Below are 56698 nucleotides of genomic sequence, written 5' to 3'. Positions count from 1 at the left end.
ATTTTTGCCGTTGCTTGGGATCTCTCAATTCTTGAACGGCGGTTTCCATCAGGTTGAAAGACTGCTCCAGCTTGGTTAGCAGCTGATTACCGGCCTCCGTCAGTTCCAGCTGGTGATGGCGGCGGATGAACAGCGGAACACCGAGGTAATCTTCAAGTTGTTTGATCTGTCTGCTTACCGCGCTCTGGGTGACGTGCAGTTGGGTTGCCGCCTGAGTGAAGCTCAGGCATTTTCCTGTGGTTTCGAAAACACGTAGCGAGGTCAGTGCCGGTAATGAGCGCATAAGGTTAACCTTAGGTAAAGCTGTCTTGAGAGAGGGAGTATACTTCAGCGTACTCGACTGGTCGTCTTGTCCAATCTTTCCTGTCGTATCGAGATCCGATCAAATTACTTCAGTTTCTTCAAAAATACACCCACTAGACTAACACTCGGTGCGCTATTTTATCTTTCTCGATATGGCTCCATGTCAACTTGATGTTGATGCATATCTGACGGCCTTGTTGAGCAAATCAAAGCCGAGACAGCCTGTCCATACGGGACTTTCCGCCCTTAACTAACCGCTTGACGAACAGACATACCAAGTCCTGTGACCGTGTTAATGACCTTAACTCCGGGCTGGATCTCACCGACTTGAGCGTTGTATGTATGCAAGTTCAACCTGGGGCTCTTCGCTGCGAGCGCTGATGGCAGCCAGGCGTGGTTTTCCCGTCGGACAGGTGATTTGATTTCGGCGCGGCAGCGGCCTAGTTCCTCGGATGCCCTTCGTCCCAATGACCAGCATTCTTGCGGGATGGGATGGTCATTTTACTTCCTTTCCTCCGCGTAGCAGGAGAGCTTTTTTCTCCTGTGACCTGATGGCCGGTGAAGCAGCTGGGCTGCCTCTGGTCTGGGGCATCAATATGGACCCGTTCATTAGCGGGACTGGTCTTAGCCAAATTGACTCAGAAGCTGCTGTATTTCGCCAAAGCGTTGCTGCTCCAGCTGACCGAAGCCGGGCCTTTTTCTGGCTTTCAGTCGGTTGAGCAAGGGAGTGCTAATGCCACACAAGAAACAGGACAAGGTGTGCTTGCTCAGAGGCTGCTGGCTGTCGCTCTGCAAGCCTTGGCACCAGTGCTGCAATTGCTCGGCGGCAGGGAGAGGGGGGCGTTTGGGAACGGGCAGTTGCGCCGGCTGACCGGTACAGACCGAGCAATGGCCACAGCGCTCTGGCGCCTGGTGATCGGCAAAGTAGCCGGCGAGTCGATGGCTCAGGCAGCGGTCGCTTTCAAAGAAACCGATCATGTCGCTCAGGCGGGTGATTTCACTCCGCTCCTTCTGTTGGAACAGCTCATGGAGCCGGCGGGTTTCGGCCTGCTGATCCATGTCTTTCTGAAGCACCCGATAAACCTCGACCATCTGCTTGCTTTCCAAGCTGATCAGACCCTGTTGGTGCAGGTAGTCGAGTGCGCTGATCACCCGTTTTCGTTCACCGCCATCTTGCTGCCAGATGGCATCGAAATTGACCTGGCACCAGCTTCTGGCCAGAGGGGAGCCGTTGAATACGGCGGTGAGAAACGTCTGACGTTCGGGATTGAACGCATTCAGTATCTCCTCGCGAGACTCGATAAACTTGAAGCGGTAATCGGCAAAGTAGCTGTATTGGGGCTCGATAATTCGATTCAGCTCCAGGTAGACCAACAGGGTCTTCAGCGGTAGCAGGCGGATGTTGGTACTGTTGGATAGCCGCAGCGGCATCAGCTCCCACTGGTCGCCGGCTTGCTGCAGTTCATGCAGTAAGGCCTTGATGGCATCCGGCTCCGGCGTATCACCGTAGACGAAATTTTCCAGTACATTGAGCCCGGCCTGGTTGCCGAGCAGGATACAATGTGATGGCTGGCCGTCACGGCCGGCCCGGCCTATTTCCTGACTGTAGTTTTCGATGGATTTGGGCAGATCGTAATGGATCACCCGGCGGATATCGGCCTTGTCGACGCCCATGCCAAAGGCGATGGTGGCGACGATACAGGGTACACTGCCAGCCATAAACGCCTGCTGCAGCTGTTTACGCCGTTCCTGATCCATGCCTGCATGGTACGCCTGGGCCTGAATGCCGGCTGCCGCCAGCCGTTCGGCGACACGCTCGGCGGTGTGCTGCAGGGTGACATAAACGATGGTGGGCAGGGCCGGATCCATGAGCAGCTGCTCGATCAGAGCCGGCATTTTCTCCGCTTCGGTAACCGGTATGACATCAAGGTGCAGGTTGGGCCGATAAAATCCGGTGATCACCACGTTTTCCCGAGACAAGCCGAATTTTTGCTGCATATCATCGATAACATTCGGGGTGGCGGTGGCGGTCAGCAGCAGCACCTGGGGGATGTTGAGGCTCCGGCAATAGTAGGGCAGCTTGAGATAGTCGGGGCGAAAGTTGTGACCCCATTCGGAAATACAGTGAGCTTCATCCACCACCAGCAGAGAAATTGGTATCTGTCCGATAAACTGGCGAAAGCGCTCGTTCTTCAGACGCTCTACCGAAATCATCAGTATCTTGATGCGGCCCTCGCGTACATCCTGCATGATCTGGCGGCTTTCTTCCCAGCTCTGGGTGGAGTCGATGCTGGCGGCGGGAATATTCATTCGCCGTAGAAAGGCCAGTTGATCCTGCATCAGTGCCAGCAGGGGAGAAATGACCAGGGTCAGTTGCGGCAACAGCAGCGCGGGTAGCTGGTAACAGAGTGACTTGCCCGAGCCGGTGGGGAAAATCGCCGCCGCCGAGTGTCCGGCCATCAGGGTATCGATCACCTGTTGCTGGCCGGGGCGCAGTGAAGAAAAGCCGAAGTGTTGTTGCAGAGTCTGGAGCAGAGTCATGGCGTTGATGTCTTGAAATAGCGATGTGCACAGCTTGGCGTGCGCTATCGGCTTTGGCAACTTAATCGTCGTGAAGCGGCGCAATCAACAGTCCTCAGGGGCTGTTGACTGTTTATCGCTGGCGGCCTGTCTTTTGGTCACAAATCAACTTGTGGAATAAAGAGGCAACAGGGTTGCCTCCTCCGGCCTGGTTCAAAGAATGCCACTCAGCTGTAAAGCCTGACCGAACATCCGGTGAATGTTCGCAGCAGCTAGTGGCAAGTCCCGAGGAGAGTCGGCGGAGCAGGCCCCTTGTCCGATGTGCAAACATTGAGCTAAAAAACAAGCCGTTCTTTTACTCTGGACTTGTGGCTAGGAGACTGCTTGCTGGCTTTCGGCTGTTATATGGTCATGAAATCCTGATGGAAGGATTTTTCACAGTAGTTGCAGCGAAAACGGACCTGGCCCGCCACCGCTCGTACCTTGAACTTGCTGGTCACCGGTTCGTTGTGGCTGATGCAGTTCGAATTGGGGCAGGAAAACACCCCTTCCACTCGCTCGGGCAGTTGCAGTTGCAACTTCTTCACTACTTCGAAGTCTTCGATCAGGTTAACGGTGGCATCCGGTGCAAACAGCGCCAGCTGGTTGGCCTGAGCGGGAGTCAGACGGGTGTTTTCCACCTTGATGATGTCCTTGGTTCCCAGCTCCTTCGAAGGCAGGTTCAGGCCTACAGTGATCTTCTCGTGAGTCTGCACCAGGCCGAACAGCTGCAGGATCTTGATGCCTTGGCCGGCGGGAATATGATCGATCACGGTACCGTTGTGAATGGCTTCGACTTGCAGTTGGCTCTTGTTCATCATGTCTCTCACAGGTTCTCGTTCAGCACCAGGGCAAGCAAGGCCTGGCGGGCATAAACGCCATTTTCTGCCTGCTCGAAGTAATAGGCATAAGGGGTGTCATCCACTTCGGCAGAGATTTCGTCGATACGGGGCAGGGGATGTAGCACCTTGAGGCTGTCTTTGGCGCCGTCCAGCACCTCGGGGGTGAGCACGTATTTCGAGGCTACATGTACATATTCGGTTTCGTCGAAGCGCTCTTTCTGCACCCGGGTCATGTACAGAATGTCCAGTTCGTCCATCACCTCTTCCATGTTGTCACGGAACTCGAAGTTGATGCCCTTTTCGGTCAGTTCGTCACACAGGTAATCGGGCATGGCCAGGGCTTGGGGGGCGATAAAGTAGAACTTGCAACCAAACAGGCTCAGCGCCTGCGTCAGAGAGTGTACGGTGCGGCCGTACTTGAGGTCACCGACAAAGGCGACCGTCAGCCCCTGCAGCGTGCCCTGGGTTTCGTAGATGGTAAACAGATCCAGTAGCGTCTGGGTAGGATGCTGGTTGGAGCCGTCACCGGCGTTGATCACCGGCACCGAAGAAAATTCGGCGGCGAGCCGGGCCGCACCTTCCTGTGGATGGCGCATCACAAAGGCGTCACTATAGGAGCTGATGATCTTCACCGAGTCGGCCAGGGTTTCCCCTTTCTTGGCTAGTGAGGTGCTGCCGCTGTCGGAAAAGCCGATTACGCCGCCACCCAGGCGATGGATGGCAGTTTCAAATGACAGTCGGGTTCGGGTGGAAGCTTCGAAAAAACAGCTGGCCACGACCTTATGCTTGAGCAAATCGGGACGGGGATGGGTCTTGATCATCACGGCGGTGTCGATGATTAACTCGAGCTCGGCGCGGGTGAAGTCGGATATGGAGATTACATGCTTTTGATATAGGGGGTTTGCCATCAGCAACGCTCTTTAAGGTGTAAAGTGAAGACCATAAAAAAGCCCCTGAAGGGGGCCATTAGAGCTAAATCATTGCAAGCACCACCGTTTTCACGGCGTACGGGCGTAAAACCAGCCTGATGTTCGGGTACAGACGTGAGCATTTATTCCATTCACTCCGGGCGCTTGCAAATCAGGCAGATTATAGAGAAATGTGTGCTCAAAGCAAAATCTGACGACAGAAGGAGTCAATGCGGCGAAAAGATAAGCGAACGAAGCGGCGTCTGCGAAAAAGCGCTTTACCTTTAAAGGGCTATCGTTATAATTCGCCTCGTATTGCAGGGGCGTAGTTCCAATTGGTAGAACAGCGGTCTCCAAAACCGACGGTTGGGGGTTCGAATCCCTCCGCCCCTGCCAACTTCTTCTCGAAAAGCCAGCCTAACAGCTGGCTTTTTGCGTTATGGAGTATCTATGACGCCGTTACAATCGCAACTATGGCAATTGTTGAAACTGCCTAGCTGGCGCTGTGCTCATCCCGAGCGACTTCCTCATGCGCCAGCTCCCCCTCTGGAGATGGCAGAAGTGCTGGTCATAACCGGTCAGGGTAAACTGCTGCCGCCTTTATTACGCACCGATCTGATGCAGGCGCTGTCGCTGGATGAAACACAGCTGCAGGTGATGGATGAAGGAACCTGGCTGGCCGCCGGCATGCCGGCGGCGAAGACGATGCTGGGATTGAATCTGACCGGTGATATTACCGCTTTCAGCTGGCATGATTGCCTGCCACTGACACCGGCCAAAAAACGAGAACTCTGGGGTCGGTTATGTCACCTCTGTTTCGCCCACTGAGTACCGCCGATCTGGACGCCATGCAGCTGGTGGAGCAGGCGGCTCATGCTCATCCCTGGAGCCGCAGTCTGCTGGCCGACAGCTTCGGCGAGCGCTACTTTACCGGCTCGCTCTGGCTTCAGGAGCAGGGGGGGCAGGAGCTGCTGCTGGGCTACTTTATTGCCGACCGCATCCTCGATGAAAGCACCCTGATGAACATCTGCGTGTCACCAGACCAACAGGGGCAGGGGCTGGGCCGTCAGCTGATGGAACATTATCTGTGCCTCTGTAAAGATCAGGGTCTTACGCAGCTCTGGCTGGAAGTGAGGGCGTCCAATACCTCGGCTCAGGCGCTGTATCTTTCCTGCGGCTATACGGAAAACGGTCGTCGTCGGCATTATTACCAGAACGCTTCCGGCCTGGAAGATGCGATATTAATGAAAAAATACTGATGAAGAAGTAAACAAACCCTTCCTATACTCATAGGCAAACACTCTTTCTACAAGGATGAAGAATGAGAGGCTTATGGATTTGCCTGTTGAGTACCTTGTTGCCGTGGTCACCGTTCTCTCACGCCAGCATCTACCGTTATCAGGACGCCAACGGTACCGTGCACTACACCGACAATAAACTGCGTGTCGTCAACCATTCTAATGTTCATCAGGATGCGGTCAACCGCGACGGCGTGCTGGTGCGTGTGGTCGAGAAAAAAGACGGCCACTATTTTTTCGCACTGAATCGGCTGCCCACCAAAGCCGAGCTGACTTTTCGCTTCACTCAGGAAAAAAACGTCAGTATTCCCGATCAGATGCAACAGGTGATCGGTCTGCCCCCACGGGAAGAAAAATTTATCGGAAAACTGGCAGCCAGAGAAGCCGGTGACTGGCGCTACGACTACGGCTTTGCCTACAGCAAGCATGAACTACGACCTGCCGTCAGTGCCCGCAAGGTGCAAAAAATCGCCGGCTCTGTCCTGATACCACCCAAGACCGTCTTTAACCGTTCATTACCGTCAGCTCTTTTGCCTGAAGCGATAGATCTTGTTTCGCCGGTAGCCGGCCGCTACCGGGTTACTCAGGGCTTTAACGGTGAGTTCAGTCATAACAAGCCGTCCAATCGCTACGCCCTGGATATTGCCCTGCCGATAGGCACCCCACTTTATGCCACCAGGGACGGCGTGGTGATGGCCGCGGTGGATCATCATATGGGAGGAGGTCTGAAGGCAAAATACCGGGGCAAGGCCAACCATTTACGGCTGCGACATGCGGACGGCACCATGACCCTCTATGCCCATCTGCAAACCGGCTCGTTGCAGGTGAAAGAAGGCGATAGGGTAAGAGCCGGGCAGCGGGTGGCGGCGTCCGGCCATACCGGTTACAGCTCTGGTCCTCATTTGCATCTGGCATTACAGATCGACAACAAGGGGCGCAGAGAGTCGATTCCCTTTACCCTGCAAGGCCGTTACCCTATTGCCGGTCGCTGGCTGCTGGCCGGTGAATGGGGCGATGAGTAGAGTAATATGCTGAAAATGTTATTTGGCGTTATATATGGTATTTTTATGACATTAAAACAACATGCAGGGATTGTGGTTTTGTTTTTGAAATTAAAAACTTAGTTTATGTTTTATTTTGGTTTTTAGTTTTATCGTGTGTGCCGGGTGATTCTATAAAGCAGTTGATTTATCCTTTTTGCTGTGGCCTTTTACTTTCTTTTTAGCTTTTAAATCAAAGTAAAAGGGTAGGAAAGCAGGATGGCAGAGTTAGTTGATGTGGCAAATGGCGCTCCTCGTAGCATAAGTCACTATATGAGAGTGCTGGGGCCGGGGATCCTGGGGGCTGCGGCTGCCATCGGTGGCTCTCACCTGGTGGCGTCCACCCAGGCCGGTGCCATTTACGGCTGGCAGCTGGTGGGCTTGATCCTGCTGGTCAACCTGCTCAAGTATCCTTTCTTTCAAATCGGTGCCCGCTACACCATGGCGGCAGACGAGACCCTGATCCAGGGCTATGATCGCATCGGCCGAGGCTATCTCTATTTGTTTACCGCACTCAATCTCTTCGCCTCCGTGGTCAGTACCGCCGGAGTGGCCATGTTGTGTGGCAGCATACTGGGGCTATTTATCGGTGACAGCCTCAACGTGACCCAACTCAGCATGATAGTGCTGGCGGGCTCGCTGGCGTTCCTGATCACCGGTCACTACAAGACGCTGGATCGGGTGACCAAGTGGATTATCGTGGGGTTGGCGGTCGCCACTATCACAGCGGTGTTTATCGCCTTGAATCAAGGTGGTGTGGCGCCGCCCGACTTTGTCTCTCCCAGCCCCTGGAACCTGGCTTCTGTGGGATTTCTGGTCGCGCTGATGGGCTGGATGCCGGCGCCTATAGAGCTGTCGTCCTGGAACAGCGTCTGGTTGCGCCAGAAGAAAAAAGCGCTGGGCGGCGCACTGGATTACAAGGATGCCCTGGTCGACTTTAACGTGGGCTATGTTACCTCTACCCTGCTGGCGCTCGCCTTTGTTGCGCTGGGTACCCTGGTGCTGCATGGCAGCGGTGAAAGCCTGGCGACCTCGGGCATTGCCTTCGCGCATCAGCTGGTGAACGTTTATGCCAGCGTGATGGGGGAGTGGAGCCGCTGGTTGATTGCGCTGATTGCCTTCCTGTGCATGTTTTCCACTACCGTGACGGTGCTTGACGGTTACAGCAGGGCGCTGAGCGAATGCTGTGTACAGCTTGGTCAGTCGCAAGGCAGTGGCCCCACCGGTAACGGCAGTCGCTATACCTATCCCTTGATGGTGGTGATGGGCATGGTTGGCGCCCTGATCATCATGTTCTTCAAGGGTGCCCTGTTGGCGATGCTGGAGTTCGCCATGATCTCCGCCTTTGTCAGTGCCCTGGTCTTTTCCTGGTTGAACTACCGCCTGATGACGTTGCCGCAGGTGCCGGAGCAGTACCGTCTGGGCCGTGGCATGAAGGTCCTGAGCTGGGTAGGCATTCTGTTCTTTGCCGGGTTCAACCTGCTGTTCGGTTACTGGTATCTGTTTGTGAAATAACATTCGAGCGGGGGTCTCTGGCCCCTGTTTGTTTTTCCGCTGTTATGCCAGTGATCCCCTCGATCAACCCCGCTATCTCGGCTATCAATCGATGATATGTCAGCGATTGAAAGCCATAGCCTATTAAGCCTCGAGGAAAGATCGATTAATCTTTTTATGAAAGAGGCAGTATAGTGCTTGTGGTGTTGTCTTCTTCTTGTGCTATCTCCTTATCTTGTCACGCTTTTTGGCAATAAATATCGAGATTTCGATGTTTTCAGCATTAAAAAATATCAATGCGTCGTTTTGGTATAGCCAGATAAGGCATCCCCAGGCTGGACTGCGTTATTCAGCCTGAAATAATCAATGGCAAGGCTGCCTGAAAGTTGAAGGAACAGCTTGTCCCAAACCGGATACGCCTCGGTTATCCGGTGCGATATCAACATTAATCAGGGATTTATTATGTTAATCGGGATTCCAAGGGAAACGCTTAGCGGCGAGACTCGGGTAGCAGCGACCCCCAAGTCGGTCGAACAGTTACGTAAACTGGGTTTTGAGGTCAGTATCGAACAGGGCGCGGGCAGCAAGGCCAGCTTTGACGATGCGGCCTATGAAGCGGCAGGGGCCACACTGGTCGCGGCCGAACAGGTCTGGCAAGCCGCCATTATCTACAAGGTGAATGCCCCTACCGCCGACGAAATAGAGCGGCTGCAGGCCGGCACCACCCTGGTCAGCTTCATCTGGCCGGCGCAAAACCCCGAGCTGGTAGAGCAGCTCAAGAACAAGGGTGTCACCGTGATGGCCATGGATATGGTGCCGCGTATTTCCCGTGCCCAGTCGCTGGATGCCCTGTCTTCCATGGCCAACATCGCCGGTTATCGTGCCGTGGTGGAAGCCGCCCACGAATTCGGTCGCTTCTTTACCGGCCAGATCACCGCCGCCGGCAAGGTTCCGCCAGCCAAGGTACTGGTCATTGGTGCCGGTGTGGCCGGTCTGGCCGCCATCGGTGCCGCCGGTTCGTTGGGTGCCATAGTGCGCGCCTTCGATACCCGCCCCGAGGTAAAGGAACAGATTAACTCCATGGGTGGCGAGTTCCTGGAGCTTGACTACGAAGAAGACGCAGACTCTTCCGACGGTTATGCCAAGGAAATGAGCCAGGCCTTCATCGATGCCGAAATGGCGCTGTTCATGGCCCAGGCCAAGGAAGTCGACATTATCATTACCACGGCACTTATCCCCGGCAAACCGGCGCCCAAGCTGATTACCGCCGAAATGGTGGCAAACATGCATCCGGGCTCGGTGATCGTGGATCTGGCGGCCCAGAACGGCGGCAACTGTGAGTTGACCAAGCCCGGCGAGCTGTTCGTGTCCGATAACGGCGTCAAGATCATCGGTTATACCGATCTCAACGGTCGTCTGCCGACCCAGTCTTCTACTCTGTATGCCACCAACCTGGTCAACCTGGCCAAGCTGCTGAGCAAGGAAAAAGACGGCAATATCAAGGTCGACTTCGACGACGTGGTACTGCGTAACATGACGGTGGTCAAAGACGGTGAAGTGACCTTCCCGCCGCCGGCCATCAGCGTGTCTGCCGCCCCCAAGGCGGCTGCTCAGACCCAGCCGAAAGCCGAACCTCACGCCAGGCAACCGAGCAACCTCAAGTACTACCTGGGTGGTGTGGGCGTCTTGCTGTTCGCCTGGCTGTCAGCGGTGGCACCGGCGGAGTTTCTGTCTCACTTCACCGTGTTCGTGCTGGCCTGTATCGTGGGTTATTACGTCGTGTGGAACGTCTCTCACTCGCTGCATACGCCGTTGATGTCGGTGACCAACGCCATCTCGGGAATTATCGTCGTGGGCGCCTTGTCTCAGGTAGGGGCCGGTGGCTTCGTCAGTTTTCTGGCCTTTGTGGCAATACTGATAGCGTCAATTAACGTGTTTGGCGGTTTTACCGTGACACACCGTATGCTGAAGATGTTTAGGAAGGGTTAATAGAAATGTCACAAGGACTTGTAACTGCGTCTTATATTGTTGCCGCCGTGCTCTTTATTTTGAGCCTGGCCGGCCTGTCCAAACAGGAGTCGGCCAAGGCCGGTAACTGGTACGGTGTTGCGGGCATGGCGATTGCCCTGCTGGCCACCGTCTTCAACCCCGAGGTCACCGGCCTGGGCTGGATCATCGTGGCCATGGGTATCGGTGCCGCCATCGGTATTCGTCTGGCGTTAAGGGTCGAAATGACCGAAATGCCGGAACTTATTGCCATCCTGCACAGTTTTGTCGGTCTGGCGGCGGTATTTGTGGGTATCAACACCTACATCAGCCACGGCGAAATGTCCGGTGCCATGCTCAACATTCACAACACCGAAGTCTTTCTCGGCGTTTTCATCGGTGCCGTCACCTTCACCGGCTCCATCGTCGCCTTCTGCAAGCTGCGTGGCCTGGTATCGTCCAAGCCGCTGATGCTGCCACACCGCCACAAGCTGAACCTGCTGGCGGTGGTGGTGTCTGCCCTGCTGCTGATCTGGTTTGTACAGGTGGAAGGCTCTACCTTCGCGCTACTGGTGATGACCCTGATTGCCCTGGCCTTTGGCTGGCATCTGGTGGCCAGCATCGGCGGTGCCGACATGCCGGTGGTGATCTCCATGCTGAACTCCTACTCGGGCTGGGCGGCGGCGGCGGCGGGCTTCATGCTCTCCAACGATCTGTTGATCGTTATCGGTGCCCTGGTGGGTTCCAGCGGTGCCATTCTGTCCTACATCATGTGCAAGGCGATGAACCGCTCCTTCGTATCCGTTATCGCCGGTGGCTTCGGCTCCGACGGCGCCGTGAGCAGCGGTGGTGAGGAAGAGGAAGGTGAGTACACCGAAATGAACGCCGAAGATGTGGCCGAGATGCTGAAGAATTCCAGCTCTGTCATCATCACCCCCGGCTACGGCATGGCGGTGGCTCAGGCCCAGTATCCGGTGGCGGAGCTGGTATCCAAGCTGCGCGCGGCCGGTGTGACGGTACGCTTTGGCATTCACCCGGTGGCGGGTCGTCTGCCCGGGCATATGAACGTGCTGTTGGCGGAAGCCAAGGTGCCTTACGACATAGTGCTGGAAATGGACGAGATCAACGACGATTTCAATGATACCGATACGGTATTGGTGATCGGCGCCAACGACACGGTCAACCCGTCTGCGGCAGAAGATCCGGCCAGCCCCATCGCCGGCATGCCGGTGCTGGAAGTGTGGAAAGCCCAGCAGGTGGTGGTGTTCAAGCGCTCCATGAACACCGGCTATGCCGGGGTGCAGAACCCGCTGTTCTTCCGCGAAAACAGCGTCATGCTGTTTGGTGACGCCAAAGACAGCGTGGACAATATCCTCAAGGCGCTGTAACTCTTGGCTGAGTAGCAATGATAAACAAAGGGAGCTTCGGCTCCCTTTTTGTTTTATGACACTCCCAGTACCAAAAGCCACTATCGATAGACTCGTGCTCTGCCTATTACATTAAACAATCGATCTTTTCGACTGTGATATCAATCCCGGACAAAGGGCCTGCTTCTCCGACTCACTCAAGCGCCTCCCTGTGGCGCTCATCAGATGACATTCGACCGCCATGGCGTGTCGAGGGGGGGGCGGCTGCGCTGCCTCTGGTCTGAGGCCTCAGTATGACCAAATCATTACCGGGGTGGGTATTATTAGGCCTTAGCGCCTTGCCACTCGCGGGCTAATCCCTTATTTTCTAATGTCTTATGGATGTGGGAGCTTAAGGTGATGACAAGCTGGCGCGGCATATTGCCGCTGACCCTGCCGGTGATGATGGGCTATTTGCCACTGGGCGCCGTGTTTGGCGTGCTGTGGATCGATGCGGGGCTCAGCTGGTATTGGGCGCCCCTGATGAGCATTATCGTCTATGCGGGCGCCCTGCAGTATCTGGCGGTGGGCATGCTGGCGGCGGGGATTGGCTGGATCGATCTGGCGGTGGCCTCGTTGCTGGTCAATTTTCGCCATCTGTTTTATGGCCTGTCGCTCTATCACCTGTTGCCAAAGGGTGTGCTTGGCCGCCCGTATTTCATCTTCGGTATTACCGATGAAACCTACTCCCTGCTCAGTGCACCCGGTCAGGTGAACGACAGTAAAACCGCACTGCTGGTGGTGCTGTTCAACCAGGGGTACTGGGTACTCGGAACCCTGGCCGGCATGGTGCTGGCGCGAGGACTGCCCCCGGGGCTGCAGGGACTGGACTTTGCCCTGACCGCACTTTTTACCGTGCTGGCGGTGGAGCAGATCCGCGTGCGTAGAGACTGGGGAGCGATGGCCCTGGGACTGGTGGCCGCGGCCGTTGCCGGTATCTGGATAAGTGAGTACTTCCTGCTGGCGGCATCCATGATGCTGGTACTGGTGTTGCTGGCCTGGCCGCCATCGCAACCGGAGCTGGCTCATGACTGAACTGGACTACCTGCTGGCGGTGCTGATCATGGCGGCAGTCACCTTCGGGTTGCGCGCCTTTCCCTTCGTGGCGCGGGGATTTCTTGCCCATCACCGCCGCATTCAGACTCTGGGGCGGCGCTTGCCGGTGGCCATGATGGTGTTGCTGACCCTCTATGCCATGGGCGTGCACCACTGGAGCACCCCGGCCGATGGCCAGGCCCAGATAGTGGCGGTGATGGTGGTGGCGGTGCTGCAACTGTGGCGGCGGCAGGCGTTGCTCAGCATTCTGGCGGGAACCCTGGTGTATATGAGTTTGATGAACGGCTGGCTCTGATCCGGGCCCGTCATCGGTTATAATGCGAGTCCCGTATTTTTGGATCCGTGAACCATGACTCTTTCTGTTGCTTTTCGTGCCCGGCTGCTTGGCCTGGCGACTCTGTGCCTGAGCGCCGTGATGCCGGCTCAGGCCGTGCCCTTCGTGTTTACCGCCATTCCCGATCAGGACGAGCGCCACCTGACCGAGCGCTTCGGCAAAATTGCCGATTACCTGACCGACAAGCTGGGCGTGGAAGTGCAGTACATACCGGTAAAAAGCTACCCGGCGGCGGTCAGCGCCTTTCGTAACGATCAGGTGCAGTTGGCCTGGTTTGGCGGCCTGACCGGCGTGCAGGCACGCGAGCTGGTACCCGGCAGCGAGGCCATCGCCCAGGGCAAGGAAGACACCACCTTCGTCAGCTACATCATCGCCCACAGCAGCACGGGTCTGATCGAGAGTGAGCATTTACCTGCCGCCCTGGCCGGCAAGCGCTTTACCTTCGGCGACAAGGGGTCGACCTCTGGCCGCCTGATGCCCGAGTTCTTTCTGCGTCAGCACTTCGGCCAGGCGCCGGAGCAGCTGTTTTCCCGGGTCGGTTTTTCCGGTGACCACAACCGCACCATCAGCCTGGTACAGTCCGGTGCCTTCGAAGTGGGCGCGGTGAACTACGCGGTGTGGGATGCGGAAAAAGCCAAGGGCAACATCGACGACAGCAAGGTCAGCGTGATCTGGTCCACGCCAAGCTACCCGGATTACCAGTGGAGTATTCGCGGCGATGTGAATGCTCGCTTCGGTGACGGCTTCAAAGAGAAAGTACAGCAGGCGCTGCTGGAGATGGCCGACCCTGCCCTGTTGGCGGCCTTTCCCCGTTCCGGCTTCGTAAAAGCCACCAACGACGATTACGCTCCCATTCGTGACACCGCCGTGGCCATCGGCATCATGGATCCCGCCCAGTAAATGAGCGCCGACAGTTGTCTGTTCCGGTTTCGGCAAGCGTCCCTCGGCTATGCGGGCAGTCCGGTGTTGCGCGAGCTGTCGTTCGAGTTGCGTCGGGGTGAAAAAGTGGCCCTGCTGGGGGAGTCCGGCACCGGCAAGAGCACCCTGCTGCGCCGGTTGCGCGAGCTGCGTCCGACCGAGGTGGCCTGGTGCCCGCAACAGCCCGGGCTGGTGCCCATGCTGTCGGCTTTTCACAACATCTACATGGGACAGCTGAATCGGCATCCGTTCTGGTACAACCTGGCCAATCTGGTGCGGCCACTGGCGGGGCCAAAGGCGAAAATTACCGAGCTGGCGGTAAAGCTGGGCTTGCAGCATCAGCTCTGGACTGCCGCCGAACGGCTGTCGGGCGGTCAGCAAAGCCGGGTCAGTCTGGGTCGGGCCCTGTATCAGCAAAAGCCCATCTTCATCGGGGACGAACCGGTGTCGGCGCTGGACGAACGCCAGGCCGACGAGTTGCTGCGGCTGATCTGCGGTCAACACGATACCGTGGTGCTGGCGCTGCATAACGTGGAGCAGGCACTTACTCACTGTACGCGTGTGGTGGGGCTGCGCGAGGGGAGGGTGGTGCTGGATGCAGACAGTCAGACACTGACGTCGGCGCAGCTGCACACCCTGTACCAGCGGCGTTGATGGCCAGGACATGCTGAAGGCTCAGCCTGAGCCGGCTCGCGCCATGGTGCACGGCAGTCTGCTGTTTGTGGTGCTGGCCTTGTTGTGTCTGCCCTGGGCCGATCTGTCCGTCACCGCCGTGGAGCCCTGGACCGAGCTCACACGGCTGGGGGGCGGCCTGCTCACACCGACACCGCCGGAGCTGACTACTCTGGTGTCGGCCGTGGCTAACACCCTGGCCTTTGCCTTGCAGGGAGTGGCGCTGGGTGCTGTGCTGGGACTCTTGCTGGCGGCCGGTTATCGCCGTGGCGGAATTCGCCGGCTGGCGGCGGGGATGCGTGCGGTGCATGAACTGTTTTGGGCGCTGTTGTTCATTCAGTTGCTGGGGCTGTCGGCCCTGGCCGGAGTGCTGGCCATAGCGCTGCCCTATGCGGGCACCTTCGCCAAGATTTTTGGTGAGCTGTTCGAAGAGGCAGATCCGGCCCCGGAGCAGGCGCTGCAGCCCGGATTGGGCTGGCTGTCCCGCCTCTGGTATCTGCAACTGCCGTTATGCTGGCGGCAGATGGCCACCTATACCGGTTATCGGCTGGAATGCGGCATTCGCAGCTCGGCGGTACTCGGCTTTATCGGCCTGCCGACCCTGGGTTATCACCTGGAGTCCTTGCTGCGTCAGGGCTACTACGATGAGGCGGCGAGCTTTTTCTATGCCCTGGTGCTGATTATCGCCACCCTCAAGTGGTGGCTCAGGGCCCGGCTGGTGCCGCTGTATCTGCTGGCGGCCCTGTGGTGGTTACCGCCTCTGGCCAGCCTGAACTGGGCATTGATGGGGCGCTTCTTCACCGAAGACATAGTCCCAGCACCCTTGCACAGCGGCAACTGGGCCGGTCTCTGGCCCTGGTTACAGGGACTCTGGGTACAGCAAATCGGCCCCGGTCTGTTCAATACCCTGGTGCTGGCCTTACTTGCGCTGGTGGTGACGGCGCTGCTGGCGCTGCTGTGGTTTCCATTGATTTCACGGCGTTTCGGCAATGGCCTGACCCGCACCGGCAGTCACGGTTGGCTGGTGCTGATGCGCTCCTTACCGGAATATCTGCTGGCCTTTATCGGCATGCTGCTGCTCGGACCCGGCATGCTGCCCGCCATTGCTGCTCTCAGCCTGCACAACGGCGCCATCATCGCGCACCTGCTCGGCCATCATCTCAATACCCTGAGCTTGCGTGAAGACGCGCCCAAGGGGCTGAACTTGTATTGCTTCGAGGTGTTGCCCCGACTGTACCGGGCTTTTATGGCTTACAGCCTGTATCGATTCGAAAATCTGATCCGGGAAACGGCGATTCTGGGCATGCTTGGTATTCCCACCCTCGGCTTTTTCATCGACTCGGCGTTCAGCGAGTTTCGCTTCGATCGGGCCATGCTGCTGCTGCTGGTGTGCGCCGGGCTTAATATGTTGGTGGACTCTCTGGCCCGACGCCTGCGTCGTCGCCTGCATCTGAGCAGCCGGGCCGAAATGCTGTGAAGGACATTGCCATTTTTCTGTGTTTTGAGTGTGCAGGCGATGCACAGAAGTGGTTGGACTATGAGAGCCAGACGGAAGGGCTTCGCTCAGAACATCAGTAACATACAGGTGGTAATGGATACAGAGCCTATTGAACCCGGGTGTGCTCGGCGTGATGGCGTTGCTGGCCAAGGATGATCGCCGGGTCGAAGAAGGTAAAAGTAACATCAAGGATGGGCAGTGCATGATCAAGAAAGGTCAGCGACTGATGGAGAAAAGCGAAGCTCAGGGGCGCGAGGGTTTTCCCGGCGAATCACTGTAAACAGATTAAACAGCGAGATGATATGTGCTCGTCTCGCTGTCCCCCAACGCGGCGGCCTCCGGTCGCTGGTTTTGTTTGTACATCAATCCCGGACAAAGGACCCGCTCCACCGACCCGCTCACACATACCCATGTGTCCGAGCTAACATGGATGTACTCGTAGCGTGTCGAGGGAGGTGCCTGTGTTGCCTCCGGAGCGGTGAGCAGAGCCTTACCGGGGCAAGAATTACAGCACCAGGCCGCCATCTATCTTCAGAACCTGGCCGGTAATATAGCGGGACCGGTCACTGGCCAGAAACAAGACTCCTTCGGCTATATCCTGCGGCTCGCCCAGCGCCGCCAGCGGAATGCGGGCACACATCTTGGACAGTACCTTCTCCGGCACCGCCTGGGTCATTTCGGTATTGATAAAGCCGGGAGCGATGCAGTTGGCACGGATCTGGGCGCCACCGTAGACGAATTCCTTTGCCCAGCCTTTGGTCATGCTGATGATGCCGCCCTTGCTCGCCGCGTAGTTGCTCTGGCCTATGTTGCCGTCGGTACCCACCACCGACGAGATGCTGACGATACTGCCTCTGTCCTGCAGCTTCATCAAGGGCAGCATGGCTCGGGTCATCATGAAGATTCCCTTGAGATTGACGTCCAGCACCCGATCCCAGTCGGATTCGGTCATTTTTTCGAGCAAGGCGTCGCGGGTAATGCCGGCGTTGTTCACCAGTACGTCGAGCCGGCCCTGCTCGGTCATGATGCGGCCACTCAGGGCGCTCAATGCATGGTGGTCGCAGACATCCAGGGGGATGGCGGTAATATTGCTGTAGTTACCGATCCAGTCTTCTGCGGGGGCCATGTTGATGTCGCAGGCATAAACCCGGGTGGCACCGGCCAGGGCCAGGGTTTCGCTGATGGCCCTGCCCAGGCCTCTGGCGGCACCGGTGACAACGCAGATTTTTTCATTCATATCATGGTTTGGCGTCTTCATGCTCGGGTATCCTTAAATGAGTGAGATGGTCCCGTTCAGCACTGTAGCGGACCACGACATCGATTCTAGCTCTTTTTTGTGCGGTGCATTGTTGTATTATTATTAAGTGATCTTAAGTTATTACTGAATATAAAGATTTTAATTCATCACGCGAGCTGTTTGTTTTGCTTTGCAATATTGGTTGGTGCCTGGTGGGAGCGTCAAAGCCGGGAGTGAGGATGAATGGCTGGCGGGGCCGGATTTCGGCGGAATGATCGAACAATCGCTACCGAAAGAAGTGGTCGACAGAGAAATACAGGAACCATAAAAAAGGCCCGCATGATGCGGGCCTTTTGACGTTAGCGGATGGCTACGTTGTTTTGTTTACTGACCGTTCCAGGCGGCGATCATGTCGCGCTCTTCGTCGGTCATCTGGGTCATGTTACCCAGCGGCATGTACTTGCTGGCAACCACTTGTTTAATGTGATCGGCTTGCAGCAATATTTCCTGTTGTGAATCCAGCACTATACCCAGCGGTGCAGCAGCAAACATTTCACTAGTCGGAGCTTGTGCATGACACTCTACGCAGCGGCTGTTCATGATGGTTTCTACTTGCGCCAGCGTCACTTCACCGGAAGCTGCTGGCTCAGCAGCTTCAACGGTACCTGCAGCTTCAACGGCGGTGCCGTCGGTGCTATCGGTCGCAACAGCACTGCTTTGAGTTTGAGCAGGTGCCTGTACCGCTTTCTTGGCAGAAGGAGCGCCAATCCAGACGGCAACCAGAATCAGTGCCACACCGGCAATCGGGTAGCCTGGGCGGATCTTGCCGCCGTGCATCAATACAAAGTACTGACGGATCAGAGCACCGGCAAAGATAAACAGCACCATGATCACCCAAGACAGCGAATGGGTAAAGGTGAAGGCGTAGTGGTTACTCAGCATCAACAATACTACTGGCAGGGTGAAGTAGGTGTTGTGTACCGAGCGTTGCTTACCACGCAAACCATCGATTGGATTTGGTTTTTCACCGGCTTTCATGGCATTAACCATGCGGCGCTGGCCTGGAATGATCCAGAAGAACACGTTGGCAGACATGGCGGTAGCCATCACGGCGCCGGTCAGCAAGAAGGCGGCACGGCCAGAGAAGATGTGCGTGCTTAAATAAGCAACCACGACCATCATCACGGCAACGGCAACACTCAGGATACCATCGCGGGTCATGTTGGGGCTGATGCGCTTACACAGCTCGTTATAGATAACCCAGCCCAGCAGCAGGAAGGCCAGGGCGGCAATGTTGGCCTGGGTGCCGGTCATGTTGGCGGCCCATTCCCACGGGCTGTTACGGTTGACCAGATAGAAGCTGGGTTTGGTCAGGTATAACAGGGTGAACAGACCAAAGCCGGACAACCAGGTGGTGTAGGCCTTCCAGAATGACCAATGCAGATCTTCTGGCAGGTCTTCCGGGCTGCTTGCGTATTTTTGGTTGTGGTAGAAACCACCACCGTGTACGGCCCACATCTCGCCAAATACACCTTTTTTCTTGCACCCTTCGCCCTTGGGTGGCTTGAGGCCGTTATCCAGCATAACGAAGTAAATCGACTCACCCAGCCATGCGATGGCAGCGATGACATGCAGCCATCTTATTAATAAGTTACCAAAATCCAGCAGATACGCTTCCATGGTCTTACCTTCTCTGTTTCATATTTTTTAGTTGGGACCCTAGCGCATCGAAACAGATGCCCAGCTTGCGTTGAGCCGGGTGCTGAGACCACATGCGCTGCCTTCTTGTGTTCAAATTGTATACGGTTTTAAAATTGATATGTTGACAATTTGTACGTAGATTTTTTTCAATTACGTGATGAATGTCAATGCTATTTAACAGTGAAATCATATTAATACTATTGCAAATCCTGATTTCTCGTTTTCATCAAATGTAAAAGCTATATATATCAAAGCCTTGGTGATTACCTTCGATGGAAGCATTCAGACATCGTTTTCAGGTCAAAAAATATCCACCTGAAGCCGAGCGGCATAATAATAGCGGATATTGTGATCAAATGAGCAGTTAAATTCTGAAAAAAATGTATTGGGGGTGATAGCTGGTTGCATCAAATTGTGTCGGCATTGCCGAGCAACACGGAGGTATCGTTGATACGTTAGCTATCGTCTTTTCGAGAGGCTCGATGTGCCTGGAACTGAGCGACCCTGACCTTGAGCAACCGATGCAGCGGCGCCGGTGCAAAACCGGGATCCAGGCGGTTCAGTACATGGGCCAGACTCTCCAGCGTCGACAGTGCCTGACCGCCGGGCCCTTTGCGGATGGAATAATCGCTGGCGGGCGCTCGGCTAAAGCTCAGCGTCGGTAGCTCTCGTAGCCAGGGGTTGAGGTGCAGTAACCGGCGGGTCTTGCGCCAGGTGCCGTCCAGTACCACCAGACCGCCGATGTCGGCCGTCGGCAGTGTAGTTTCCCCGACATCCACGTCCAGCGCCTGTGTGTCCGGATACAGCAGCCACCAGCGTCCCCTGGCCGGTTGGGGCAGGGGATCCAGGTGTTCGGTTATTTCCAGCCGAATGTCGGGTAGAGCCAGCCGAAGCAGCGGTACCGTACTCTTGGCATGCCTGGCCTCCAGTGGATGCTGCAGTATCAGCACCGGAAAGGGGCAGCACTGGGGAGCAACGTGCGCGCACAGGCAGGCACTTTGGGGAAGCTGGCAGGCGTGGCAGTAAGATCGAGACATGAGAGACGGGCTTCATGGATGAAAAAGCGCATGATAACGGCAAGCCGCCGCAGGATGAAGAGCGGTGGAAAAATCGTCTTTTCAGGGGGGAAGAGGGCAACTGTCGATTGAGGATCCGGCGCAGATCGGGGACAATGGCCGCCGTTTTATCTGTCGTTCCCCGAGTGAAGCGCCGACCCCTGCCCTTTGCTCCTTCATCAAAGTAGAAGAAAGCCGACCATGTCATCACCGCAATTCCAGCAGGAAGTCGCCAAGCGCCGCACTTTCGCCATTATCTCGCACCCGGATGCGGGTAAGACCACGATCACCGAAAAGGTACTGTTGCACGGACATGCGATTCAGACCGCGGGTACCGTCAAGGGCCGGGGTTCCAATCAGCATGCCAAGTCCGACTGGATGGAAATGGAAAAGGAGCGGGGCATCTCGGTCACCACTTCGGTGATGCAGTTTCCTTACAACGGTTGCCTGATCAACCTGCTCGATACTCCTGGGCACGAAGACTTCTCGGAAGATACCTACCGCACCCTGACGGCGGTGGATTCCTGTCTGATGGTGATCGACGGTGGTAAGGGCGTAGAAGACAGAACCCGCAAGCTGATGGAAGTAACCCGGCTGCGCGACACCCCCATCGTTACCTTCGTCAACAAGCTGGATCGGGACATTCGCGATCCCATGGAGTTGCTCGACGAAGTCGAAACCGAACTGAACATGATGTGCGCGCCCATCACCTGGCCCATTGGCAGCGGCAAGTGGTTCAAGGGGGTGTATCACCTGCATCGTGACGAAGTGATCCTCTACCAGCCGGGTCAGGGCCACACCATTCAGGATGTGAAGATCATCAAGGGGCTGGACAATCCGGCGCTGGATGAGGTGATGGATGCAAACGAGATCGCCGACTTGCGCGAAGAGCTGGAGCTGGTGCTGGGTGCCGCCACCGAATTCGACCAGGACCTGTTTCTCAGCGGTGAGCTGACGCCGGTATACTTTGGTACTGCCCTGGGCAACTTCGGGGTGGACCATGTGCTGGACGGCCTCAGTACCTGGGCGCCGGCGCCGATGCCGCGGCCCACTCAGGAGCGCGAAGTGGAAGCCAGTGAAGACAAGTTCACCGGCTTCGTGTTCAAAATCCAGGCCAACATGGATCCCCGCCATCGTGACCGAATTGCCTTCATGCGGATCGTGTCCGGCAAATACAACCAGGGCATGAAGATGAAGCACGTGCGTCTGGGCAAGACGGTCAATATTTCCGATGCGGTGACCTTCATGGCCGGCGATCGGGAGCGGGCAGAAGAAGCCTTCGCCGGCGATATCATCGGCCTGCACAATCACGGCACCATTCAGATTGGCGACACCTTTACCCAGGGGGAAGACATCAAGTTTTCCGGTATCCCCAACTTCGCCCCCGAGCTGTTCCGCCGCATCCGGCTGCGGGATCCGCTCAAACAGAAGCAGTTGCTCAAGGGGCTGGTTCAGCTGTCGGAAGAAGGTGCCGTGCAGCTATTCCGCCCGCTCGACAACAACGATCTGATCGTTGGCGCCGTGGGCGTGCTGCAGTTTGACGTGGTGGTGGCGCGATTGAAGTCCGAATACAACGTGGACGCCATCTATGAGGCGGTCAACGTTTCTACCGCCCGCTGGGTCTACTGCGATGACGCCAGGAAGCTGGACGAATTCCAGCGTAAAATGTCGAACAACCTGGCGCTGGACGGCGGTGACAACCTGAGTTACATAGCGCCCACCATGGTCAACCTGAACCTGACCCAGGAGCGCTACCCGGATATTCAGTTCAGCAAGACCCGCGAGCACTGATTATTCTGCACCGATAAAAGCCCCGGCCTTTGTGCCGGGGCTTTTTTATGTCCGCACGCTACAACAGCCACCAGCCTGTCATGCCATCATGCAATGATGCGGTCGAATAGATTCAACCCCACGGGACGCCACTATATTTGATGCTGTTGGTGGCTGATCTCTCTGATATTTCATCGGATTGCGCTTAAACTGAGACGAAATATCCAAGGACTCGCCCCATGCATCTCACCGACAGCCATTGCCATTTCGACTTTGCCGCCTTCGATGACGACAGACCCGCTCACTGGCATCGGGCACAGGCCGTTGGTGTACGCCGGCTGGTGATACCGGGGGTAGAGGAGGCCCAGTGGCCGGCATTACCGAGGCTGTGTGCCTCGCTGCCCGGCACCTACTATGCGCTGGGGCTGCATCCCTGGTGGGTTGCCGATGCCTCTGCCGGCTGGCTGCAAAAACTGGAGCTGGCGCTCGACCGGGCCGACGAGCGTTGTGTGGCTCTGGGCGAAATGGGGCTGGATGGCCATATCGACCTGACGCCGGCCGGGCAGGGGGCGGCACTGAATGCCCAGCTCCGGCTGGCCCGGGAGAGATCGCTGCCGGTGATATTGCATAGTCACAAAACCCACGATCAACTGTTGAAGTGGCTGCGTCGCACCCCGCCGGTGGGGGGCGTGCTACACGGATTTTCCGGATCCTTGCAGCAGGCCGAGGCGTTCTGGAAGCTGGGTATTCATCTCGGCGTCGGCGGCACCATCACCTATCCAAGAGCCAATAAAACCCGCCAGACTATCGCGGCCATGCCGGTGGAGGCTCTGGTGCTGGAAACTGATGCTCCGGACATGCCCTTGTGTGGCTTTCAGGGCCAGCCCAATCATCCGACGCAACTGCCGCAGGTCTTGATCACCCTGGCCGAATTGCGAGGACAGGATCCCATCACCCTGGCTGCGCAACTCGAACACAACGTATCCCGGCTGTTTGGCTGGGACTGAACCTGTCCTGCAAGCCGTTGTAGTGCAGAACATTCTAATTTTATTGGCTTTTTTCTCGATTATTCTCTCCGGTTACCTATTCTGTGAGCAACGAACTCGTATAAGCTGATCTGGATGACAGTGGCGGTCGGCCCAAGGCTCCTGTATTGGCTGCCACGGAAAGGATAGAGATATGACCCTGTTCATGAGTCTGGTCGGGATGGTGACGCTGGTGCTTATCGCCATCCTGTTTTCGAACAACAGGGCGGCCATTCGGCTGCGAACCGTGGGCGGTGCCTTCGCCCTTCAGGCCGGGCTGGGTGCCCTGGTGTTGTACGTGCCGATAGGCAAAGAGATGCTGCAGTCTCTGTCGGCCGGAGTGAGTCAGGTGATTTCCTACGCCAACGACGGCATGGGCTTCCTGTTCGGTGGTCTGGTGGGGGAGGCTGCCTTCACCAGCGGCCTGGGCTTTATCTTCGCGTTGCGGGTGCTGCCGGTCATTATCTTCTTTTCTTCGCTGATCGCGGTGCTCTACTACCTTGGCGTCATGCAGTGGGTGATCCGCCTTCTGGGCGGAGCCTTGCAGCGGCTGCTCGGCACCTCGCGCACCGAATCCCTGTCGGCCACCGCCAATATCATCGATGCCGCCGCCACCGGTGCCAGCTCCGGACTGCGGCTGGCGATGAACGTGGGGGCCATGCTGCTCGCCTTCATCGGACTCATCGCCCTGTTCAACGGCATGCTGGGCGGTATCGGCAGTTGGGTGGGTATGGAGAGCCTGAGCCTGGAGCTGCTACTGGGCTGGTTGTTCGCGCCGCTGGCCTTTCTGCTCGGCGTCCCCTGGGAAGAAGCGATTATTGCCGGCTCTTTTATCGGCCAGAAACTGGTTCTTAACGAATTCGTCGCCTATATCAACTTCGCCCCCTACCTCGGCAACGAACTGCTGGTGGAAGGCACAGGCCAGATGATGACCGAACACACCAAGGCCATTATTTCTTTCGCCCTGTGCGGCTTTGCCAACCTGGCTTCAGTCGCCATTCTGCTGGGAGGGCTGGGTGGCATGGCCCCGAGTCGCCGACACGATATCGCCCGTTTCGGCCTCAGGGCGGTGCTGGCCGGTACCCTGTCCAACCTGATGTCTGCCACCATCGCCGGTTTTTTTCTGTCGCTAGCGGGAATGTAATGCTTAAACTGTGCATACACCGTGTTTGAATGCCGGCTGGAGAAAAGATGACAGACACAGCACTACAGGCTGCCGCCCGTCAGGCCCTGAGCCTGATGGACCTGACCAGCCTCAACGATGACGACAGCGATGAAAAGGTGGTCGCCCTGTGCCGGCAGGCGGTGACCCCCTTCGGCACCCCCGCCGCCCTCTGTATCTATCCGCGCTTTATCGGTGTTGTACGCCAGACCCTGAATGAACTGGGCGTAGAGGATCAGATAAAGATTGCCACCGTCATCAACTTTCCTCTGGGTGATGACGATATCGTAGGTGCCTTGCGGGAAACCCGTGTTGCGGTGGCCGCCGGTGCCGACGAGCTGGATCTGGTGTTTCCCTGGCGCGCCCTGCTGGCGGGTAACGAGCAGGCGGGGCTGGCGCTGGTACGGGCCTGCAAGCTCGCCTGCGGCAGGACCACACTCAAGGTGATTATCGAAAGCGGGGAGCTGAACGTTTCTGGTTTGATCCGGCAAGCCACCAGGCTTGCCATCGAAGGGGGCGCCGACTTTATCAAGACCTCCACCGGCAAGGTGGCGATCAATGCGACCCTGGCGGCCGCCGAAGTGATGCTGGAAACCATCCGTGATTCAGGCAAGGATGTTGGCTTCAAGGCCGCCGGTGGTGTGCGTACCACCGAAGAGGCGCAAGACTATTTACGGCTGGCCGCCCATATCATGGGGCCCGACTGGATCAGCCCCCGGCACTTTCGCTTTGGCGCCTCCGGCTTGCTGAATAACCTGCTGCGGACCCTGGGCGTCGGCGATGTAAACACGCAAGCAACCGGCTATTGAGCCGGTCTCGATAACAACAGCTTACAGGGAGGCTCCATGAAACGTGCAATAGTGCTGGTACTCGATTCCTTCGGCATAGGCGCGTCCGCCGACGCCGCCGCGTTCGGTGACGAAGGCGCCGACACCCTGGGCCATATCGCCGACGCCTGTGCCGGTGGAAAGGCCAATCAGGGCAGGCAGGGACCGCTAAGCCTGCCCAATCTGGCTCGGCTGGGCCTTTTTCACGCCCATGCGGACAGCACCGGCCGGGTGGCCGAGGGCGTGACTTTACCGGCCGAGGTTGTCGGTAGCTACGGCTACGCGCAAGAGTTGTCATCCGGCAAGGATACCCCGTCCGGCCACTGGGAAATGGCCGGGGTGCCGGTGCTGTTCGACTGGGGCTACTTCCTCGATACCGACAGCAGTTTTCCTGTGTCTCTGACTGAGGCGCTGATCGAGCAGGCACGGTTGCCGGGCATTCTGGGCAACTGCCATGCCTCGGGTACCACCATCCTCGAACAATTGGGCGAGGAACACACCAGGAGCGGCAAGCCCATCTGCTACACCTCGGCCGACTCCGTGTTTCAGATTGCCGCTCACGAAGAGCATTTCGGCCTGGAGCGGCTCTATCGGGTATGCGAGATTGCCCGCGAGTTGTTGATGCCCTACAACATAGGCCGGGTCATCGCTCGCCCCTTCACCGGTAACAGCACCGTCGACTTCTCCCGTACCGGCAACCGGCGGGATTACAGCATAGCGCCGCCGGCACCGACGGTGCTGCAGAAGCTGGTGGAGGAAAAACGCGGCGAGGTGGTCTCCATCGGCAAGATAGCCGACATCTACGCCCACTGCGGTATCACCCGCAAGGTCAAGGCCACCGGCCTGGATGCGTTATTCGATGCCACCCTGGACGCGCTGGAAGGGGCCGGGGACCGGAGCCTGATCATGACCAACTTCGTCGACTTCGACTCGAGTTTTGGTCATCGCCGCGATGTCTCCGGCTATGCCGCCGAGCTGGAAGCCTTCGACCGCCGTTTGCCCGAGCTGCTGGCGCGACTACAGCCGGAGGATTTGCTGATCATGACGGCGGATCACGGCTGTGACCCCACCTGGCACGGCACCGAACATACCCGCGAGTATGTTCCAGTGATCTGCCTCGGAGGAGGGCTCAGCCCGGGAACGCTCGGCAGGCGAGACACCTTCGCCGACATCGGCCAGAGCCTGGCCCGGTATTTCGGCACCAGCCCGATGGATTACGGCACCTCGTTTTTGTAATGCCTATCAGATAAGGTTTCTGATCTCGGTTTTATCTGGAGAACTCAGAGCAACAGGGGCCTCTTCTTGAACACCGAATTGCCGGCAGACAATATCAGCAGATGACTCCGCAGCATCAAGCAATGGGCTTTACTCACCAGGCAGAAACTGAAAAGGCGCCCGTGGGCGCCTTTGTCATTTCATGGCAGAAACGCTTACGCATTGTCTTCCAGACCGACGATCAACCAGGGCGCATTGTCCTTGGTCAGATCGCGCTCCAGGTGCCATACCTCGCGGATGTCCTGTTCGACGCCTTCGCTGCTGTCGCGGTAGCGACCGCTGAACTGGATGCTGACCTGGGCCTGATAAGAGGTGTGGTCGGCGCGTACCAGCTCGGCATCCACAAACATCACCTCGGTGTGCTGATCGCCGCTCAGCTTGGCGCGTTCCTGGCTCAGTTCGGCAAATAGCTCGGGGGTGACGTATTCGCGGATCTTCTCCAGATCGTTCTGGTTCCAGGCTTGCTGCAGGGTGCGATAGTGCTCGCGAGAGCCTTGCAGAAACGCCTGCATGTCGAAGCCCTGGGGCAGGTCGAAGGGCACATCGCTGGCAGCAAAGCCGGAAGCGGCGTTGCCACCGGCAGCGGACTGACCGGGCGCATTAAACGGCTTGGGTGCTTCAAACTGCTGGGGGCCGTTGTAGGCCGCTCTGGGGGCCGGCGCCTTGTTCTTGCGCAGGGCTTTGAACACCATGAAGCCGGCAAAGGCCAGGCCCGCTATCATCAGGAAGTCCATGATCTGGAAACCTTCGAAGGCGCCGGAGCCCATCAGCCAGGCCAGCATACCACCGGCCAGCAGACCGCCGAGCAGGCCACCCATCAGGCCCGATTTTTTCGGTTGCTGGGTTTGCCCCGCATTGGCTTTACCGGCGGTTTGTTGCTGTGCTGCCGGCTGGCTGGGAGCGGTTTTGTAGGACTTGCCGACAGAGCGGCTGCCGCCACCCATTTTACGGGCCTCGGCATCAAAGGCGGTGGCAGTGATGCCAACGGCGAAAATCAGGGTAAACAGGGCAAGAAGTTTACGCATTGTAGTTTCCTTGAGTGACAGACAGGCAACATCCTAAAGCAGCGACATGTTATGTCAACTGGTGATTAAGAAAGCCGCAGTCCGCCCGACCCGGGCGCACCGTAACAACGGAGATAGCGCCGGTCATTTCGGTGTTATCGAGTAGCGGGGCAGAGACGCAACATCGACATTTCATCGGCATGGCATCAACATTGTATAGGGCCGGGATAAGAATGGACCTTTCGGAGCCGGTGGAAAATCCTGATAATAGTCGTTTGCTAAACCAGAGAGAGAACCGATGAGCGAAAAAACCGTCACCAAAGCCGATCAGGCCGTGGCCCAGCTGAAGATGCCACCTCATTCCTTTGAGGCGGAACAGTCCGTATTGGGTGGACTGCTGCTGGATAACAATGCCTGGGATCGGGTGGCGGAAAAGGTCTCGGAGCCGGACTTCTACAGTCGGCCGCATCGTCTTATTTTTCAGGCCATGCAGCGACTGAGTCAGCTCAGCAGCCCCATCGATCTGATCACGGTGCAGGAAGAGCTGGAACGGCACGAGTCGCTGGACACGGTGGGTGGTTTCTCTTATCTGGTGGAAATTGCCAAGAATACGCCCAGCGCGGCCAATATCGGCGCCTATGCCGACATAGTGCGCGAGCGGGCCGTGGTGCGGGAAATGATCTCGGTGGCCAACGAGATAGCCGAGGCCGGTTTCGACCCTCAGGGGCGTAATTCCACCGCGCTGCTGGATCTGGCCGAAACCAAGGTGTTCAAGATTGCCGAAAGCCGAACTAACGCCAATGAGGGGCCGCAACCGCTGCGGGTGTTGCTCGAGAAGACCATAGATCGGATCGAAGAGCTGTATAAAAATCCTCATCAGGGCATTACCGGTGTGTCTTCCGGATACTCGGATTTGGATAAAAAAACTGCGGGCTTCCAGTCTTCGGACCTGATTATAGTGGCAGCTCGACCTTCTATGGGTAAAACGACTTTTGCAATGAACCTTTGTGAGCATGCCGCACTGACAAGTGATAAACCAGTGCTCATATTCTCCTTGGAAATGCCATCTGAGCAGATTATTATGCGGATGCTTGCTTCCCTGGGACGTATCGATCAAACCCGTATACGGACCGGGCAGCTGGATGATGAAGACTGGGCCCGATTGTCCTCGACCATGGGCATGCTGCTGGAAAAAGGTCAGCTCTATATCGATGATTCTTCCGGCCTGACGCCGACCGAAGTTCGTTCCCGCGCCCGGCGCGTGGCACGAGAACACGGGGGTATCAGCATGATCATGATCGACTATCTGCAATTGATGACGGTGCCCAGCTTGTCCGATAACCGGACGCTGGAAATTGCCGAGATCTCCCGTTCGCTCAAGTCGCTGGCCAAAGAGCTGAAGGTGCCGGTGATTGCGCTGTCCCAGCTTAACCGAAGCCTGGAACAGCGGGCCGACAAGCGGCCGGTTAACTCGGATCTGCGGGAGTCAGGCTCCATAGAGCAGGATGCCGACTTGATCATGTTTATCTACCGGGACGAGGTCTATCACGATGACAGCCCGGAGAAAGGCATCGCCGAAATCATCATCGGCAAGCAACGGAACGGACCCATAGGCAGGGTTCGGCTGACGTTTCAGGGGCAGTTTTCCCGCTTCGATAACTATGCCGGGCCGGATTTCGATGATGACTATTAAGGAGTAGAGATGGATGCACACGGGGCGGTGGCCCGCATCAGTCTGGAAGCAGTTCGACATAACCTGCAAGTAGCCAGGCAACTGGCCCCCACGGCCATGGCGATGGCCGTAGTGAAAGCCAATGCGTATGGCCACGGCGATCTGACGGTGGCGGCGGCCCTCAAAGACGACGCCGACATGTTTGCGGTTGCCCGCTTTGAAGAAGCACAAAAATTGCGTGCCGGCGGTATTCAGCAGCCGATTCTGCTGCTGGAAGGATTTTTCAACCGAGACCAGCTCGAGTTCTCCGCGCTTAACGACTTCCATCTCTGTATTCACGACTTTGCCCAGCTCGACGAGCTGGAACAGACCCCGCTGGCCGCGCCGGTAACGGTATGGGTGAAAATAGACTCGGGTATGCACAGGGTCGGTTTTGCCCCGGAGCAGGCCGACGAGATTTTTTCCCGCCTGGCCGCCATCGCCCAGGTGGTAAAACCGGTCAATGCCATGACCCACTTCGCCCGGGCCGACGAGCCCGAACAGCAGGCGGTGACCGAGGCGCAGATTGCCCGCTTCAAGCAGGTGACCACCGGCAAGGTCAAGCACAGGGCCCTGTGTAACTCCGCCGGTGTTATCGCTTTTCCCGATGCCCATGCCGACTATATCCGCCCCGGTATCATGTTGTATGGCATCACTCCGTTTGGCGACCGGCAGGGCACCGACTTCGGCCTTCGTCCGGCGATGAATTTTACCACCAGCCTGATTGCAGTACGCGAACACAAGGCCGGCGAGCCGGTGGGTTATGCCGGCTCCTGGGTGAGCCCGCGTGATACCCGCATCGGCGTCATTGCCGTCGGTTACGGCGACGGCTATCCACGTATGGCGCCTCCCGGCACTCCGGTGCTGATCAACGGTCGTCGGGTAACCCTGGCGGGTCGGGTATCGATGGACATGGCCACCGTCGATCTGGGCCCTGAGGCTACCGATCGGGTTGGTGACGAGGTGCTGCTGTGGGGTGAAGGTCTGGCGGCGGAAGAAGTCGCCCGTCATGTGGGCACCATTGCCTATGAGCTGGTTACCCGCATGACGGCGCGACCCCGACTCGAATACATCGACTGACCGACGCCAGACGTAGCAAGGCCGGGCCCGGGAGTGATACCACTCCGGGGCCCGGCCTTTTTTGTATCTATTCGGTTTTGTTACCAGTTCTACTTGGGGCCTTGGCGCCGCGGTGATGAATAAACTCCTCCCTGGCCGGATTCCATTTCATGTAATACCAGGGAGTATCGGTCTGCCAGACCGGAAAGGTAATTTCGATCTGATTGTCTTCGTAGCGGTAGAGCGAGGTGTTCAGGTTGACCTTGCTCGCCAGCAAGAAGGCGACCAGCAGCAGTAACAGTCCTTTGATCAGTGTGCCCATCGTGCATCCTTGTCGAGATGGAGTAAATTAACTATATCAGCAGTTTGCAGGTTTTTCCGCCTGACATTGGCGGCAGTGGCCGTGGGCCTCGATAGACTGGCTGGTGATGGCGAAGCCGTGTAGCTGTGCCTGTTGCTCGAATGCATTATTGATGGCCTCGTCGTGCAGCTCGATCACCTGGCCGCACTGGGTGCAGATCAGCAACTGCATGGGGTGATGCTCGGCAAAGTGATCACAGAACAGAAAGGCGTTGAGCGACTCCACCTTGTGTACAAACCCCTGAGTCAGCAAAAAATCCAGCGCCCGATACACGGTCGGCGGCTTGGCGTTTGGTTCCAGCTCCTTGAGCCGGTCCAGCAGATCATAGGCGCTGACCGCGCCTTTGTGCCCGGCCATCAGGGTAAACACATGGCGGCGTGTGGGGGTAAAACGCACGCCGCGCTGCTGGCATAACTGCTCGGCACGCTCAAGCTGATGTTGGATGGACATAAATGATGATGTTCCTCAATGGCTTCTGGCCGCATATTAACACAGCCGGATCCTCCTTCCTCCGATCAAGGTTGGGTCTGTGAACCACCTTGGGTATAATGCGCGGCCCTGTGTTCAAAAAGCCATCACTTACATGAGTTATTATCCCAGCGCCCGCTTTTCCGTTGCCCCGATGCTCGATTGGACGGATCGTCATTGCCGTTATTTTCATCGACTGCTCAGCCGTCATGCCCAGCTATATACCGAAATGGTGACCACGGGCGCCATATTGCACGGTAAGGGAGATTATCTGGCCTTCAGTCAGCAGGAGCACCCGTTGGTGTTACAACTGGGTGGTAGCGATCCGGTAGCGCTGGCGCGCTGTGCGGAGCTTGCCGAGCAGCGCGGTTATGACGAAATCAACCTCAATGTGGGCTGCCCCTCGGATCGGGTGCAAAACGGCATGTTTGGCGCCTGCCTGATGGCGGAGCCCCGGCGTGTGGCAGACAGCGTGGCGGCCATGAAAGCGGCGGCGGCGATACCGGTAACGGTAAAAACCCGCATCGGTATCGACGAGCAGGACAGCTACCAGTTTCTTTGCACCCTGGTCGACGGGCTGGTGGACGTCGGGGTTGATGCGCTGGTGGTACATGCCCGCAAGGCCTGGCTCAAGGGCCTGAGCCCGAAGGAAAACCGCGAAATCCCGCCGCTCGACTATGAGCGGGTATACCAGCTCAAGCGCGATTATCCCGCGCTGACCATCGCCGTGAACGGTGGCATCAAGACCCTGGACGAGGCGAAACGGCATCTGACGCAGCTGGATGGGGTTATGCTGGGACGCGAGGCCTATCAGAATCCCTATCTGCTGGCGCAGGTAGATGCCGAGCTGTTTGGTGATCAATATGAAGTGCCCAGCCGCCATCAAATCGTGCGTAACCTATTGCCCTACATAGAGCAGGAGCTGAGCCAGGGCACCTATCTTGGCAGCATTACTCGTCATACTCTGGGTATCTTTCAGGGACTGCCAGGCGCCAGGGCCTGGCGGCGTCACCTGAGTGAGAACGCCCACAAGGCCGGTGCCGGCATCGAGGTGATGGAGGCGGCCATGGCCAAAGTGCCGGAATCGGTACCCGAGACGGTGCTTGACTGTAGCTAAGCTGTTCCTTGGCTAAGCATCATATCTACCAGCGTCAGCACAAGGGGCGTGGGGAATCTGAACGGGAGCTGTGGAGCATCGCAGTTGCCGTTTTCAGTGGTTAATGCCCATAGTTTTTGACTATCAATTTCTTTGATTGTAACGATTTCAACAATAGAACGATTCTTGGCATACTGAGTCTACTCAATCGGAACCTCACTAGATAAGGATCACCATATGTTGACTGATAAAACCGGCCAGGCCGTTCCCCTGGTTACCTTCAGAACCCGTCAGGGCGAGCAATGGGTCGATGTGACCACCGACGAACTCTTCAAAGGCAAGACGGTCGTAGTGTTTTCTTTGCCCGGTGCCTTTACCCCGACCTGCTCTTCCACTCATTTACCGCGTTACAACGAGCTGGCGCCGGTGTTGTTTGAAAATGGCGTGGATGACATCGTCTGCATGAGCGTCAATGATACCTTCGTGATGAACGCCTGGCTCAAGGATCAGGAAGCGGAGCACATCCGGGTTATCCCCGATGGCAACGGCGAATTCACCGATGGCATGGGCATGCTGGTTGACAAGCAGGATCTGGGCTTCGGCAAGCGTTCCTGGCGTTATGCGATGCTGGTGAAGGACGGCATCATCGAGAAGATGTTTATCGAACCCAACAAGCCGGGTGATCCCTTCGAGGTGTCCGACGCCGATACCATGCTGGCTTACATCAACCCGCAGGCGGCCAAGCCATCTTCCATTACCGTGTTCAGCAAGCCGGGCTGTCCCTTCTGTGTCCGTGCCAAGCAGATGCTGCTGGATCAGGGCATGCGCTACGAGGAAGTGGTGCTGGGTCAGGATGCCACCAGCATTACCCTGAAAGCGGTGTCCGGCCGGGCCACGGTGCCGCAGATCTTCATCGATGGCCGCCATATCGGCGGCAGCGAAGAGTTGGCCGAGTATCTGGCATAAAGGAATGCAAAACAGAGAAAAGGGGCGAAAGCCCCTTTTCTCGTTCTGTAATACCGGAGTTGGTAACGCCTTGAACGCGGCTTTCCATTTACCGTCAAATCGGTAATGATGGCCGTAGAAGTGGCATAAAACAATGGTGAAGACGTGAACTTACGGGATCTGGAATATCTGGTGGCGCTGGCCGAGGAGCGTCATTTTCGCAAGGCGGCGGAAAAATGTTTTGTCAGCCAGCCGACGCTGAGTGGGCAACTGCGCAAGCTGGAAGACGAGCTGGGGGTGGTGCTGATGGAGCGTACTTCCCGCAAGGTGCTTTTTACTCCGGCGGGAGATGCCATTACCGCCCAGGCCCGGCGGGTATTGGCGGAAACCAAGGAACTGCGTGATATCGCCCGCACCTTTACCGAACCTATGTCGGGTGAACTGCACATCGGCCTGATCCCGACCGTCGGCCCTTACCTGTTGCCCCATATCATTCCGGTGCTGAAGCAGCATTTTCCCGAGTTGCATATCTATCTGTACGAAGCCCAGACTCATACATTGCTCAAACAACTGGCGGATGGAGATCTGGACTGCCTGATCCTGGCGCAGCTTGAACACATGGATAACTTCGGTTCATTGCCCTTGTATGACGAACCCATGATGCTGGCGTTGCCGACAGAGCATGCCTGGGCCGAACGTGAACTGGTTGCATTGAGCGAGCTGCAGGGAGAGAAACTACTGATGCTGGAAGACGGCCATTGCCTGCGGGATCAGGCGATGGGCTTCTGTTTTGCCGCCGGCATCGGCGAAGACAATCACTTTCAGGCCACCAGCCTCGAAACCCTGCGCAACATGGTGGCCGCAGGATCGGGGCTGACCCTGATCCCGAAGCTGGCCGTGGGCCAGCACAATGGTAACCTGGGGGTAAGTTACATACCTGTAACGGCTCCCGAGCCCCACAGGACCATAGCCCTGCTGTATCGCATTCATTCGGTGCGTCGACCCTGTTTCAACGAAATGGCCAAGGTCATCAGTCAGCTGATCAAGGAGCGGTTGTAATATCTGTATGATCGGATGTCATTGCCTTAAAACAGCTCGTCGGTAATGCTGGTGCCGCCAAACTGCGGCTGACTCTCCGGGCGACCGTAGCGTCTGGGCTGGGTGCCTTTTATAAAATACTCGCTCATGCCCTTGCCATGACTGAGCAAACCGCTGCCGGTGTCTATGGTCGTGGTGACCAAATTGTCGGGCACCGGACGTTGTTGCTCCGGATAGTCTTTCAGCACGGCTTTCATGTAGTCGATCCAGATTGGCATCGCTGTGCTACCACCGAATTCGCCACCGGCAACCTGGTTCGAGCCCAGGTTGGGGTTATAAGCCGTGCGGCCCAGCGGACGACCGAAATCGTCGAACCCGACCCAGGCGGTCGCTACTCTGTCGGGAGTAAAGCCGGAAAACCAGGCGTCGCGAGAGTCGTTGGTGGTGCCTGTCTTACCGGCGATGTCCCGTCGCTGCAAGGCCCGTCCGGCGCGCCAGCCGGTGCCGTTCCAGCGACGGCCGTTACTTTCTCCACCCAGGATGGCGGAGTTCAACGCCTGGCTTATCAGGAAGGCATTTTCTTCGCTGATCACCGGCACCCTGCTGGGTTCAGTTTCATATAATACGACCCCCTGCGCATCTTCGATGCGTTGAACCACGAAGGGAGTCACCCGGGCTCCTCCGTTGGCCAGGGCCGCGTAGCCGGTCACCATCTGCAACGGCGTGGCGGAAGGAGAGCCCAGCGCCAGGCTTTCCGTGGCGGGAATATTGGCGGTGTCGAAGCCGAAGTCGTTCAGTCGCTGCATGGCCACCGGAATACCGGTGTCACGCAGCAGACGAATGGAGACGACGTTCTTGGAGCGGGCCAGTGCTTCACGTATCCGGATAGGACCATCATAGACATTGGGTGAGTTGCGGGGCTTCCAGGCGTTGCCGCTACCGGCATCCCAGTGGTTGATGGGCGCATCATTGATCATGCTGGCCAGAGTGAAGCCGTTATCCAGTGCCGCCGAATAGATAAAGGGCTTGATATTGGAGCCCATCTGCCGCTCTGCTTGCTGGGCGCGGTTGAATTTGTTGAGGGAGAAGTTGAAGCCGCCGACCAGTGCCGTTACCGCTCCGCTTGACGGTTCCAGCGCCACCAGAGCACCGTTGACCTCCGGCAGTTGGCTCAGCATCCAGTGCTCGCCCTGAGGCCGAACCCAGATCTGATCGCCCGGGCTCAGGGCCTCCCTTGCCTGACGCAGGGCATTGCCCTGACGTTTGTCGGAGATATAACGGCGAGCCCATTTAATGCCATCCCATTCGAGTTGCACTTCGCCCCTGTTCTTTATTATCAGGGTGGCGCTGCGCTCGGCCACGGCAGTTACCACCGCAGCTTCCAGCGGCCAGTAGCTTGGTTGTTGCTCTAGATGCTGTTCAATCTGCTCCGGACTCCAGGGGCTGTTCTGCCACAGACTGGCTGCCGGGCCACGATAACCATGACGCAGATCATACGCCAGCAGACCATCGACCAGCGCGGTATTGGCGGCTTGCTGTTCGTCTGACTGAACTGTGGTGTAAACGCTCAGCCCACGGGTATAGGCCTCCTTGCCGAACATCGTCAAGGCAAACTGGTGCGCCATTTCTGCCAGGTAGGGAGCATCTAGGGTGATTTCGGCACCGTGGTAGCGGGCCGCCACCGGCTCTGCCATCGCTTCATCATATTGAACTCGGGTGATCTTGCCGGTGTCCAGCATACGACCGAGTACGATGGCTCGGCGTTCGGCGGCTCGACGCGGATTGCTGATGGGGTTAAATATGGAAGGCCCCTTGGGCAGACCGGCGATTGTCGCCACTTCTGCCAGGGTCAGGTCGCCGATTTCTTTGCCGTAATACACCTGGGCGGCGGCACCGACACCATGAGAACGGTGTCCGAGCGGTATTTTATTGAGATAAAGCTCGAGAATTTCATCTTTACTGAGCAGAGATTCGATATGCAGGGCAATGAAAATTTCCTTGATCTTGCGGATCACGGTTTTTTCCCGAGAGAGGAAGAAATTTCTCGCCACCTGCTGGGTAATGGTACTGGCGCCCTGGCGTTTTTCACCGGTGGTTAGCCAGACAAATGCAGCCCGGCTGATGCCAATGGGGTCTATGCCCGGATGTTCATAGAAGCGGTCGTCTTCGGTAGCTAGAAAAGCGTCGATCAGCAGCGGTGGCATCTGCGCCACGGTAATGGGATATCGGCGTTGTTCGCCGTATTGGGAGATGAGCTCGCCGTCCTGACTGAAGATACGCATCGGCGTTTCCAGGCGAATGTCCTTGAGCGCAGACACATCCGGCAGCTCGGGTTTTATCTGTTGATAGAGTACAAAGACGGCACCCACGCCGCTCAGAGCCAGAAAGAGACCGAATAAAAACAGGCGAATGAGCCATTTGAGCATGAGAATAACACCCGATAAATCATTTTTTAAGCAAATAGCGAGCAAGTATATCCTGTGTCGGCGGTGTTATTCGAGCGCTTTGTTTTTATACTGCGATAACCTTAGCGATTTACTTGAGTCTGTATATTATTATCAAGATCAATCATAGCAAGCACATGGATGACTATGTTGAACCTGAATAGGTGCAAGGATTTCCAGGGGATGATTGGAATTGATTTCGGAATGGGCAGTATCAAGGCCGTGGCACTGACCGGAAAACCGGGTCAGTATGAGCTAGAAGCCATGGCCTGCGTCCCTACGCCCAAAGGCAGCATTGTCGATCACCAGTTGCAGGATGTAGATCAGGTGGTACTGGCGCTCAAGCTGTTGCGGCGTCAGCTGAACAGTCGATGTGACAGCGTGGCAACCGCGGTAAGCGGCAGCAGTGTGACGACCAGGACGATACTGGTGCCGCGAAGTTTGTCGCATGATGAACTGGAAACCCAGATCTTACTGGAGGCGGAGCAGCATATTCCCTTTCCTCTCGATGAAATCAGCCTGGATTACGAGGTCCAGGGCGTCAATGTCAACCATTCGGATCGAAATAATGTCCTGTTGAGCGCCGCTCGTACCGAAAGTATTAACAGCCGCGTCAGCGCTCTGGAGCAGGCGGGCTGGAAGACCCGGGTAGTGGATATCGGCGTTCATGCACTGGCGCGGGGGGTTGGTGCCTGCCTGACGGCGGAAAAGACCGAAGCTTGCCTGCTGGCGGTGGTGGATATCGGTGCCGAATGTCTGACTTTCACGGTGATGGATGAGGGGGAGGTTATATACACTCGGTTGCAGAATTTCGGAGGTGCTCAACTGAGTCAGGAGTTGGCCAGTCTCAGCGATATGCCGGCGGACCGGGTGGAACAGGCCAAGGTAGACAATACTTTTCCCGCCGAAGTCAGAGAGGATATCGAGCAACTGCATATCAATACTTTGTTGCAGCATATTCGTCGTAATATCCAGCTGTTTTGCAGCAGCTCCGGTAATAAGCCCCCCCCGGCTCTGTTTCTCAGTGGCGGTGGTAGTCAGCTACCGAGCCTGGCGCAGATTCTGCAGCAGGAGCTGAGTCTGCCGGTGCTGCAGCCGGATTTTGGTCGACTGTTCAACGGTGTCTCTAAGCATACTTCCGATTCGGCGGCCTTTACCACGGCGCTGGGGCTGGCCTTGAGGAGTTTTACCTCATGTCCAATATAAACCTGTTACCTTGGCGCGAAAACGAGCGGGCAGCCAGGAAAAAACAATTCATGGTGATATTGGCGGTTGCCTCGCTGATTACGGTGGCGGTGATGTTGGCGGGGAACATGTGGATTCATCAGCAGATAACCCGACAGCAGCAGCGAAATCAGTTTTTGCAGAATGAAACGGTCAAGCTCGATGTGATTTTGGGAGAGATGCGTAACATCAAGGAACAACGGCACAAGTTGCTGGAACGAGTCGCGCTGATCGATAGCTTTCAGCAGCGGCGTAACCTGTCGGTGCGGTTGTTCAATCAGTTGCCCGAGCTGGTACCGCCCGGGGTTTATCTGAGTTCGCTTAATGTGGTCGGAAATCAAATCGATATCGTCGGTAAAACCGAAGCCTATCCACGGGTAGCCAACATGATCCGAGATGTGGAGAGCCGCGACTGGCTGTATGAACCTCGTATCAGCTCCATTTTTACCAGTGACACGGATCCTATCGCGTTGAGTCAGTTCTCCATGCGGCTCAATGTTCGTGAACAGATACCGGGATCGGTCCAATGAACTGGCAAGAGTTGAACGAACTGGACTTCGAGAATATAGGTCAGTGGCCGAAGCCGGCCAAGGCCGGAGTGGTTGTTCTGGTGTGTGCCTTGCTGGCCGGAGCCGTAAGTTATTTTCTGATTACAGACAGTCTCACCCGGCTGGACAGAAGTAAGGCGCAGGAGAAGCAGCTGAAAATCACCTTCGAGGAAAAAGCGCGATTGGCGGGCGGCTTACCTGGTTCCAAACTGCAATTGGCGAAGCTGCAGGCAGAGTTGAACGCCCAGTTGCGCAAGCTGCCCAATACGTTGGAAATAGCCGGTTTGCTCGACGACATCAGTTTTATGGCGACCAATAATGGGTTGCGTCTGGAGCGTATTAACTGGGAGGTGGAAAAGCAGCATGAATTTTACACCGAATTGCCCATGCGCATCATAGTCCGCGGCGATTATCATCAGCTCGGACGTTTTGTCGCCGACGTGGCGGCCTTGCCCCGCATCGTGATCATCGACAGCTTCAGCCTGTCTCGGGACGGAAATGATCAGTTGAGCATGTCTATGCTGGCCAAGACCTACAAATATAACGAGCAGGAGTCAAAATGAGAGTTTTGTGCCTGTTGACGGGGCTGCTGTTGTTGACGGCATGTATTGATGACAAGGATCTGAGCCATTATGTGGCGGAAGTGAAAGCTCGCCCCGTCGCATCACCCGAATCGCACCTCGTTACCAAGGAGTTTGTACCAGAACGCTATCATCCGGACGCGAAGCGTAGTCCCTTCGTATCCCCTCAGCCGGAAAATACCAGGAAGCAGGACGATTCGGCGGCAGCCTGTGAGTTGCCGGCCGGTGAACGAGCGGCAGAGGATCTTGAACGTTATTCGCTCGATAACCTGTCACTGCGCGGAACCCTAGGCGATCGGCGAGGCCTGACAGCACTCATTCACGCCCAGGACGGAGTGACACACCTCGTGGAGATCGGACAGCGGATGGGACTGAATTTCGGTGAAGTGGTGGGCATTACAGCCAACGAGTTAACCCTTAAAGAATATATTCCGGATGGCAGGGGCTGCTGGGAAACAAGGAAAACCCAGCTGGTGTTATCCGAAACAAAATAAAAACAATAGGCATGGAGTGCGCTATGACAAGGAAGATGGTGATAAAGCTGATGTGTTGCCTGGCACTCAGCATGGCTCCGCTTGGTCAGCTATTGGCCGCCGTTAGCCTGGAAAGCCTGCGGGTCAATCCTCTGGCGGGAGACCAGTTGATGCTGGAGCTGGAGTTTGACGCGTTTCCGTCGCAGGTAACCGATGTTGTTCGCCAAAACCCGGATCGGCTGGTACTGCAAATTCCCGATGGTTTCTCTGCATTGCAGGAAAATCTGATCCCCATCGAGCGACAGGGCGTCAGTTCCGTTGATGTGCGCCGGGTCGGCGCCAACCTGGAAGTGGCATTGATAATGGAGTCCATGCAGGCATATCGGTTACAACGCGAGGGCAATCGCCTGACGTTGCTGCTGGGAGACAGCGTCAGTGGGGTGGATGGCAAGGGTTCTGTATTGCCGCCGGGGGCGATCAATGCCGTCACCGACATCGACTTTCGTCGTGGACGCGATGGTCAGGGTCAAGTGCTGGTGCAGCTGGACAAATCCACTGCTGCGGTCGACATGCAGGTCAAGGGTAACCGGCTGACCGCCAAGTTCCACAATACCCATATCGACGATGCCCTGCTGCAGGTGCTGGATGTCAACGATTTTGGCACCCTGGTCAACCGTGTCAGCAGCCGTCGCGAGGGAGGCGATGTGCTGCTGATGGTCGACACCAGCGGATCTTTCGATTATCGCTACGATCAAGCTGCGCGCTTGTTTGTGCTGGAGCTGGCCAAACCGGTGGCAGCAAAGGCGACTTCACCAAATAACGCGAGAAAACAATACACCGGCAAGCCCATCTCGATGAATTTCCAGGATATCCCGGTGCGTACCGTGCTGCAGCTGATCGCGGACTTCAACAACTTCAACCTGGTCACCACCGATTCGGTACAGGGCAACCTCACCCTGCGCCTCGATGGCGTCCCCTGGGAGCAGGCACTGGACACCATACTGCAGGTACGGGGGCTCGATAAGCGGCTGGATGGCAATATCCTGCTGGTGGCGCCGGCGGCGGAGCTGGCTCGGCAAGAGCAGCAACTGCTGGAAAATCATCAGGCCAAGGAAGTGCTGGCACCCCTGGTCACCGAATTTTTGCAGGTGAATTATGCCAAGGCGGTGGATGTGGTGGCGCTGCTGACCAATGAAAGCACCGGTTTGCTGACAGAGCGGGGGGCCATCGCGGTGGATGACAGAACCAATACCCTGGTCATCAAGGATACCCGGCAAAGCATAGGTCACATCAAGCGCATGCTGTCTTTGCTCGATATTCCCATCAAGCAGGTGGTGATCGAGGCACGCATGGTGACCATAGACGACGGCTTCGAAGAGGCATTCGGGGTACGCTGGGGCTACAGCAACGACAGCAGCAGTGGCCGCAACCAGCAGTCGGTGAGCGGTACTCTGGAGGGCATTCGTGCCGGTGATGATGACAGCTCGCTGAACGTCAATCTGCCGGCGGCGGGGGCGGCGGGTAACATCGCCTTTCAGGTAGCCAGGCTCGGTGGCGGCCGCCTGCTCGATCTGGAGCTGTCGGCGCTGGAGCGGGAAAACAGGGCCGAGATTATTGCAAGCCCCAGGGTAACCACGTCCAATCAGAAGCCGGCGTTGATCGAACAGGGTACCCAGGTGCCGTTTTCTACAGCCAGCGACAGCGGCACCCAGGTTGAGTTTAAAGATGCGGTACTCAGTCTGAAGGTTACACCGCAAATCACCCCCGATAACCGGGTGGTACTGGATTTGACCATTAGTCAGGATTCTATTGGTGCTTCAATTCCCCAGGCGACCGGTGGGGAGGCGGTGGCGATCAATACCCAGTCCATTACCACTCAGGTGCTGGTGAACGACGGCGAAACCCTGGTGCTGGGGGGGATTTTTCAACAGAATGTCCTGCGTAGTATCACCAAGGTGCCCTTGCTGGGCGATATCCCCGTGGTGGGCCGGCTGTTTAAAACCACCAGTGACAGCAATAAGAAACGCGAGTTGATTATCTTCGTCACCCCCCGTATTGTGCACGACAGTATTTGAACTCCAGGACGCTTTGTCTCTGCCTAAAGGGACAAAGCCGTCATCAAACAGACCAAAAACGGGAAGATGGGCGCGAGCGCGACATGACAATATGCGGTCTCGTACCGGGCTTCTTTGGCCCCATGGCGGGTGTTACCCTTGCCAGCGACCGGCGCAGTTGCGATAATCCGGCGTCCAATTTCAGAAAGTTAAGGTTAGGTTCATCGTCGACCCTGCGGTGTTCGTGGGGCGCATTCGTTTGTGAGAATTTCGTGTAACATGGCTGAGAAACGCAATATCTTCCTTGTAGGGCCTATGGGTGCGGGCAAGAGCACCATTGGTAAATACCTGGCGCAGCAACTGCATATGGAGTTTTATGACTCCGATCATGAAATCGAGCATCGCACCGGTGCCGATATCAGCTGGGTGTTTGATGTCGAAGGCGAAGAAGGCTTCCGCCAACGCGAAGAAAAGGTGATCAACGACCTGAGTGAACTGCAGGGCATAGTGCTGGCCACCGGCGGTGGTTCCATCAAGAGCAAAGAGAGTCGTAACCGGCTGTCGGCCCGCGGCATCGTCGTATACCTGGAAACGCCGGTAGAGAAGCAACTGGCCCGGGTACAGAAAGACAAGCGTCGTCCGCTGCTGCAAACCGAAGAGCCGCCGCAAGAAGTGCTGGAGCGGTTGGCTGCCGAGCGTAACGCCTTGTATCTGGAAATTGCCGATTATGTGGTGCGCACCGACGAACAGGGCGCTAAGCTGGTCGCGAATCAGATAGCCGAACTGATCGGCCTGTAACGGACAGGAGCTCCATGGAAAGGTTAACCGTCAATCTGGGGGAGCGCAGCTACCCCATTATTATTGCCGAAGGGAGTCTGTCACAGGGCTCGCTATTACGGGATATGGTCAAGGGCAACAAGGTACTGGTCGTCACCAATGACGTGGTCGCGCCCCTGTACCTCGATACCCTGCTGGCGGCGCTGGCACCGCTGCAGGTCGAATCACTGGTGCTGCCCGACGGCGAACAGTTCAAGACCCTGGACACCTTCAATCAGGTGATGGGTTCCTTGCTGGCCGGCAATCACGGGCGGGATACCACCCTGGTTGCCCTCGGTGGCGGCGTGATTGGGGATCTGACCGGCTTTGCGGCCGCCTGTTATCAGCGTGGCGTCCCCTTTATTCAGGTGCCCACTACCCTGCTGGCGCAGGTTGACTCTTCCGTGGGCGGCAAAACAGCGGTCAACCATCCTCTCGGCAAAAATATGATAGGTGCCTTCTATCAACCCCAGCTGGTGTTGATCGATACCCTCTGCCTGCAAACGCTGCCGGAGCGGGAATTTGCTGCCGGCCTGGCCGAAGTGATCAAGTACGGTATCATCTGGGACGCCGACTTTTTCTGTTGGCTGGAGCTGAATCTCCAGCGGCTGCAACGGCTCGAGGCGGATGCGCTGGGCTATGCCATTCGTCGTTGCTGTGAAATCAAGGCGGAAATGGTGGCCAGCGACGAGCGGGAACACGGAGTACGTGCCCTGCTCAATCTGGGCCATACCTTCGGTCATGCCATCGAAGCGGAAATGGGCTACGGTAACTGGCTGCATGGTGAGGCGGTGGCCGCGGGAACCATGCAGGCCTGTCATACTGCTTGCCTGCGTGGTGAAATGAGTGCCGCCGAGGTATCACGGGTGGAAGCCCTGTTGATCAAGGCGCACCTGCCGGTGCAGGGGCCCGCCGAGATGACACTAGCGCATTATCTGCCGCATATGCTGCGTGACAAGAAAGTGCTGGCCGGCAAGTTACGGCTGGTGTTGCCGGTGGGCATTGGCCGTGCTCAGGTCGTAGACGATGTCACCGGGCAGTTGCTGGCGCAGGTGGTGGTGTCGGAAAGGAAGCCGTGACCGACGCGGTTAGCCTTCCTTTTTCCTCTCAGCAGCAGCTGTTGGCGCGGCTGCTGCATCTTTCCCGCCTCGATACCGATTTTATCCTGCTCACCGGCCCCGAAGGGGCTGGCAAGTCTCACCTGGCCGACAGGCTGACCGAAGAAACGACCTTGATGTTACCCACGCTGCTCGATGCAGAAGCGCTCGACAGTCATGCCCGTTTTCGTGATGCATTGCTTGGCAGCTGGTTTCCGGGAACCGTGTTCGACTCCGAAGATACACTGCCGGATTCCATGGCCAGACTGTTGCCGACCAGCCTGCACAAGCGACTGCTGGTGGTGGATAATGCCGAGTGGCTGACCGATATTCTTCTGCAGGAGCTGGTACAGCTGTATCTGGCGTTGCCTGCTGCGGTCAGGCCCTTCATGGTCCTGCTGGGCTCGGCTGACTGGGCCGGGCTGGTGCGTCGACGGCTCGATGATGTAATGAAACCCCGGGTGCTTGAAGTGGAAGTACCGCCGTTGACTGAGGCGGACAAGAAGGATTTATGGCAAGCTCTGGGATATCAGTCCCCCCCCGCCGCATCGCATGATATTCAGTATCCCGGCGATGTGATTGACACCATGGAGCCGCAGATGAAAACACAAGGTTATCGCCAGTTGATGGAACAGAAGTCCGTCAAAATCCTGCTCACTGCCCTGATCGTGGTGGTGCTGTTGATTATTATCGTCCGCTTGCTGGGGGGAGCAGAAGCACCGGCTCCCGAGCTGGCTCGCCCCTTCGAGCAGGAAAGCGAGTTGGCGTTGCCGCCGCCGGTACCGGCGGAGGCAGGGGCTTTCGATGCCGGGGCGTCGGCGTCATCGGGCGATAGCCTGGTACGAGAGTGGCCGGTCGAATCCCTGCCTGAAACGCCAGCCATCAATACCCGTGTTGCCGAGACCCCGGACGACAGCGACAAGGAGCGGGTGGTGATCGAAGACAAGGTGGTCAGCAAACTGATGCAGCGCAAGGCGGCCCCCGAGCCCTCGGCAAAAGCAGCTGCATCGGCAAAACCGGCCTCGGCTAAAAACGGGGAGCTGAGCCCGCTGTCGGCACTGATGCAAAAGCCGGGCGGACGCTATACCCTGCAGCTGATGGCCGGGCGGGACCGGGCCGGACTGGAAAAGCTGGCATTTCGTCATACCCTGACGCCCGCCTGGGTTTATCCACGCAGTATCAACGGGCAACCCTGGTTTGTGCTGGTATTTGGTGATTTCGACTCGCCTGTGCAGGCTCGCGGCGCCATCGGCATGCTGTCATCCGATTTGCAGTCGGCCAAACCCTGGCCCAAACCCTTCGCTCAGGTGCAAAAAGAAGTCAAACCATAGTCATGAAGGTGGCTTGCGGTTACAATGCGCGCCCCTTACCGGTTAGGCTTTGATGACGACAATGACTAAAACTCGGGCATTCCTGAAATGGGCCGGCGGTAAATACGGCCTGGTAGACAGCATTAATCGGCGTCTACCTGAAGGCCGAGTGCTGGTGGAACCCTTTGTAGGCGCAGGTTCGGTATTTCTTAATTCCGAGTTTGAAGCCTATGTGCTGGCTGACATCAATACGGATCTGATCCATCTTTATCAGCTGCTTAAAAAACGGCCGGATGCCTTTATCCGTGATGCCGCCGCCCTGTTTACCGCCGCCAACAATGATAAAACCACCTATTACGACTTTCGCGTCGATTTTAATCAGGAGCGGGATCGTTACCGGCGTGCGCTCTTGTTCCTGTATCTGAACAGGCATGGTTATAACGGCCTTTGCCGCTATAACAAAAAGGGCGGTTTCAATGTGCCATTCGGCGCCTATAAAAAGCCTTATTTTCCCGAGCGGGAGCTGTGGTTCTTTGCCGAAAAGGCCCAGAAAGCCACCTTCGTCTGCAAGAGTTACACCGAGGTATTTGCCCAGGCGAGTGCGGATCAGGTGTTTTACTGCGACCCGCCTTATGCGCCGCTGTCGTCCACCGCCAGCTTTACCACTTATGCCGCCAATGGTTTTACGCTGGATGATCAGGCTATTCTGGCTCGACTGGCACGGGAAACCGCGGCCCGTGGTGTGCCTGTGCTGATCAGCAACCATGATATTCCGCTGACCCGAGAGTTGTATCGAGATGCCGATCTGGATGTGGTGGCGGTCAAACGCACCATCAGCCGGCATGCGCACAATCGCAAGAAAGTGGATGAGCTGCTGGCGCTGTTTACCCACGAGAGTCTGACCGAGAATCAGCCAGAGCAACCCTGACTCACGTCAGCACCAGCCGTACCACCAACAGCAGGAACACCACCAGCCCGACAATAGCAAGCGCTCCCAGGCCCAGGTAGGGCCAGGGACTGCCGCTGAACTGCTGTTGCCGGTTTTTCTGTGATTGTACGCCAAACAGTGCGGCCGCTACTGCCTGTAGCCTGTGTTTCCAGCTCATGATGCCCTCGCTCGGCCTGGTTCAGCCAAGCATAGACGGCTAGCTAGAGAATCGCCGGGCACTGGGGTAGAATCGGACGGTTTTTTGCGCTCAAGGGATCCCTAATGAAAGACTATCTGATTGCACCGTCCATCCTGTCCGCCGACTTCGCCCGTTTGGGTGAAGAAGTGGATCGGGTACTGGACGCCGGTGCCGATGTGGTGCACTTCGATGTGATGGACAACCACTATGTGCCCAACCTGACCATAGGTCCCATGGTCTGCAAGGCGTTGCGGGATTATGGGGTGAAGGCGCCGATCGACGTGCATCTGATGGTCAAGCCGGTGGACAGCCTGGTGCCCGAGTTCGCCAAGGCCGGTGCCTCCATCATTACCTTCCATCCCGAAGCGTCCGATCACATCGACCGGACCCTGAGCCTGATCAAGGAACAGGGTTGTCAGGCGGGGCTGGTGCTGAACCCGGCCACTTCCCTGCGCTACCTGGATTATGTGATGGACAAGGTGGATGTGATCCTGCTGATGTCGGTCAATCCCGGCTTCGGCGGTCAGTCCTTCATTCCTGCTACCCTGAACAAGCTGCGGGAGGTGCGCCGTCGTATCGATGACAGCGGCCACGATATCCGCCTGGAAATCGACGGAGGTGTCAAGGTCGACAATATCCGCGAGATAGCCGAAGCCGGTGCCGACATGTTCGTGGCCGGCTCCGCCATCTTCAGCCAGCCCGATTACAAGACTGTCATCGACCAGATGCGCGGCGAACTGGCCAAAGCAGGTGGATAAGATTGAGCTGATCCAGTTTGATCTGGACGGCACCCTGATCGACAGCGTGCCTCAGCTGGCCCTGGCGGTAAACCTGATGCTGAACCAGCTGGGGCATAATCCGGCGGACGAGCTGGCGGTACGTCACTGGGTGGGCAACGGTGCCGACATGCTGGTACGGCGGGCCCTGATCGCGGCGCTCGGGTGCGAGCCGGATGCCATACAGCAGCAAGAGGCGCGAATGGCTTTCGACACCGCCTATGAAGGGGTAGCCGAGCACGAACTGGTGTTTTATCCCGGCGTGCTGGATACCCTGAAACAGCTGCACCGGGCAGGCAAGACACTGGCTATCGTCACCAATAAGCCTTACCGTTTTGTTCCGGCAATATTGGCGGCGGCGGGGTTGGACGATTACTTCTCACTGGTGCTGGGCGGTGACAGCCTGGCGCAGAAAAAACCCGATCCGGCCCCGCTGTTGCATGTGTGCCGTGAACTGAATATCGAGCCGGTGCGCTCCTTGATGATCGGTGATTCCGAAAACGATGTGCTGGCGGCCAAGGCGGCGGGTATGGCGGTGGTGGGGCTGACTTATGGCTACAACTACGGCCGGGATATTGCCGAAAGCCATCCCGATTGGGTGATGAGTGATATTCGCGGGCTGGTCGACCTATTGCTAAAAAATGAACACAGAAAGGATAATCATGGCTAAACCAATTGTTTTCAGCGGTGCCCAGCCTTCCGGGCAGCTGACCATAGGCAACTATATGGGTGCCCTGCGCCAGTGGGTGAAGATGCAGCAGGACTACGACTGTCTGTATTGCATAGTGGACATGCACGCGATTACCGTGCGCCAGGACCCGAAAGCACTGCGCGCCGCCTGTCTGGATGCCGCAGCCCTTTATCTGGCCATCGGCCTGGATCCGGATCAGAGTACCATCTTCCTCCAGTCCCATGTGCCCGAGCATGCGGAGCTGAGCTGGGTGTTGAACTGCTATACCCAGTTCGGCGAGCTGTCGCGCATGACCCAGTTCAAGGATAAATCCAGCCGTTATGCGGAGAACATCAACGCCGGTCTGTTTACCTATCCGGCACTGATGGCGGCGGACATTCTGTTGTATCAGACCAGCCAGGTGCCGGTAGGTAACGATCAGAAGCAGCATCTGGAGCTGACCCGGGACGTGGCCTATCGTTTCAATCAGCTCTATGGCGAAGTGTTCACGGTGCCCGAACCTTTTATTCCTGCAGATGGTGCCCGCATCATGAGCCTGCAGGAGCCGGCCAAAAAGATGTCCAAGTCCGACGACAACGTCAATAACTTCATCGGATTGCTGGAAGACCCCAAGGTCATTGCCAAGAAGCTCAAGCGGGCGGTGACCGATTCGCAGGATCCGCCCACTGTGCGTTTCGATGTGGAAAACAAGGCCGGTGTATCCAACCTGCTGACGTTGATGGCCGGTGCCAGCGGTCGCTCCATTCCCGAACTGGAGCAGCACTTCGAAGGCAAGATGTACGGTCACCTCAAGACAGAGACTGCCGAGGCGGTACTGGCCATGCTGGAACCGATTCAGCGTCGTTTCCATGAGCTGAGAGAAGACGAGGCAGAGCTGTGCAGAGTCCTGACGCTGGGTGCCGGCAAGGCCCGGTTGAAGGCTGTACAGACCCTGGAAAAGGTATATGATGTGATTGGCTTTGTGCCCAAAAGCCGTTAATACTTAAGGGAGCCGTCAAGGCTCCTTTTTCGACTGTTTCACCGGTTCGGTAATGTCACCGATTCGATAATTTCACTGGATTACTTCCCATCTATGATAGAAGAAAACACCCTTGATCGGGAATTGACCGACAAACTGTATTGGCTGCGCAAGTTTCGCATGGCCAAAAATGACAAGACACTGGAATTAATGGTATCCAAAGCCGTTGATGATTATCACACTCACTCTGCCGTTGTCGCCGCCATCTACCTGGCCGAATGTCAGCGTGAACGTGAAATGCTGCAGGGACGTTTTCTCGATCAATAAAGGCGGCAGTGTCAGACCGGGCGCTCGCTACCGACTCTTTCCGATACAGGCTGACGTTCAAGGTCAGGCCGGGCTGTCGTTATCTCCGGATCCGGCCCATAATTAAGGTATCTCCAGACTCATCGGTTATCCCGGTACCGATAGTTGTTCAGAGGAGGAGAAACCCATGATCCTGCAACTGTTCAAGTTTCGTCGCTGGTTGTTGCCTCTGCTCGGGGCACTGACCTTCGGTCTGGTGGCACCCCAGGTGCTGGCAGACAGAGACGATCGCGGCTACGGCCGGAATTACGATCACAGTTACAAACGTGGCTACGACAAGCACTTCAAGCACCGTAAACACGTCAGACAGCACAGATACCAGCGTCACTATCGTCAGTCACCACGCAGGGTGAGGGTGGTAGAACAGTATTATTACCATGAACCGCCCCGTCACTATTATCGTGAGCATCGCTCTTCGGGAGCCCACATTTCGGTGACCCTGCCTCTGGGTACCATGGTGCATGGCCTGCCCGGTGGTTATGTCAGCTTCAGCCTGGGCGGCACGCCCTACTACTACCACGGCGGCAATTATTACCGTCCCTATCAGCGTGGCTATCGAGTGATTGGCCCTCCGTCCGGACATAGATGGTAACGGTTTGTTGCCGGAGGCATGGATGAACAAGGCCGGTTATCCGGCCTTGTTTTTGCATGACAGGCAGCCCCATTTTTACAAGCGAGTAATGGTTTCACCCCGGATAACGGTATTGCCTTCATCCTGCGGCAGGCTGGGGATGCGGATGCCCGCAAACTCGATAATGGGGATAATGGCCCGTTGCTGCTCGTTGCCGCCGGCATTGTAAAAGCGTTGCAGGCAGACATGCAGCAACCGGCTTTCCTCGGTATCGGCAATATGACCGTAGCTGGGGCTTCCATTATCGGAAGGCAGGGGTACCCAGTTATGTCCGGTCGCGGGCGCCGGACAGTTTCCATTACGCCAGGACGGAGGCAGCCAGCCGTTGTTTATCTCTTGGGTTACTTCGCGGCTTAGCACTGTGTTGTAGTTGGGGGCAGCAGGATCGACCCTGAGCACGGCCCGGCTGGCCTCCGAACTGACCTGACGGAAGCTGATTTCCAACAGCAGCGGAATGCTGTGGGCGAGGATGGCATAGAGCAGGGTAAAAAACAGGATAAACAGCGCCGCAAACTCGATGGCCACGGCACCGGATTGTTTTTTTGGAGGGCATTTATGCAGCATATCCATTCCTTAGTTAACCAGCCTTGGCGCACCACAGTTCAGGTCATACAACTCCAGATAGGATTTACCCACACCGGCATCGGTTCCCAGCAGGGAGCTCAGTAAAGGGGATAATATAGCTTCACCTATTGTGTTGAGTATGGGGGTAACAACGGATATCAGGTCATGAACGATGGCATTTACTGTTGTACCCAGTAAACCACCGGTTAGCAAATCTATGATATCCATTAAACCGGAGAGCAAATCACCTAACAGTCCCTTACTACTGTCGGAATCTATAATATCTGAAATTAATTCCGTTAATTGAGTGACGATGTCGGACACTGTGTCGCCAAGCCGCAGGTTGTTGGGACCTGTTGCTTGGCTCTCTCCCGCTAACATATTGTCTACCGGTTCACTATACGTAAGGGCAGGTATATATGCACTTCCGGATATCTTCAATAATGTACCGCCCAGTATAGAGGCAATATCGGTGTCCTGCAGGCTGGCATCGCAACTAAGGCTGGTTGACCATTTATTTTCATCGGGTATTTCACCCAGACAGACATTGAGTATTTTTGAATTGACCAGCATGTCTGCCGATGGCGGCGGAGTGCTGCAGTTTGCTTGCTCGAATTTGGCGGTGGCCGTAGTGACATCTATCCATAGAGGAAGCTGTATCCTGACTAATGCTCCTGCCAAATTCTTTAATATAGAGCTGGAGCTTAGAGTTTTATTGGTATCAATATTTATATATGCTCTCACCTGTGCATTATAAGCTTGTGTGCCTACCGGACCGATGGCGATTGAAGGAGGCTCCACCACACCAAGCTCCACCCTTGCCAAGCCGAGTATACCGAGCTCGGGGATTTCGATTCCTCTGCCCCCGGCACCCAGCAGTATTACCGTGCTTAATAAGTCACTTAACTTCAATTGGGTATCCAGAGCCGGGCCTGCGGCCCTGTCTGGGTTTGTAGCCAAGGTGAATAAGGCATTTTCATCTGCCAAGCCAAAAATGTTGACTTCTATCTCTTCGAGTATGGGGGCGATTAGAATATCTTCGCGTAAGGTGGTAAGCGCGAGCTTCAAAGCAGAGTCTGATACTACATTCACTGAAAGAGCAATAAGCTCCTCAAGGCTGAGTAATCCGACTTTGGTGTCGGTCAAGTCAATCAGCCTCTGAGGGGAAAGGGCTTTCAACTCATGTATTGATACATCTATTTCTAAAGCATGAAGAAGTCCTGCCGGGCTGATGGCTACATCGGCCAAGCCATTGCTGTTCAAAATGGTTAGGGTGTTTACATCAACTCCGGCTGACTTAAGAATCAGGCCCACCAGGCCATCGCTGTTTAATTTGAGTAGTTCAGCGCCGATACTAAAAGCCGCGATAGGCTCCCCACCTTCCCGTTCGGCAACGGCTCTGGCTTGTAATGATATTTCATTTTTATCACTCAAACCCAGCATGCTGCCGGCCCTGAATATCAGGCTGGCGGGAACGGTTTCCGTGGCAATGGCCTGAACGGCATGGCCGGAAGCGTCAGGTGTTGGGACCCTTAGCCCATCGTCGGTATTAACCTTTACGCACCGGGTGGCGATTGATTGGGTACCATTGATAAGAAAGCCATTGGATGTGGCATTTTCAATGGCATTGGTCTGCACTAGCCCGGGGCTTTTTGAACAGTCACCCTCATTTAATCTGGCTACGGCTTCTAATGCTGCTGTATCGGCCAGTTTTTGCAGCTTGCGCTGTTCCATATAAAGTCGGCCGGTATCCAGCACCAGCATCAGGCAGCCCAGTGCCATCATCAGGGTCCCGGCCGCCAGTATACTGAAGGCGCCGCGCTGCCGGAACAAAGGTAATTTTAACATATCAAAGCTCCTGAATAATAAGTTCAGCGTATCCGTAACTTGGCTTCGCCCCTGATTTCATCGGGCAACTGGGGGATTTTCCATCCCAGCAGGGACAACTCCGGCATGATGGTGGAAGGGCTGTTATGACTGACACAAGCACTCCATTCGCTGCCGTCGCTGGAAATTTTCAGGAAACTGTCGGCATAATCACTGCAGTTATTAGCCCATTGGGGGGGGATCCAGGAGTCCACTATCACTTGCGTGGCTTTTAGCTCGGCATTGGTTTTTATGGCGGCTACTCGGGGATCCTCGCTGCTTGCCTGGTAGTAATAAATGTTGGGTGTAGCTACCGCCTGGCGTACGGCCTCGGCGGAAAGCTGTTGGTAGGCGGCGCCCAGCATCAGCGGTATTGCATAGCTGACCAGGCCGTAGAACAGCCCGAACATTAGCACAAAAATGATGGCAAATTCGATGCTGGCAGCACCGTCCTGTAATTTCCGTTTATTAGGTGTGTCATTTTTTTGGCGCATTCCTGTGCTCCGTTATTATTTTCTTTATGACCATAATTGGTATTCATTATATGGTCATGAATGACGGTAAGCTATGTCTTGTCTTGTGATAATATTTCTCTCTGTACTTTTTTAGAACAAGTATAGGCCTTTGGTATTAATGCTTTTATTATTTCTTCATTATCAAGACTGATTAATACCAATGTGAGAATTGCTGATTCTTTATTTCCTGTATTTAATGGTGCTTATGGTTTTTAACAATAAACCAATGACGGTGTCAGTCGGCTTACAAAATACACGGGATGATAACGATGAAAAAATTCAAAGGACGTTCGACTGTTAAACATAGTACGGCTTTGGCATTAATACTTTCGTTGGGTGTCATGACCGGTTGTGCCGGCAGCGTCGGTACTGATCTGGCAAAAAACAATAACGGTAATCCGACTGCGCCGGGCGGCGATGGTAACGGCGGCGGCGATGGTAACGGCGGCGGCGATGGTAACGGCGGCGGTGATGGTAATGGCGGCGGCGATGGTAATGGCGGGGGCGATGATGATTCCGAGCTTTCCGGCCTGGTTGTCAGCACGCAGGATCTGAGCGGTGATCTCACCGATAACAGTGTTCTCGCCCCGGCCGGCGATCTGGTCGATAACCTGTTGGATGGCGAAACCGGCCTACTGTCTCCGGTGACCGGCTTGGTTGATGAGCTGACCGGAACTGACGGTTTACTTGCTCCGGTGGGCGCTCTGACCAACGGACTCATCGGTTCAGAAGGTACCCTTTCTCCCGTGGTGGGACTGGTCAACGATGTACTTACCGAAGGCACGGTGGGAACTGGCTCGGTGGCGGATGTACAGGGAGTAGTCGGCCAATTGACCGGCGTCGAAGGTGGCTTGGTTCCGGTTAATGATCTGGTCAATAACCTGGCCGGTCCCGAGAACGGTTTGCTGTCACCGGTTACTGGGCAACTGGATCGCCTGACCGGCACCGGTGGTGTACTGGAGCCGGTGGGCAGTCTTACCAATGGCCTGTTGAGTGAAGATGGCACGCTTGGTCCGGTTGTCGGCACCCTCAATGAAGTACTGAGCAATCCGGCACTGGCACCGGTTACCGATACCCTTGGCGGGGTTGTTCACGGTGTTAATGGTGCCGTGAACGGACTGACCACAGAGTTGGCCTCGGGTGATATGGGCACTGGTACCGTCACTCATACTCAGGGTACCGTTTCGAACCTGGTTAGCAATACTGCTTTGGCGCCGGTAAGCGATTTGGCCAATGGCATTCTGGGGCCGAAAAACGGTCTGTTGACGCCGATAACCACGACGGTAGAAGGCCTGACCGGCACCAATGGCGCCCTGCAACCCGTGGGTGAATTAACCGATGCGCTTATTGGTGGGCATGGTGCTGTTACTCCCCTTACTCTGATCGTCAATGATCTGTTGGGCGGCGGCGACAACGGCGGTCTGTTGGGTGGCCTGAGCGGCGGCGAAAGTGGTCTGCTGGGTGGTGTCACTGGCACCGTGGACGGTCTGACCGGCGGCCTGCTGGGCGGCGGCGAGAGTGGCGGCCTGCTGGGTGGCCTGACCGGCGGTGAAAGTGGTCTGCTGGGTGGTGTCACCGGCACCGTGGACGGTCTGACCGGCGGCCTGCTGGGCGGCGGTGAAAATGGCGGCCTGTTGGGTGGCCTGACCGGCGGCGAAAGTGGTCTGCTGGGTGGTGTCACCGGCACCGTGGACGGTCTGACCGGCGGCCTGCTGGGCGGCGGCGAGAATGGTGGTCTGCTGGGTGGTGTCACCGGCACCGTGGACGGTCTGACCGGCGGCCTGCTGGGCGGCGGTGAGAATGGTGGTCTGCTGGGTGGTGTCACCGGCACAGTGGACGGTCTGACCGGTGGCCTGCTGGGCGGCGGTGAGAATGGCGGCCTGTTGGGTGGCCTGACCGGTGGTGGTGAGAATGGTGGTCTGCTGGGGGGGGTCACCGGCACCGTGGACGGTCTGACCGGCGGTCTGCTGGCCGGTGATGAAAATGGCGGCCTGGTGGGAGGTCTGCTGGGCGGCAAAAAATAATAACAGCGCCAGATCCTCCGGATCATTCTTTTCTTGTGGCGTAAGTTGCATGCGGTTTTGGGGTTGCCCGAGCCGCATTTTTTATGTTTTCCCAAGACAGTGATGACTTCATTCATATTGCCCATTCAAGATGCGATAGCTTGCTTGCAAAATGACAGTGTTATTCTAATAATGGTTCCATTATTGCCTCTTTGAGAGGAGGCTTCATATTCGGGAGCTTGCCTAATGCGATCTTTTTACCATTGGCTGATCCCGGGGGCGGCCTTGTTGCCCCTGGTGTCGGCCATGGCTGAAGTACCGGCTTATCTGAACAGTAATAACGTTGACAACGTTTTGCCCAGCCTGGATCTGAGTGCAGAACGTTATCAGCCATCGGGGGCTCGGACATCGCTGCCAACCAGGGGGCAGACCCAGACCCTGTCATCGGATACCCTGATCCAGTTGGACAATGTCCTGATTGAAGGGGGGTCTGTCTATCCTTTTGACGAAATAGCGGCACCCTTTTCAGCGCTTATCGGCAAACGGGTAACGCTGAAGCAACTGGCCGGTCTGACCGGTAATATTACCCGGCGTTATAAAGACGACGGCTATGCCCTTTCTTATGCCTTTATTCCGGCTCAGAACCTGAGTTTTGGTCAGGTTCGTATTGTGTTGGTAGAAGGCTACGTGGCCGACCATGAATTGCGTGGTGATGTTGGCGCCGTGTCCGAGCTGATTAGGCAGTTTGCTGCCCAAATCGTGAATGAAAGGCCCCTGCGCAGAGAGACCTTCGAGCGCTATACCGCCCTGATGTCCCAGTTGCCCGGTGTCAAGGTCAAGACCAGTGCACCTCTTCCCACCACGACCGATGGCGCCGTTACCCTGATTATCGAGGCCAGCCGGCAAGCGGTAGCGGTGAGCTCCGGGCTCGAGCTTGACAACCATGACGATGTTAAGCTGGTGGTCTCCGCCGGACTTAATTCCCATACTTCGGCGGGCGAACAGGTCAAGGTCACCACCATGCTGCCTCCCGGTAATGACAAGGAACGCTATGCCCGCATCGACTACAGCCAGTTTGTGGGCGACAAGGGCACCAGGGTCAACGCCTTTGCCTCCGCCTACCGCAGCGAAAAGCAGGAGCTCGACATACTCGGCAATATCGGTTCGATCGACGTCAAGGCGCAGGAAGAGCGCAAGAACGACCGTTTATCCGTTGGCGTCACCCATCCCGTCAAGCTGACAACCAGGGAGTCGTTGACCGCCGGTGGTCGCATCTATGCGGTGAACGACGAGCGTACCTTCTCTGTACGAGAGCCGGCAGCGCTGGCCGGTACTCGGGCCGAAATCAGCAGCCAGGTCAGGGCCATCGCCCTGGAAGGGGAGTGGAAACTGGCGGAAAAAGATCAGTTACGCATCCTGAGCGGCGGTGTTTACAAGGGGCTGGACATTCTGGGGGCCGACAGCGAAATCCGGCAGCTGGATGGCAGCCTGAACGATGACAAGGATGTGGATTTTCTGCGTTTCCGGATAGGCGGCATGCAAACCAACCTGTTCGCCGAGCGTTGGCAAAGCGTGCTGTCCGGTGCCTTCTACTGGTCGGGTGACGAGTTGCCCAGTAGTGAAAGGGCGGTATTTGGCAGTCGCAGCTTTGGCCGCGGTTATCCTTCCGATCAGGCCGAAGGCGACAGGGGCTGGGGTCTGGGCTATGAGCTGGGCTACCGTTTCTATCCGCAGGCACACTGGTTGCAACTGATACAGCCTTATGGCGCGCTGGACACCGCCCGGGCGTCTGATAACGGCAATGGCGGGCAGGATGCCGAACTGGGCTCCTATGCCCTGGGGGTGCGTTTCAGCGATCAACGGCATTACAATCTGACCCTGGAAGCGGCCAGGCCCTTTGGCGACAGGGCCATCGACAGCGGTGATCGGGATCCCAGATTCAGGTTTAATGTCAGTTACAACTTGTGATGTTTCGGAAAATAAAAAAGAAGCCATTCAGGCTTCTTTTTTATTTATGCTGTAAGTAATCGATTTTAATGAGGAAATGTTTAGTGTTAGAAATGGTAATAATCAATTAGGATCTGGAGATGTTGGAGGAGCGGCACCAATTTTTGTACTGATATCTGCAAAGAACTCGGCTAATTTAACTCCTATTTCACTTGCGGAGGTGATAATTCCCACTGCAATCAATCCGGCGATGATGCCGTACTCGATGGCCGAAGCGCCGTCTTCCCGTTGCAGAAGCTGCTTTATCTTTATGTGAAGGTTGATGCATCCCTTGATGAATATGTCATTCATTTTTATGCCCTTGCTGTTATTAGGTTTATTAGGTTTTTTAAGGCTGTTGGCTGGGTCGCTCCAATGAATGCTAGCCTGTTTTTTTTAATAGTAAATATATATAAAGTATTAGTACTCCTATTGTTTTTCATCTTGTGATGCCTGCCCAAGATGTGAGGGAAGACATTGCGCTTGCGCCGTCTCGATACTAAAAATTAACGGGTAAATACAGGAAGTGACTGTTTCAAGGCGCTTTTTTAAGTTAGACTTTTATTTAGTCTATATTTTCTGGCGCCAGTGCTGTCAAGATTATAAAATTGGTCTACTTT

At 56.4% G+C, this 56698-nt stretch carries 54 protein-coding genes and 1 tRNA gene (1 of these 55 only partly in view); 39 read left to right on the top strand and 16 right to left on the bottom strand.

What is annotated here, in order from left to right; genetic code table 11:
• The 4 genes from ACLEIV_RS09970 to pyrB form a co-directional block, all read right to left on the bottom strand.
• Positions 1 to 283: the start of a LysR family transcriptional regulator gene (locus tag ACLEIV_RS09970; RefSeq protein WP_410456499.1), read on the bottom strand. Its footprint begins 581 nt before the window's first position; 283 of the gene's 864 nt are visible here — the first part of the coding sequence; its start codon is at positions 281 to 283; the stop codon falls past the left edge of the window.
• A 644-nt stretch (positions 284 to 927) separates the two neighbouring features.
• Entirely contained in the window at positions 928 to 2844 is a 1917-nt protein-coding gene (locus ACLEIV_RS09965; RefSeq protein WP_410456498.1) for a RecQ family ATP-dependent DNA helicase, read from the bottom strand.
• A 380-nt stretch (positions 2845 to 3224) separates the two neighbouring features.
• Positions 3225 to 3683, bottom strand: coding sequence for an aspartate carbamoyltransferase regulatory subunit (pyrI, locus tag ACLEIV_RS09960; RefSeq protein ID WP_410456497.1), 459 nt, complete (start codon positions 3681 to 3683; stop codon positions 3225 to 3227).
• A gap of 5 nt (positions 3684 to 3688) precedes the next feature.
• Positions 3689 to 4612 carry an aspartate carbamoyltransferase gene (gene pyrB, locus ACLEIV_RS09955; protein ID WP_410456496.1) on the bottom strand — a complete coding sequence of 308 codons (924 nt, stop codon included), beginning with the start codon at positions 4610 to 4612 and terminating at the stop codon, positions 3689 to 3691.
• A gap of 319 nt (positions 4613 to 4931) precedes the next feature.
• Between pyrB and ACLEIV_RS09950 the strand changes: the two genes are divergently transcribed.
• From ACLEIV_RS09950 to ACLEIV_RS09890, 13 genes are all read left to right on the top strand, one after another.
• Positions 4932 to 5008 (top strand) — tRNA-Trp (locus ACLEIV_RS09950).
• Between the two features lie 54 nt (positions 5009 to 5062).
• A complete protein-coding gene (locus tag ACLEIV_RS09945; protein ID WP_410456495.1) occupies positions 5063 to 5440 on the top strand; it encodes a hypothetical protein in 378 nt (125 codons plus the stop codon).
• Entirely contained in the window at positions 5416 to 5871 is a 456-nt protein-coding gene (rimI, locus tag ACLEIV_RS09940) for a ribosomal protein S18-alanine N-acetyltransferase (RefSeq protein ID WP_410456494.1), read from the top strand. The genes ACLEIV_RS09945 and rimI overlap by 25 nt, the downstream gene beginning before the upstream one ends.
• Positions 5872 to 5933: 62 nt before the next feature.
• Entirely contained in the window at positions 5934 to 6932 is a 999-nt protein-coding gene (locus ACLEIV_RS09935; protein WP_410456493.1) for a peptidoglycan DD-metalloendopeptidase family protein, read from the top strand.
• Positions 6933 to 7169: 237 nt separating this feature from the next.
• Complete coding sequence (locus ACLEIV_RS09930; RefSeq protein ID WP_410456492.1) at positions 7170 to 8465, top strand: NRAMP family divalent metal transporter; 1296 nt, start codon at positions 7170 to 7172, stop codon at positions 8463 to 8465.
• A 441-nt stretch (positions 8466 to 8906) separates the two neighbouring features.
• Positions 8907 to 10433 carry a Re/Si-specific NAD(P)(+) transhydrogenase subunit alpha gene (locus tag ACLEIV_RS09925; RefSeq protein ID WP_410456491.1) on the top strand — a complete coding sequence of 509 codons (1527 nt, stop codon included), beginning with the start codon at positions 8907 to 8909 and terminating at the stop codon, positions 10431 to 10433.
• A gap of 5 nt (positions 10434 to 10438) precedes the next feature.
• Positions 10439 to 11818: a Re/Si-specific NAD(P)(+) transhydrogenase subunit beta gene (pntB, locus tag ACLEIV_RS09920; protein ID WP_410456490.1), complete on the top strand. Its 1380-nt coding sequence runs from the start codon at positions 10439 to 10441 to the stop codon at positions 11816 to 11818.
• 378 nt (positions 11819 to 12196) lie between these two features.
• On the top strand, positions 12197 to 12871 hold the full coding sequence (locus ACLEIV_RS09915) for an AzlC family ABC transporter permease (protein WP_410456489.1): 675 nt from the start codon (positions 12197 to 12199) through the stop codon (positions 12869 to 12871).
• A complete protein-coding gene (locus tag ACLEIV_RS09910) occupies positions 12864 to 13187 on the top strand; it encodes a branched-chain amino acid transporter permease (protein ID WP_410456488.1) in 324 nt (107 codons plus the stop codon). Before ACLEIV_RS09915 ends, ACLEIV_RS09910 begins: the two co-directional genes overlap by 8 nt.
• Positions 13188 to 13241: 54 nt before the next feature.
• The gene (locus ACLEIV_RS09905; RefSeq protein ID WP_410456487.1) at positions 13242 to 14126 is read left to right on the top strand and encodes a putative selenate ABC transporter substrate-binding protein; all 885 of its coding nucleotides are present in this window, start codon (positions 13242 to 13244) and stop codon (positions 14124 to 14126) included.
• Positions 14127 to 14798 (top strand): ATP-binding cassette domain-containing protein, encoded by a 672-nt coding sequence (locus ACLEIV_RS09900; RefSeq protein ID WP_410456486.1) that lies wholly within the window; start codon positions 14127 to 14129, stop codon positions 14796 to 14798.
• A gap of 10 nt (positions 14799 to 14808) precedes the next feature.
• Positions 14809 to 16293, top strand: coding sequence for a PhnE/PtxC family ABC transporter permease (locus ACLEIV_RS09895; protein WP_410456485.1), 1485 nt, complete (start codon positions 14809 to 14811; stop codon positions 16291 to 16293).
• Between the two features lie 130 nt (positions 16294 to 16423).
• Positions 16424 to 16594, top strand: a complete 171-nt coding sequence (locus ACLEIV_RS09890) for a hypothetical protein (RefSeq protein ID WP_410456484.1) — start codon at positions 16424 to 16426, stop codon at positions 16592 to 16594.
• Between the two features lie 225 nt (positions 16595 to 16819).
• On the opposite strand, the gene fabG is transcribed toward ACLEIV_RS09890, so the two are convergent.
• The 3 genes from fabG to ACLEIV_RS09875 all read right to left on the bottom strand — a co-directional run bounded on the left by fabG (position 16820) and on the right by ACLEIV_RS09875 (position 20289).
• Positions 16820 to 17572: a 3-oxoacyl-ACP reductase FabG gene (gene fabG / locus ACLEIV_RS09885; protein WP_410456483.1), complete on the bottom strand. Its 753-nt coding sequence runs from the start codon at positions 17570 to 17572 to the stop codon at positions 16820 to 16822.
• A 363-nt stretch (positions 17573 to 17935) separates the two neighbouring features.
• Complete coding sequence (locus ACLEIV_RS09880; RefSeq protein WP_410456482.1) at positions 17936 to 19231, bottom strand: urate hydroxylase PuuD; 1296 nt, start codon at positions 19229 to 19231, stop codon at positions 17936 to 17938.
• Positions 19232 to 19707: 476 nt separating this feature from the next.
• Positions 19708 to 20289, bottom strand: coding sequence for a tRNA-uridine aminocarboxypropyltransferase (locus ACLEIV_RS09875; protein ID WP_410456481.1), 582 nt, complete (start codon positions 20287 to 20289; stop codon positions 19708 to 19710).
• A gap of 219 nt (positions 20290 to 20508) precedes the next feature.
• On the opposite strand from ACLEIV_RS09875, the gene prfC reads away from it, so the two are divergent.
• From prfC to ACLEIV_RS09850, 5 genes are all read left to right on the top strand, one after another.
• Positions 20509 to 22098, top strand: coding sequence for a peptide chain release factor 3 (gene prfC / locus ACLEIV_RS09870; protein WP_410456480.1), 1590 nt, complete (start codon positions 20509 to 20511; stop codon positions 22096 to 22098).
• Positions 22099 to 22316: 218 nt separating this feature from the next.
• Entirely contained in the window at positions 22317 to 23084 is a 768-nt protein-coding gene (locus tag ACLEIV_RS09865) for a TatD family hydrolase (RefSeq protein WP_410456479.1), read from the top strand.
• Positions 23085 to 23256: 172 nt separating this feature from the next.
• Positions 23257 to 24246 (top strand): NupC/NupG family nucleoside CNT transporter, encoded by a 990-nt coding sequence (locus ACLEIV_RS09860; RefSeq protein ID WP_410456478.1) that lies wholly within the window; start codon positions 23257 to 23259, stop codon positions 24244 to 24246.
• Between the two features lie 47 nt (positions 24247 to 24293).
• On the top strand, positions 24294 to 25073 hold the full coding sequence (gene deoC / locus ACLEIV_RS09855) for a deoxyribose-phosphate aldolase (protein ID WP_410456477.1): 780 nt from the start codon (positions 24294 to 24296) through the stop codon (positions 25071 to 25073).
• A 36-nt stretch (positions 25074 to 25109) separates the two neighbouring features.
• Positions 25110 to 26327, top strand: a complete 1218-nt coding sequence (locus ACLEIV_RS09850) for a phosphopentomutase (RefSeq protein ID WP_410456476.1) — start codon at positions 25110 to 25112, stop codon at positions 26325 to 26327.
• Between the two features lie 194 nt (positions 26328 to 26521).
• Here the strand turns inward: ACLEIV_RS09850 and ACLEIV_RS09845 are convergent, their stop codons facing one another.
• Complete coding sequence (locus ACLEIV_RS09845) at positions 26522 to 27391, bottom strand: Tim44 domain-containing protein (RefSeq protein WP_410456475.1); 870 nt, start codon at positions 27389 to 27391, stop codon at positions 26522 to 26524.
• Between the two features lie 277 nt (positions 27392 to 27668).
• On the opposite strand from ACLEIV_RS09845, the gene dnaB reads away from it, so the two are divergent.
• Both dnaB and alr read left to right on the top strand, forming a co-directional pair.
• Positions 27669 to 29063: a replicative DNA helicase gene (gene dnaB / locus ACLEIV_RS09840; protein WP_410456474.1), complete on the top strand. Its 1395-nt coding sequence runs from the start codon at positions 27669 to 27671 to the stop codon at positions 29061 to 29063.
• Between the two features lie 9 nt (positions 29064 to 29072).
• Positions 29073 to 30161 (top strand): alanine racemase, encoded by a 1089-nt coding sequence (gene alr / locus ACLEIV_RS09835; protein ID WP_410456473.1) that lies wholly within the window; start codon positions 29073 to 29075, stop codon positions 30159 to 30161.
• Between the two features lie 67 nt (positions 30162 to 30228).
• Here alr and ACLEIV_RS09830 read toward each other — a convergent pair whose 3' ends face one another.
• Positions 30229 to 30462, bottom strand: a complete 234-nt coding sequence (locus tag ACLEIV_RS09830; RefSeq protein ID WP_410456472.1) for a hypothetical protein — start codon at positions 30460 to 30462, stop codon at positions 30229 to 30231.
• Between the two features lie 36 nt (positions 30463 to 30498).
• On the bottom strand, positions 30499 to 30951 hold the full coding sequence (gene zur, locus ACLEIV_RS09825) for a zinc uptake transcriptional repressor Zur (RefSeq protein WP_410456471.1): 453 nt from the start codon (positions 30949 to 30951) through the stop codon (positions 30499 to 30501).
• Positions 30952 to 31084: 133 nt separating this feature from the next.
• On the opposite strand from zur, the gene dusA reads away from it, so the two are divergent.
• From dusA to oxyR, 3 genes are all read left to right on the top strand, one after another.
• Entirely contained in the window at positions 31085 to 32086 is a 1002-nt protein-coding gene (gene dusA / locus ACLEIV_RS09820) for a tRNA dihydrouridine(20/20a) synthase DusA (protein ID WP_410456470.1), read from the top strand.
• A 216-nt stretch (positions 32087 to 32302) separates the two neighbouring features.
• Positions 32303 to 33031, top strand: a complete 729-nt coding sequence (locus ACLEIV_RS09815) for a glutathione peroxidase (protein WP_410456469.1) — start codon at positions 32303 to 32305, stop codon at positions 33029 to 33031.
• Between the two features lie 144 nt (positions 33032 to 33175).
• A complete protein-coding gene (gene oxyR, locus ACLEIV_RS09810) occupies positions 33176 to 34069 on the top strand; it encodes a DNA-binding transcriptional regulator OxyR (RefSeq protein WP_410456468.1) in 894 nt (297 codons plus the stop codon).
• Positions 34070 to 34095: 26 nt separating this feature from the next.
• Here the strand turns inward: oxyR and ACLEIV_RS09805 are convergent, their stop codons facing one another.
• Positions 34096 to 36474, bottom strand: a complete 2379-nt coding sequence (locus ACLEIV_RS09805) for a penicillin-binding protein 1A (protein WP_410456467.1) — start codon at positions 36472 to 36474, stop codon at positions 34096 to 34098.
• Positions 36475 to 36675: 201 nt separating this feature from the next.
• Between ACLEIV_RS09805 and pilM the strand changes: the two genes are divergently transcribed.
• The 9 genes from pilM (at position 36676) to ACLEIV_RS09760 (ending at position 45523) form a co-directional block, all read left to right on the top strand.
• Positions 36676 to 37698 (top strand): type IV pilus assembly protein PilM, encoded by a 1023-nt coding sequence (gene pilM / locus ACLEIV_RS09800; RefSeq protein ID WP_410456466.1) that lies wholly within the window; start codon positions 36676 to 36678, stop codon positions 37696 to 37698.
• On the top strand, positions 37686 to 38246 hold the full coding sequence (locus ACLEIV_RS09795) for a PilN domain-containing protein (RefSeq protein ID WP_410456465.1): 561 nt from the start codon (positions 37686 to 37688) through the stop codon (positions 38244 to 38246). Before pilM ends, ACLEIV_RS09795 begins: the two co-directional genes overlap by 13 nt.
• Positions 38243 to 38827, top strand: a complete 585-nt coding sequence (locus ACLEIV_RS09790; RefSeq protein WP_410456464.1) for a type IV pilus inner membrane component PilO — start codon at positions 38243 to 38245, stop codon at positions 38825 to 38827. The genes ACLEIV_RS09795 and ACLEIV_RS09790 overlap by 4 nt, the downstream gene beginning before the upstream one ends.
• Positions 38824 to 39339 (top strand): pilus assembly protein PilP, encoded by a 516-nt coding sequence (locus tag ACLEIV_RS09785; protein WP_410456463.1) that lies wholly within the window; start codon positions 38824 to 38826, stop codon positions 39337 to 39339. Before ACLEIV_RS09790 ends, ACLEIV_RS09785 begins: the two co-directional genes overlap by 4 nt.
• A 23-nt stretch (positions 39340 to 39362) precedes the next feature.
• Positions 39363 to 41393, top strand: a complete 2031-nt coding sequence (locus ACLEIV_RS09780; protein ID WP_410456462.1) for a type IV pilus secretin PilQ — start codon at positions 39363 to 39365, stop codon at positions 41391 to 41393.
• 258 nt (positions 41394 to 41651) lie between these two features.
• Positions 41652 to 42170 carry a shikimate kinase AroK gene (gene aroK / locus ACLEIV_RS09775; protein WP_104486184.1) on the top strand — a complete coding sequence of 173 codons (519 nt, stop codon included), beginning with the start codon at positions 41652 to 41654 and terminating at the stop codon, positions 42168 to 42170.
• 14 nt (positions 42171 to 42184) lie between these two features.
• Positions 42185 to 43267, top strand: a complete 1083-nt coding sequence (aroB, locus tag ACLEIV_RS09770) for a 3-dehydroquinate synthase (protein ID WP_410456461.1) — start codon at positions 42185 to 42187, stop codon at positions 43265 to 43267.
• The gene (locus ACLEIV_RS09765; RefSeq protein WP_410456460.1) at positions 43264 to 44616 is read left to right on the top strand and encodes an SPOR domain-containing protein; all 1353 of its coding nucleotides are present in this window, start codon (positions 43264 to 43266) and stop codon (positions 44614 to 44616) included. The genes aroB and ACLEIV_RS09765 overlap by 4 nt, the downstream gene beginning before the upstream one ends.
• A gap of 61 nt (positions 44617 to 44677) precedes the next feature.
• Complete coding sequence (locus ACLEIV_RS09760) at positions 44678 to 45523, top strand: Dam family site-specific DNA-(adenine-N6)-methyltransferase (RefSeq protein WP_410456459.1); 846 nt, start codon at positions 44678 to 44680, stop codon at positions 45521 to 45523.
• Position 45524: 1 nt separating this feature from the next.
• Here the strand turns inward: ACLEIV_RS09760 and ACLEIV_RS09755 are convergent, their stop codons facing one another.
• The gene (locus ACLEIV_RS09755) at positions 45525 to 45701 is read right to left on the bottom strand and encodes a DUF2970 domain-containing protein (protein WP_410456458.1); all 177 of its coding nucleotides are present in this window, start codon (positions 45699 to 45701) and stop codon (positions 45525 to 45527) included.
• A gap of 104 nt (positions 45702 to 45805) precedes the next feature.
• Here ACLEIV_RS09755 and rpe point away from each other — a divergent pair, with 104 nt between their 5' ends.
• From rpe to ACLEIV_RS09730, 5 genes are all read left to right on the top strand, one after another.
• Positions 45806 to 46480, top strand: a complete 675-nt coding sequence (rpe, locus tag ACLEIV_RS09750; RefSeq protein WP_410456457.1) for a ribulose-phosphate 3-epimerase — start codon at positions 45806 to 45808, stop codon at positions 46478 to 46480.
• Positions 46473 to 47168 (top strand): phosphoglycolate phosphatase, encoded by a 696-nt coding sequence (locus ACLEIV_RS09745; protein ID WP_410456456.1) that lies wholly within the window; start codon positions 46473 to 46475, stop codon positions 47166 to 47168. The genes rpe and ACLEIV_RS09745 overlap by 8 nt, the downstream gene beginning before the upstream one ends.
• Positions 47161 to 48168 carry a tryptophan--tRNA ligase gene (trpS, locus tag ACLEIV_RS09740; RefSeq protein ID WP_410456455.1) on the top strand — a complete coding sequence of 336 codons (1008 nt, stop codon included), beginning with the start codon at positions 47161 to 47163 and terminating at the stop codon, positions 48166 to 48168. Before ACLEIV_RS09745 ends, trpS begins: the two co-directional genes overlap by 8 nt.
• Positions 48169 to 48261: 93 nt before the next feature.
• Entirely contained in the window at positions 48262 to 48474 is a 213-nt protein-coding gene (locus ACLEIV_RS09735; protein WP_298719467.1) for a hypothetical protein, read from the top strand.
• Between the two features lie 166 nt (positions 48475 to 48640).
• Positions 48641 to 49105 (top strand): DUF6515 family protein, encoded by a 465-nt coding sequence (locus ACLEIV_RS09730; protein WP_410456454.1) that lies wholly within the window; start codon positions 48641 to 48643, stop codon positions 49103 to 49105.
• 75 nt (positions 49106 to 49180) lie between these two features.
• Here ACLEIV_RS09730 and ACLEIV_RS09725 read toward each other — a convergent pair whose 3' ends face one another.
• The 3 genes from ACLEIV_RS09725 to ACLEIV_RS09715 are packed head-to-tail and all read right to left on the bottom strand — an operon-like array spanning position 49181 to position 52068.
• Complete coding sequence (locus ACLEIV_RS09725) at positions 49181 to 49708, bottom strand: TadE/TadG family type IV pilus assembly protein (protein WP_410456453.1); 528 nt, start codon at positions 49706 to 49708, stop codon at positions 49181 to 49183.
• A gap of 9 nt (positions 49709 to 49717) precedes the next feature.
• Entirely contained in the window at positions 49718 to 51556 is a 1839-nt protein-coding gene (locus ACLEIV_RS09720; RefSeq protein WP_410456452.1) for a pilus assembly protein TadG-related protein, read from the bottom strand.
• A gap of 23 nt (positions 51557 to 51579) precedes the next feature.
• On the bottom strand, positions 51580 to 52068 hold the full coding sequence (locus ACLEIV_RS09715; RefSeq protein ID WP_410456451.1) for a TadE/TadG family type IV pilus assembly protein: 489 nt from the start codon (positions 52066 to 52068) through the stop codon (positions 51580 to 51582).
• Between the two features lie 335 nt (positions 52069 to 52403).
• Here ACLEIV_RS09715 and ACLEIV_RS09710 point away from each other — a divergent pair, with 335 nt between their 5' ends.
• A complete protein-coding gene (locus tag ACLEIV_RS09710) occupies positions 52404 to 54113 on the top strand; it encodes a hypothetical protein (protein WP_410456450.1) in 1710 nt (569 codons plus the stop codon).
• A 225-nt stretch (positions 54114 to 54338) separates the two neighbouring features.
• A complete protein-coding gene (locus ACLEIV_RS09705; RefSeq protein ID WP_410456449.1) occupies positions 54339 to 56060 on the top strand; it encodes a ShlB/FhaC/HecB family hemolysin secretion/activation protein in 1722 nt (573 codons plus the stop codon).
• Between the two features lie 102 nt (positions 56061 to 56162).
• On the opposite strand, the gene ACLEIV_RS09700 is transcribed toward ACLEIV_RS09705, so the two are convergent.
• On the bottom strand, positions 56163 to 56390 hold the full coding sequence (locus ACLEIV_RS09700; RefSeq protein WP_410456448.1) for a Flp family type IVb pilin: 228 nt from the start codon (positions 56388 to 56390) through the stop codon (positions 56163 to 56165).
• Between the last annotated feature and the right edge of the window lie 308 nt (positions 56391 to 56698).

This window comes from Oceanisphaera submarina, from assembly GCF_046521305.1.
GTDB lineage: Bacteria > Pseudomonadota > Gammaproteobacteria > Enterobacterales > Aeromonadaceae > Oceanimonas > Oceanimonas submarina.
The sequence above is the reverse complement of the archived record's forward strand: the minus strand, read 5'-3'. Positions and strand labels throughout refer to the sequence as shown.

Coding starts and splice junctions, on each gene's coding strand:
- ACLEIV_RS09965 (WP_410456498.1), bottom strand. CDS start 2,844: ATGACTCTGCTCCAGACTCTGCAACAACACTTCGGCTTTTCTTCACTG.
- pyrI (WP_410456497.1), bottom strand. CDS start 3,683: ATGATGAACAAGAGCCAACTGCAAGTCGAAGCCATTCACAACGGTACC.
- pyrB (WP_410456496.1), bottom strand. CDS start 4,612: ATGGCAAACCCCCTATATCAAAAGCATGTAATCTCCATATCCGACTTC.
- ACLEIV_RS09945 (WP_410456495.1), top strand. CDS start 5,063: ATGACGCCGTTACAATCGCAACTATGGCAATTGTTGAAACTGCCTAGC.
- rimI (WP_410456494.1), top strand. CDS start 5,416: ATGTCACCTCTGTTTCGCCCACTGAGTACCGCCGATCTGGACGCCATG.
- ACLEIV_RS09935 (WP_410456493.1), top strand. CDS start 5,934: ATGAGAGGCTTATGGATTTGCCTGTTGAGTACCTTGTTGCCGTGGTCA.
- ACLEIV_RS09930 (WP_410456492.1), top strand. CDS start 7,170: ATGGCAGAGTTAGTTGATGTGGCAAATGGCGCTCCTCGTAGCATAAGT.
- ACLEIV_RS09925 (WP_410456491.1), top strand. CDS start 8,907: ATGTTAATCGGGATTCCAAGGGAAACGCTTAGCGGCGAGACTCGGGTA.
- pntB (WP_410456490.1), top strand. CDS start 10,439: ATGTCACAAGGACTTGTAACTGCGTCTTATATTGTTGCCGCCGTGCTC.
- ACLEIV_RS09915 (WP_410456489.1), top strand. CDS start 12,197: ATGACAAGCTGGCGCGGCATATTGCCGCTGACCCTGCCGGTGATGATG.
- ACLEIV_RS09910 (WP_410456488.1), top strand. CDS start 12,864: ATGACTGAACTGGACTACCTGCTGGCGGTGCTGATCATGGCGGCAGTC.
- ACLEIV_RS09905 (WP_410456487.1), top strand. CDS start 13,242: ATGACTCTTTCTGTTGCTTTTCGTGCCCGGCTGCTTGGCCTGGCGACT.
- ACLEIV_RS09900 (WP_410456486.1), top strand. CDS start 14,127: ATGAGCGCCGACAGTTGTCTGTTCCGGTTTCGGCAAGCGTCCCTCGGC.
- ACLEIV_RS09895 (WP_410456485.1), top strand. CDS start 14,809: ATGCTGAAGGCTCAGCCTGAGCCGGCTCGCGCCATGGTGCACGGCAGT.
- fabG (WP_410456483.1), bottom strand. CDS start 17,572: ATGAAGACGCCAAACCATGATATGAATGAAAAAATCTGCGTTGTCACC.
- ACLEIV_RS09880 (WP_410456482.1), bottom strand. CDS start 19,231: ATGGAAGCGTATCTGCTGGATTTTGGTAACTTATTAATAAGATGGCTG.
- ACLEIV_RS09875 (WP_410456481.1), bottom strand. CDS start 20,289: ATGTCTCGATCTTACTGCCACGCCTGCCAGCTTCCCCAAAGTGCCTGC.
- prfC (WP_410456480.1), top strand. CDS start 20,509: ATGTCATCACCGCAATTCCAGCAGGAAGTCGCCAAGCGCCGCACTTTC.
- ACLEIV_RS09865 (WP_410456479.1), top strand. CDS start 22,317: ATGCATCTCACCGACAGCCATTGCCATTTCGACTTTGCCGCCTTCGAT.
- ACLEIV_RS09860 (WP_410456478.1), top strand. CDS start 23,257: ATGACCCTGTTCATGAGTCTGGTCGGGATGGTGACGCTGGTGCTTATC.
- deoC (WP_410456477.1), top strand. CDS start 24,294: ATGACAGACACAGCACTACAGGCTGCCGCCCGTCAGGCCCTGAGCCTG.
- ACLEIV_RS09850 (WP_410456476.1), top strand. CDS start 25,110: ATGAAACGTGCAATAGTGCTGGTACTCGATTCCTTCGGCATAGGCGCG.
- ACLEIV_RS09845 (WP_410456475.1), bottom strand. CDS start 27,391: ATGCGTAAACTTCTTGCCCTGTTTACCCTGATTTTCGCCGTTGGCATC.
- dnaB (WP_410456474.1), top strand. CDS start 27,669: ATGAGCGAAAAAACCGTCACCAAAGCCGATCAGGCCGTGGCCCAGCTG.
- alr (WP_410456473.1), top strand. CDS start 29,073: ATGGATGCACACGGGGCGGTGGCCCGCATCAGTCTGGAAGCAGTTCGA.
- ACLEIV_RS09830 (WP_410456472.1), bottom strand. CDS start 30,462: ATGGGCACACTGATCAAAGGACTGTTACTGCTGCTGGTCGCCTTCTTG.
- zur (WP_410456471.1), bottom strand. CDS start 30,951: ATGTCCATCCAACATCAGCTTGAGCGTGCCGAGCAGTTATGCCAGCAG.
- dusA (WP_410456470.1), top strand. CDS start 31,085: ATGAGTTATTATCCCAGCGCCCGCTTTTCCGTTGCCCCGATGCTCGAT.
- ACLEIV_RS09815 (WP_410456469.1), top strand. CDS start 32,303: ATGTTGACTGATAAAACCGGCCAGGCCGTTCCCCTGGTTACCTTCAGA.
- ACLEIV_RS09805 (WP_410456467.1), bottom strand. CDS start 36,474: ATGCTCAAATGGCTCATTCGCCTGTTTTTATTCGGTCTCTTTCTGGCT.
- pilM (WP_410456466.1), top strand. CDS start 36,676: ATGATTGGAATTGATTTCGGAATGGGCAGTATCAAGGCCGTGGCACTG.
- ACLEIV_RS09795 (WP_410456465.1), top strand. CDS start 37,686: ATGTCCAATATAAACCTGTTACCTTGGCGCGAAAACGAGCGGGCAGCC.
- ACLEIV_RS09790 (WP_410456464.1), top strand. CDS start 38,243: ATGAACTGGCAAGAGTTGAACGAACTGGACTTCGAGAATATAGGTCAG.
- ACLEIV_RS09785 (WP_410456463.1), top strand. CDS start 38,824: ATGAGAGTTTTGTGCCTGTTGACGGGGCTGCTGTTGTTGACGGCATGT.
- ACLEIV_RS09780 (WP_410456462.1), top strand. CDS start 39,363: ATGACAAGGAAGATGGTGATAAAGCTGATGTGTTGCCTGGCACTCAGC.
- aroK (WP_104486184.1), top strand. CDS start 41,652: ATGGCTGAGAAACGCAATATCTTCCTTGTAGGGCCTATGGGTGCGGGC.
- aroB (WP_410456461.1), top strand. CDS start 42,185: ATGGAAAGGTTAACCGTCAATCTGGGGGAGCGCAGCTACCCCATTATT.
- ACLEIV_RS09760 (WP_410456459.1), top strand. CDS start 44,678: ATGACTAAAACTCGGGCATTCCTGAAATGGGCCGGCGGTAAATACGGC.
- ACLEIV_RS09755 (WP_410456458.1), bottom strand. CDS start 45,701: ATGAGCTGGAAACACAGGCTACAGGCAGTAGCGGCCGCACTGTTTGGC.
- rpe (WP_410456457.1), top strand. CDS start 45,806: ATGAAAGACTATCTGATTGCACCGTCCATCCTGTCCGCCGACTTCGCC.
- trpS (WP_410456455.1), top strand. CDS start 47,161: ATGGCTAAACCAATTGTTTTCAGCGGTGCCCAGCCTTCCGGGCAGCTG.
- ACLEIV_RS09735 (WP_298719467.1), top strand. CDS start 48,262: ATGATAGAAGAAAACACCCTTGATCGGGAATTGACCGACAAACTGTAT.
- ACLEIV_RS09730 (WP_410456454.1), top strand. CDS start 48,641: ATGATCCTGCAACTGTTCAAGTTTCGTCGCTGGTTGTTGCCTCTGCTC.
- ACLEIV_RS09725 (WP_410456453.1), bottom strand. CDS start 49,708: ATGCTGCATAAATGCCCTCCAAAAAAACAATCCGGTGCCGTGGCCATC.
- ACLEIV_RS09720 (WP_410456452.1), bottom strand. CDS start 51,556: ATGTTAAAATTACCTTTGTTCCGGCAGCGCGGCGCCTTCAGTATACTG.
- ACLEIV_RS09715 (WP_410456451.1), bottom strand. CDS start 52,068: ATGCGCCAAAAAAATGACACACCTAATAAACGGAAATTACAGGACGGT.
- ACLEIV_RS09705 (WP_410456449.1), top strand. CDS start 54,339: ATGCGATCTTTTTACCATTGGCTGATCCCGGGGGCGGCCTTGTTGCCC.
- ACLEIV_RS09700 (WP_410456448.1), bottom strand. CDS start 56,390: ATGAATGACATATTCATCAAGGGATGCATCAACCTTCACATAAAGATA.